The 57671-nt window shown below is 50.4% G+C and carries 51 protein-coding genes and 1 tRNA gene (1 of these 52 only partly in view); 23 read left to right on the top strand and 29 right to left on the bottom strand.

Translation table 11 applies throughout. The features are described 5' to 3' along the window. Positions 1–64 precede the first annotated feature (64 nt). Both J7619_RS26275 and J7619_RS26270 read right to left on the bottom strand, forming a co-directional pair. A tRNA-Leu gene (locus J7619_RS26275) sits at positions 65–148 on the bottom strand. 115 nt (positions 149–263) lie between these two features. After that, complete coding sequence (locus J7619_RS26270; protein ID WP_291206018.1) at positions 264–1508, bottom strand: ABC transporter permease; 1245 nt, start codon at positions 1506–1508, stop codon at positions 264–266. Positions 1509–1711: 203 nt separating this feature from the next. On the opposite strand from J7619_RS26270, the gene J7619_RS26265 reads away from it, so the two are divergent. From J7619_RS26265 to J7619_RS26230, 8 genes are all read left to right on the top strand, one after another. Then, on the top strand, positions 1712–2974 hold the full coding sequence (locus J7619_RS26265) for an asparagine synthetase B (RefSeq protein ID WP_409012769.1): 1263 nt from the start codon (positions 1712–1714) through the stop codon (positions 2972–2974). Positions 2975–3161: 187 nt separating this feature from the next. Continuing rightward, positions 3162–4406: an efflux RND transporter periplasmic adaptor subunit gene (locus J7619_RS26260; RefSeq protein ID WP_291206012.1), complete on the top strand. Its 1245-nt coding sequence runs from the start codon at positions 3162–3164 to the stop codon at positions 4404–4406. Continuing rightward, complete coding sequence (locus tag J7619_RS26255; protein ID WP_291206009.1) at positions 4403–5854, top strand: TolC family protein; 1452 nt, start codon at positions 4403–4405, stop codon at positions 5852–5854. Before J7619_RS26260 ends, J7619_RS26255 begins: the two co-directional genes overlap by 4 nt. A 304-nt stretch (positions 5855–6158) precedes the next feature. Beyond that, positions 6159–6821, top strand: coding sequence for an ABC transporter ATP-binding protein (locus J7619_RS26250; RefSeq protein WP_291206006.1), 663 nt, complete (start codon positions 6159–6161; stop codon positions 6819–6821). 35 nt (positions 6822–6856) lie between these two features. Continuing rightward, the gene (locus J7619_RS26245; RefSeq protein ID WP_291206003.1) at positions 6857–8101 is read left to right on the top strand and encodes an ABC transporter permease; all 1245 of its coding nucleotides are present in this window, start codon (positions 6857–6859) and stop codon (positions 8099–8101) included. A 32-nt stretch (positions 8102–8133) separates the two neighbouring features. Continuing rightward, on the top strand, positions 8134–9300 hold the full coding sequence (locus J7619_RS26240; protein WP_291206000.1) for an ABC transporter permease: 1167 nt from the start codon (positions 8134–8136) through the stop codon (positions 9298–9300). 245 nt (positions 9301–9545) lie between these two features. Beyond that, positions 9546–10919, top strand: coding sequence for a sigma-54 dependent transcriptional regulator (locus J7619_RS26235; RefSeq protein ID WP_291205997.1), 1374 nt, complete (start codon positions 9546–9548; stop codon positions 10917–10919). Continuing rightward, on the top strand, positions 10916–12202 hold the full coding sequence (locus J7619_RS26230) for a PAS domain-containing sensor histidine kinase (protein WP_291205994.1): 1287 nt from the start codon (positions 10916–10918) through the stop codon (positions 12200–12202). Before J7619_RS26235 ends, J7619_RS26230 begins: the two co-directional genes overlap by 4 nt. Positions 12203–12206: 4 nt before the next feature. Here J7619_RS26230 and J7619_RS26225 read toward each other — a convergent pair whose 3' ends face one another. From J7619_RS26225 to J7619_RS26205, 5 genes are read right to left on the bottom strand one after another with little or no spacing between them, the layout of a single operon-like run. Then, positions 12207–13220 (bottom strand): phosphotriesterase, encoded by a 1014-nt coding sequence (locus J7619_RS26225; protein ID WP_291205991.1) that lies wholly within the window; start codon positions 13218–13220, stop codon positions 12207–12209. Between the two features lie 48 nt (positions 13221–13268). Beyond that, positions 13269–14468: a site-2 protease family protein gene (locus J7619_RS26220; protein ID WP_291205988.1), complete on the bottom strand. Its 1200-nt coding sequence runs from the start codon at positions 14466–14468 to the stop codon at positions 13269–13271. Next, positions 14458–15093, bottom strand: coding sequence for an HAD family phosphatase (locus J7619_RS26215; protein WP_291205985.1), 636 nt, complete (start codon positions 15091–15093; stop codon positions 14458–14460). Before J7619_RS26215 ends, J7619_RS26220 begins: the two co-directional genes overlap by 11 nt. An 8-nt stretch (positions 15094–15101) precedes the next feature. Beyond that, positions 15102–16058, bottom strand: coding sequence for an acetyl-CoA carboxylase carboxyltransferase subunit alpha (locus J7619_RS26210; protein WP_291205982.1), 957 nt, complete (start codon positions 16056–16058; stop codon positions 15102–15104). A gap of 39 nt (positions 16059–16097) precedes the next feature. Further along, positions 16098–17519 (bottom strand): MBL fold metallo-hydrolase RNA specificity domain-containing protein, encoded by a 1422-nt coding sequence (locus J7619_RS26205; protein WP_291205979.1) that lies wholly within the window; start codon positions 17517–17519, stop codon positions 16098–16100. A 199-nt stretch (positions 17520–17718) separates the two neighbouring features. On the opposite strand from J7619_RS26205, the gene dacB reads away from it, so the two are divergent. Next, positions 17719–19197 (top strand): D-alanyl-D-alanine carboxypeptidase/D-alanyl-D-alanine-endopeptidase, encoded by a 1479-nt coding sequence (gene dacB, locus J7619_RS26200; protein ID WP_291205976.1) that lies wholly within the window; start codon positions 17719–17721, stop codon positions 19195–19197. Between the two features lie 135 nt (positions 19198–19332). On the opposite strand, the gene hslV is transcribed toward dacB, so the two are convergent. From hslV to J7619_RS26145, 11 genes are all read right to left on the bottom strand, one after another. Beyond that, a complete protein-coding gene (gene hslV, locus J7619_RS26195; RefSeq protein ID WP_291205973.1) occupies positions 19333–19875 on the bottom strand; it encodes an ATP-dependent protease subunit HslV in 543 nt (180 codons plus the stop codon). Positions 19876–19982: 107 nt separating this feature from the next. Then, positions 19983–21650 (bottom strand): pyruvate dehydrogenase complex dihydrolipoamide acetyltransferase, encoded by a 1668-nt coding sequence (locus J7619_RS26190; protein WP_291205969.1) that lies wholly within the window; start codon positions 21648–21650, stop codon positions 19983–19985. Positions 21651–21882: 232 nt separating this feature from the next. Continuing rightward, entirely contained in the window at positions 21883–22629 is a 747-nt protein-coding gene (locus J7619_RS26185) for a glycosyltransferase family 2 protein (RefSeq protein ID WP_291205966.1), read from the bottom strand. After that, positions 22629–23573 (bottom strand): D-2-hydroxyacid dehydrogenase, encoded by a 945-nt coding sequence (locus J7619_RS26180; protein WP_291205963.1) that lies wholly within the window; start codon positions 23571–23573, stop codon positions 22629–22631. The genes J7619_RS26185 and J7619_RS26180 overlap by 1 nt, the downstream gene beginning before the upstream one ends. Further along, positions 23570–24388 (bottom strand): aldolase/citrate lyase family protein, encoded by an 819-nt coding sequence (locus J7619_RS26175; RefSeq protein ID WP_291205961.1) that lies wholly within the window; start codon positions 24386–24388, stop codon positions 23570–23572. Before J7619_RS26175 ends, J7619_RS26180 begins: the two co-directional genes overlap by 4 nt. Continuing rightward, positions 24385–25179 carry a class I SAM-dependent methyltransferase gene (locus tag J7619_RS26170; protein WP_291205959.1) on the bottom strand — a complete coding sequence of 265 codons (795 nt, stop codon included), beginning with the start codon at positions 25177–25179 and terminating at the stop codon, positions 24385–24387. Before J7619_RS26170 ends, J7619_RS26175 begins: the two co-directional genes overlap by 4 nt. Next, positions 25176–25907 (bottom strand): class I SAM-dependent methyltransferase, encoded by a 732-nt coding sequence (locus J7619_RS26165; protein WP_291205956.1) that lies wholly within the window; start codon positions 25905–25907, stop codon positions 25176–25178. The genes J7619_RS26170 and J7619_RS26165 overlap by 4 nt, the downstream gene beginning before the upstream one ends. A gap of 112 nt (positions 25908–26019) precedes the next feature. After that, positions 26020–27717 (bottom strand): DUF6044 family protein, encoded by a 1698-nt coding sequence (locus J7619_RS26160; protein ID WP_291205954.1) that lies wholly within the window; start codon positions 27715–27717, stop codon positions 26020–26022. A 12-nt stretch (positions 27718–27729) separates the two neighbouring features. Next, positions 27730–29517, bottom strand: a complete 1788-nt coding sequence (gene lepA / locus J7619_RS26155; RefSeq protein ID WP_291205951.1) for a translation elongation factor 4 — start codon at positions 29515–29517, stop codon at positions 27730–27732. 126 nt (positions 29518–29643) lie between these two features. Beyond that, complete coding sequence (locus tag J7619_RS26150; RefSeq protein WP_291205948.1) at positions 29644–30696, bottom strand: HTTM domain-containing protein; 1053 nt, start codon at positions 30694–30696, stop codon at positions 29644–29646. Positions 30697–30701: 5 nt separating this feature from the next. Further along, positions 30702–31058, bottom strand: coding sequence for a hypothetical protein (locus tag J7619_RS26145; RefSeq protein ID WP_291205945.1), 357 nt, complete (start codon positions 31056–31058; stop codon positions 30702–30704). 230 nt (positions 31059–31288) lie between these two features. Between J7619_RS26145 and J7619_RS26140 the strand changes: the two genes are divergently transcribed. The 7 genes from J7619_RS26140 (at position 31289) to J7619_RS26110 (ending at position 38091) form a co-directional block, all read left to right on the top strand. Continuing rightward, positions 31289–31900 carry a TetR/AcrR family transcriptional regulator gene (locus J7619_RS26140; protein ID WP_291205943.1) on the top strand — a complete coding sequence of 204 codons (612 nt, stop codon included), beginning with the start codon at positions 31289–31291 and terminating at the stop codon, positions 31898–31900. A 70-nt stretch (positions 31901–31970) separates the two neighbouring features. Beyond that, positions 31971–33245: a TolC family protein gene (locus J7619_RS26135; protein WP_291205941.1), complete on the top strand. Its 1275-nt coding sequence runs from the start codon at positions 31971–31973 to the stop codon at positions 33243–33245. 21 nt (positions 33246–33266) lie between these two features. Beyond that, a complete protein-coding gene (locus J7619_RS26130) occupies positions 33267–34202 on the top strand; it encodes an HlyD family secretion protein (protein WP_291205938.1) in 936 nt (311 codons plus the stop codon). Continuing rightward, positions 34202–35113 (top strand): ABC transporter ATP-binding protein, encoded by a 912-nt coding sequence (locus tag J7619_RS26125; RefSeq protein ID WP_291205935.1) that lies wholly within the window; start codon positions 34202–34204, stop codon positions 35111–35113. Before J7619_RS26130 ends, J7619_RS26125 begins: the two co-directional genes overlap by 1 nt. Positions 35114–35120: 7 nt before the next feature. Next, positions 35121–35867 (top strand): ABC transporter ATP-binding protein, encoded by a 747-nt coding sequence (locus J7619_RS26120; RefSeq protein WP_291205932.1) that lies wholly within the window; start codon positions 35121–35123, stop codon positions 35865–35867. Positions 35868–35869: 2 nt separating this feature from the next. After that, a complete protein-coding gene (locus J7619_RS26115) occupies positions 35870–36976 on the top strand; it encodes an ABC transporter permease (protein ID WP_291205929.1) in 1107 nt (368 codons plus the stop codon). Further along, positions 36973–38091 (top strand): ABC transporter permease, encoded by a 1119-nt coding sequence (locus tag J7619_RS26110; RefSeq protein WP_291205927.1) that lies wholly within the window; start codon positions 36973–36975, stop codon positions 38089–38091. The genes J7619_RS26115 and J7619_RS26110 overlap by 4 nt, the downstream gene beginning before the upstream one ends. A gap of 68 nt (positions 38092–38159) precedes the next feature. On the opposite strand, the gene J7619_RS26105 is transcribed toward J7619_RS26110, so the two are convergent. The 6 genes from J7619_RS26105 to J7619_RS26080 form a co-directional block, all read right to left on the bottom strand. Next, positions 38160–39173, bottom strand: a complete 1014-nt coding sequence (locus J7619_RS26105) for a zinc-binding alcohol dehydrogenase family protein (protein WP_291205924.1) — start codon at positions 39171–39173, stop codon at positions 38160–38162. A 9-nt stretch (positions 39174–39182) separates the two neighbouring features. After that, positions 39183–39971, bottom strand: a complete 789-nt coding sequence (locus J7619_RS26100) for an SDR family oxidoreductase (protein WP_291205921.1) — start codon at positions 39969–39971, stop codon at positions 39183–39185. Between the two features lie 40 nt (positions 39972–40011). Then, positions 40012–41265, bottom strand: a complete 1254-nt coding sequence (fucP, locus tag J7619_RS26095; RefSeq protein WP_291205918.1) for an L-fucose:H+ symporter permease — start codon at positions 41263–41265, stop codon at positions 40012–40014. Positions 41266–41400: 135 nt separating this feature from the next. After that, positions 41401–42147, bottom strand: a complete 747-nt coding sequence (locus J7619_RS26090; protein ID WP_291205915.1) for a LytTR family DNA-binding domain-containing protein — start codon at positions 42145–42147, stop codon at positions 41401–41403. Positions 42148–42322: 175 nt separating this feature from the next. Beyond that, positions 42323–43348: a cytochrome d ubiquinol oxidase subunit II gene (locus tag J7619_RS26085; RefSeq protein ID WP_291205912.1), complete on the bottom strand. Its 1026-nt coding sequence runs from the start codon at positions 43346–43348 to the stop codon at positions 42323–42325. 179 nt (positions 43349–43527) lie between these two features. After that, entirely contained in the window at positions 43528–44835 is a 1308-nt protein-coding gene (locus J7619_RS26080) for a cytochrome ubiquinol oxidase subunit I (RefSeq protein ID WP_291205909.1), read from the bottom strand. 171 nt (positions 44836–45006) lie between these two features. On the opposite strand from J7619_RS26080, the gene J7619_RS26075 reads away from it, so the two are divergent. Then, positions 45007–46257 carry a S9 family peptidase gene (locus J7619_RS26075; RefSeq protein WP_291205906.1) on the top strand — a complete coding sequence of 417 codons (1251 nt, stop codon included), beginning with the start codon at positions 45007–45009 and terminating at the stop codon, positions 46255–46257. On the opposite strand, the gene J7619_RS26070 is transcribed toward J7619_RS26075, so the two are convergent. The 3 genes from J7619_RS26070 to J7619_RS26060 form a co-directional block, all read right to left on the bottom strand. Next, positions 46254–47255: a 3-hydroxyacyl-CoA dehydrogenase family protein gene (locus J7619_RS26070; protein ID WP_291205903.1), complete on the bottom strand. Its 1002-nt coding sequence runs from the start codon at positions 47253–47255 to the stop codon at positions 46254–46256. The genes J7619_RS26075 and J7619_RS26070 overlap by 4 nt on opposite strands. Before the next feature lie 125 nt (positions 47256–47380). Next, positions 47381–47578: a CsbD family protein gene (locus J7619_RS26065; RefSeq protein ID WP_106599251.1), complete on the bottom strand. Its 198-nt coding sequence runs from the start codon at positions 47576–47578 to the stop codon at positions 47381–47383. Positions 47579–47817: 239 nt separating this feature from the next. Then, positions 47818–49083, bottom strand: a complete 1266-nt coding sequence (locus J7619_RS26060; protein ID WP_291205896.1) for an AGE family epimerase/isomerase — start codon at positions 49081–49083, stop codon at positions 47818–47820. A 206-nt stretch (positions 49084–49289) separates the two neighbouring features. Between J7619_RS26060 and J7619_RS26055 the strand changes: the two genes are divergently transcribed. Together J7619_RS26055 and J7619_RS26050 are read left to right on the top strand one after the other, a co-directional pair. Continuing rightward, on the top strand, positions 49290–51008 hold the full coding sequence (locus tag J7619_RS26055) for a DNA polymerase/3'-5' exonuclease PolX (RefSeq protein ID WP_291205894.1): 1719 nt from the start codon (positions 49290–49292) through the stop codon (positions 51006–51008). A 101-nt stretch (positions 51009–51109) separates the two neighbouring features. After that, complete coding sequence (locus tag J7619_RS26050) at positions 51110–52291, top strand: ATP-binding protein (protein ID WP_291205891.1); 1182 nt, start codon at positions 51110–51112, stop codon at positions 52289–52291. Positions 52292–52306: 15 nt separating this feature from the next. On the opposite strand, the gene J7619_RS26045 is transcribed toward J7619_RS26050, so the two are convergent. Both J7619_RS26045 and J7619_RS26040 read right to left on the bottom strand, forming a co-directional pair. Beyond that, on the bottom strand, positions 52307–53239 hold the full coding sequence (locus tag J7619_RS26045; RefSeq protein WP_291205888.1) for a hydrogen peroxide-inducible genes activator: 933 nt from the start codon (positions 53237–53239) through the stop codon (positions 52307–52309). Between the two features lie 43 nt (positions 53240–53282). Further along, positions 53283–54122, bottom strand: coding sequence for a KilA-N domain-containing protein (locus J7619_RS26040; RefSeq protein WP_291205885.1), 840 nt, complete (start codon positions 54120–54122; stop codon positions 53283–53285). A gap of 183 nt (positions 54123–54305) precedes the next feature. On the opposite strand from J7619_RS26040, the gene J7619_RS26035 reads away from it, so the two are divergent. From J7619_RS26035 to J7619_RS26020, 4 genes are all read left to right on the top strand, one after another. After that, a complete protein-coding gene (locus J7619_RS26035; protein WP_291205882.1) occupies positions 54306–54530 on the top strand; it encodes a hypothetical protein in 225 nt (74 codons plus the stop codon). Positions 54531–54651: 121 nt separating this feature from the next. After that, positions 54652–55224, top strand: coding sequence for an RNA polymerase sigma-70 factor (locus tag J7619_RS26030; RefSeq protein WP_291205879.1), 573 nt, complete (start codon positions 54652–54654; stop codon positions 55222–55224). A gap of 6 nt (positions 55225–55230) precedes the next feature. Further along, positions 55231–56220, top strand: a complete 990-nt coding sequence (locus tag J7619_RS26025) for a FecR family protein (protein ID WP_291205876.1) — start codon at positions 55231–55233, stop codon at positions 56218–56220. Positions 56221–56234: 14 nt separating this feature from the next. Next, a protein-coding gene (locus J7619_RS26020; RefSeq protein WP_291205873.1) for an STN and carboxypeptidase regulatory-like domain-containing protein crosses the window boundary here: on the top strand, positions 56235–57671 show its 5' portion. Its footprint extends 384 nt past the window's final position; the window shows 1437 of its 1821 coding nt (coding positions 1–1437); it begins with the start codon at positions 56235–56237; its stop codon lies off the right edge, out of view.

Raw genomic sequence — 57671 nt, 5'->3', positions numbered from 1 at the left:
TGAATTGCAATTTTCAGTGACTGTAAATGCAAAAAGCCCCTCAGCTTGCGCCGAGGGGCTTGCGTACCCAGAGCCGGAGTCGAACCGGCACGAGTGTTACCTCATTGGTGTTTGAGACCAACGCGTCTACCAATTCCGCCATCTGGGCATTGATCTTCTGGGTTGGGAGTGCAAAAGTAGACAGAAAAAGAGATTAAACAAGCCTGGAATGCAAATTTTTGCAAGATTTTTAGGGAAAATTTCCTGATTTGACCCTAACCTGCTTATTCATAGCGCAGTGCCTCTATCGGGTCCAGGCGCGATGCTTTGATGGCGGGGTAGATGCCCGACAGTACGCCCACCATTACGCATATCGCAATGCCGACGGCCATCCAGAGCCACGGTACTACAAATGTGCTGTTTTCGCTAATCACGCCGGTGATGGAATTGCCGACGATGATCCCGAGGATCAAGCCACCGATACCACCCAGAATGCAAACGACGATGGCTTCGATGAGGAATTGCATGCGGATCACACGCGGAGTGGCGCCGAGGGATTTACGGATACCGATTTCGCGGGTCCGTTCGGTAACTGATACCAGCATAATGTTCATCAATGCGATGGCAGCTCCAAGCAGCGTGACGGTGCCGATTACGAAGCCGCCGACACGGAGGTAACCGGTAATGTTCGCGAAATCCTTCACCATGGCGTCGGCACGGTCAATGGTAAACGAGTCTTCTTTGCCCAGCTCGTCACCGCGGATGCGGCGCATCATGCCTCGCGCCTCCTCGACGATCATATCGCCGTCGGCCACGTTGGGCGCTGAGGCGGTGATATTGTAAGTTAATGCACGATTGGCGGCTAAGCCGCGTCCGTTTTCCAGCGGGATGAGGATGAGCCGGTCGGAGTTGTTATTGCCGCCGAGTGAGCCTTTTTTGTCCAAAACACCAATTACTTTATATCGGCTGCCCATGAAGGTGATCTCTTTATTGAGCGGATCGTTTCGTTCGAAAAGTTTGCGCGCAATTTCCTGACCCAATACTGCAACATTCAGGGATTTTTCGAGGTCATTCTTGTCCAGATTACGGCCGAGGCTGATCTTGTAGCCGTTAATGCCCAGGTAATGGTCGTCGGAGCCGACCACGTTGCTGTTCGGGTTGGTTTTGTTACTCCGGTAGTTGACCTGAACCGCTCCCGCAATGTCGGCCGAAAGGGAAGCTGTGGCCTGGTAGGTGGCTTTGAATTTGTCGGCGAAGGTTTTGGCCTGACGGTAGGTGACCGACGGATATTGTTTGCTGTGGCGCCCTCCGCTTCGGAAATCGTCATCCACACGATTGCGAACGGTAAAGGTGTTGGCGCCGAGGTCGGCGAAGCTGCTGTTCACGGAGCCCTGAATGCCGTCGATGGCCGTGAGTATCCCTACGAGGGAAGTAATGCCGATGGCGATGATCATGGCTGTCAGCACAGTCCGGAGGAGGTTACTTTGGATTGAACGCAGGCCTTCTTCGATGTTTTCGCGTATAATCATGGCATATAAAGGTGGTGCACCAGAAACAGGGTTTGGTCGTTAGTAATAGTGTCTGTACGGAATCCGCAAAGGGCTGAATTGCTGCCGGACGCCAGAAACCGGTACGAGTTTTGTGGCAGATTTCGGAACGTGCCGGATTCTTTATTATATTTAATCTTTACCTGAATGTAAAACTGCGCATGAAAGTCGAAAGAATCAAACCAGTGATACGCCTGTATATCCCGCTCGTCATTTTTTTGATCGGCTCGCTGAATGCTATGGCAAACCGCCTGCTGATCCCGATGGACGAGTCGCAAAAGAACCATTTGAAGGCTTACGGCATATCTTTCTGGATACTGAAAAACTATGAAATGGAAATGGACTGGCTCCTCAACTACCGGGGCGGCAGTTTTATGGTGGCTTACAATCAGCAGTTTGCGTCTGAAATGACCGTGCGCGGCGTGAGCTTCGAGGTGATTTCAGAAGGCCAGGCAGGACAGATATTAAACCAGATCAGTTCGCCGGACGTGAATATGGATGCCGTGAAACTGCAAAAAGCACCCCGCATTGCGGTGTATTCTCCCAAATCCAAGCTGCCATGGGACGATGCGGTGACGCTGGTGCTTACCTATGCCGAGATTCCGTACGATGTGGTGTACGACGACGAAGTTTTGAACAATAAATTACCCGAATACGACTGGCTGCATTTGCACCACGAAGACTTTACGGGGCAGTTTGGTAAATTCTTCCAATACAAGGATTACCCCTGGTACCGCGAGCAGAAGAAGGAAGCAGAAGAGACCGCCACCAAATTCCAGTTCAATAACGTGCCGCAAATGAAGCTGGCGGTCGCCAAAAAAATCGCCGAGTTTGTAACCGGGGGAGGGTATATGTTCGCGATGTGTAATGCGACGGATACCTTTGACATTGCGCTGGCGGCCGACGGCGTGGATATCGTGGACGCTATGTACGACGGCACGCCCGCCGACCCTGCTGCTAATACCAAGCTGAACTATGGCAATTCGTTTGCATTTCAGGATTTCAAAACAATTCCTTATCCGTATGAAATCGAGTTTTCGGACATCGACAACCAGCCCGACGAACGGGGTATGATCGAAGCGAACGACTTTTTCTCGCTCTTCCAGTTTTCGGCCAAATGGGACCCGGTGCCGAGCATGCTCACCCAAAATCACCAGACCATTATCAAAGGCTTCCTGGGGCAGACCACCGCATTCAAAAACCGGTTGATTAAACCGGAAGTGATCATCCTGGCGGAGAACAAGAATGCCAAGGAAGCACGCTACATTCACAGTACGCACGGCAAGGGCTTTTTCACCTTCTATGGCGGCCACGATCCGGAGGATTACCAGCACCGTGTAGGTGAAGAACCTACCGATTTGAACCTCCATCCGAACTCGGCGGGCTATCGTCTGATCCTGAATAACATTCTTTTTCCGGCGGCAAAAAAGAAAAAATTAAAGACCTGACCGGAAAGCTAACAGCGGAAGAAAAGCGTTTGAAACCACACAAACCGTGCGTTATCGCACGGTTTTTTGTTTTTGTTTTGTGAGTTAATTTATTGATGTTTAGCTGGTTGCGTATTGGCACGGATTTCGGATATGTAAAGGCATATTAGCCATGAATTTTTCCACCGAAACCTCCAATCAAATCCACATGGATCGGGAAATTGCACCGGAATATGTCAAGCAAACCAGGAACCGCCGATGGGTTGTCGTCGGTGCCGTCGTCATAGGGCTTGCAGTTCTGTTTTATTTTTTCAAAAAGTCGCTTTCCAGCACGCTCGAAAGCGCACGCGTCAGAACGGGGACAGTCGAAACCGGTGATGTCGAAAACACGCTTACTGCTTCGGGAGAAATTATCCCGGCCTACGAGCAAATCTTCGCAAGTCCCATTCGCGCGAGCATCAAGCGCATACTGCTTACCCCCGGAACGCGCGTAAAGCCGGGGCAACCAATCGTTGAACTCGATAAATCGTTGACGGAAATCGAGTTTGAACGCTACAAAGACCAGCTGGAACTGAAAAAGAATGGTATCGACCAGTTGCGGATGAAGCTGAACAAGAATTTGTACGATGCTGAGATTAATGACAAGATCAAGTCTTTGAATATCAATAAACTGAAAGCAGATTTTGAAGATGCCAAAAGGCTGCAAAAAGTGGGTGGAGGAACCGTCGAGGATGTTACCCGTGCCGAAAATGCATTGAAAATCGCTGAACTTGAAAAGCGACAGCTGGAAAACGACCTCAAATACAACCGCGAATCGATGGGTGCGAGCCTGCGCGAGACCGAGCTGGGGGCGCAGATCGAAAGCAAAAATTTGCAAGAGTTACAGCATAAGCTCAAAATGGCCGACATTATTGCCGATCGGCCGGGTGTGCTCACGTGGGTGAACGAGAATATCGGTTCATCGGTGAACGAAGGCGAAATGCTGGCCAAAGTGGCCGATCTGGGTAGTTTTCGTGTAGAAGGAAGCTGTTCGGACGTATATGCGGACCAGGTGAAAGCGGGGCTCGGGGCTGTTATCAAAATTAATGAGGTGCAGCTGCGCGGGGTGATTACGCAAGTGAAACCTGCCGTAAAGGATGGCGTGATTGGCTTCACGATCCAGCTCGACAATGCGCGCAACGAATCACTCAGGCCCAATATGAAGGTGGAAGTGTATGTGGTTACAAGCAAAAGTGCCCAAACACTGCGTGTCGCAAACGGCCCCGCGTTTACGGGTAAGCGGAAGCAATATGTTTACATTCTCGAAAATGGCAAGGCGCGTCGGCGGGAGATTGAAACAGGGCTCTCCAATTTTGATTATGTCGAAATCAAAAGCGGCTTGAAAGTAGGGGAGAAGGTGATCCTCACCAATATGAATGACTACGAACATCTGGAAGAGCTAACCATTCAATGACCATGCGACAGCTTTTCCTCTGGATTTTCGTCTTACTTTCCGGCGCCGTTTCTGCGCAAATACGCAAGTTAACGCTCGAAGAAGTCGTACAGCAATCCAAAGAGCAATCGATTGCTTCTAAACAGGCCGTAACGCAAAAAAAGACCAACTACTGGCAGTTTCGCTCGTTCCAGGCCGACTATAAACCGCAGCTGAGTCTGCTTGGAACAGTCCCGGGATTTACACGTTCCTTCATCCAGGTCGTGCAGCCCGATGGTACGGTTTCTTTCCAGCAAGTTTCGAACAACAATTCGACGCTCAACCTGTCGCTCAGCCAAAGTATAGCCATGACAGGCGGGACGATTTATATGCAGCAGCAAATGCAGCGTTTCGACGATTTTCAACGCGACGTTACCCGCTATAATGGTATCCCGTTTGAAATAGGCATCAAACAGCCGCTTTTCCAGTTCAACCCGTTGAAATGGGACCGTAGGATTTCACCGTTGAAATACCAGGAAGGCAGCCAGCAATACATTCAATCGCTGGAACAGGTGGCTTTGGATGCGACCGGCTACTACTTCGATTTGCTGGTGTCGCAGGTGAATTTGCAGATTGCCGAGAAAAACCGGAGTAATAATGACACGCTTTTTAAAATTGCGAAGCACAAGCTCGCATTGGGTAAGATTTCTCAAAATGACCTTTTGCAGTTGCAAATGGGCCTGCTTACTGCCCAAAAGGACCTCGCTTCGGCTCAGCAATCGGCGGCTGTGGCCTCGCTCAAACTGAAAATGTACATGGGTTCGCGTGACGAACGGGACCTGGAACTCGGTATTCCGGCTGAGGCAAGCGAATTCGCGATCGATCCCCAAGTGGCGCTCGACGAAGCATTTGCAAACCGCTCGGCCTCTGTGGCCTTTCGCCGCAGATTGCTCGAAGCGGAGCGCGATGTGCAGCAGGCCAGGAAAAACAACGGATTGAACGCAACGCTGAATGCCACTTTCGGATTGTCGAATCAGGGTAACCTTCCGCGCGATGTGTACGTGAGCCCGCAGGATCGGGAGTTTGTGGAGCTGCAACTCACGCTGCCCATCCTCACCTGGGGACGGAACAAGGCCAGGACGGAGGTAGCCCGTGCCGCTCAGGAATTTGCGCAGCAATCGGTGGAGCAGGATAAGCTTACCTTCGAACAGGAAATATTTACCCAGGTAACCCTTTTACAAATGCTTCAAAAGCAGGTAAAGCTCACGCAGGTGGCCGACGGCATTGCGGCCGATCGCTACCAGATCGCCAAGGAACGGTTCATTCTCAGCGATCTCAGCGTAACCGACCTCGGCATCGCCACGCAGGAAAAAGACATAGCCCGCCGCGACTACATTCTCGCATTGAGGGATTACTGGCAGGCCTATTATAGCCTCCGGCTGCTGACACTTTATGACTTCGAACGAGGTAGGAAGATAAGTTATCAATGAGTGAATGAGTGAATGAGTGAATTCTGAATGAGCGAATTTTGAATGATTGACCGGGTCGCCGGAGCGATGACCGAATGATTGAGTAAGTCGCCAAAAGGTCAGAAGTAGTCATGAAATTGTCAAGATTAGTTTAAACACAACACCTGACAACACTTGACCAGACCTGACTTCCCATTCACTCATCGCTCCGGCGACCCGGTCGCTCATTCACTCATTCACTCATTCACTCATTCAAAATTCATTCACTCATTCACTCATTCAATCATTCAAAATTCAAAAACATCCAACAAACCAGTACCGTGCCATGATCAAACTCCAAAACGTAGAAAAAGTGTACCGCACCAGTTCGATTGAAACCCTGGCTTTGAACAACATCAACGTCGATGTGAAGAAAGGGGAATTCGTGTCGATTATGGGGCCTTCGGGTTGCGGGAAGAGTACATTGCTGAACATTATCGGACTGCTCGATGCGCCTTCGAAAGGGCAAATCGAAATCGACGGTTCGCCGGTGGAGCGTTATACCGACAAGCACCTGGCCGAACTCCGCAACCGCAAGCTGGGTTTCATTTTTCAGAGCTTCCACCTGATCAATGATCTATCGGTGATAGATAACGTCGAAATTCCGCTGCTTTACCGGAATACGTCGGGCAAGGAGCGTCGCGAGCTTGCGCAGGCGGCCTTGGAAAAGGTGGGGTTGAGCAATCGCATGAAGCATTTTCCGAAGCAACTTTCGGGCGGGCAGAAGCAGCGTGTCGCTATTGCCCGTGCGATCGTCGGCAATCCCGAGATTATCCTCGCCGATGAGCCCACCGGTAACCTCGACAGCGCCATGGGAAACGAAATCCTCGGCATCCTGCAAAAGCTGAATAGTGACGGCGCCACGATCGTAATGGTCACCCACGACGAGGCAATGGCGAAAAAGACCGACAGGCTCATCAGGCTGTTTGACGGGACGCAGGTGGGTTAATGGGTTATTCAATCATTCAATCATCAAATAGCGCCATGCTCTCAAACTATATAAAAATCGCCTGGAAGGTATTGCTGCGGCATCCCTTTTATACTTTCATAACGCTTTTCGGCATTACGCTTACGCTGACGGTGCTGATGGTGGTTACTTCTTTTCTTGATCACCTTTTCGGGTCGCATTATCCGGAAAGCAAGCGCAACCGGTCGCTGTATATTGCGAACATTGTCCAAACCGATTCGGCGAATACGACGATGTCGTCGGGCCCGGCTTCTTTCGAGTTTCTGACGAAATATGCCAAGTCGATCAAATCGGCCGAACGCGTGGCCATTATGAGCAATTTCAGCTTTTCGAACGCTTACACGAATGGTAAGCGGATCAAGCTGAATACCAAATACACCGACGTAGATTTCTGGTCGGTGACCGATTTCGAATTCCTCGAGGGCAAACCTTACGATGAAACGAATATCCGGAATGCCGACCACGTGGTGGTGATTACGGATGCGCTACGCGAACAGTATTTTGGAAACGCTGGGGAAACGGTAGTAGGAAAAACCATTGATATAGAAAACATAAACTACCGCGTGATCGGGGTTGTGAAAGGCAGCCCACCAACAAGGGTCTACACCTATTCGGATGTTTATTTCCCCTATACCGCCCCGAAAAGTAACTATGAGAATAAGGGGATCCGCGGGCGGTTTGCAGCCATTGTCCTGTCTAAAAGTCCCGATGACCTTCCGGCCGTGCAGGCAGAGTTCGACAGCTACGTCGCACGCATCCCGCGTTCGGACTACTCGGATAACAATCATTTCAATGTACTGATCGTCAAGGCGGATACCTATTTCGATCATTTTCTCCACACTTTCGCGCGAAACGACAAGGACCGGATTACGCTTTACGTGATTGTGGGGCTGGTGCTGTTGATGATCATGGGCTTGCCGGCCGTAAATCTGGTGAATGTCAACGTCAGCCGCATTCTCGAACGCGCGTCGGAAATAGGCGTCAGGAAAGCCTTCGGAGCACCTTCGAAAGCCCTTCTATGGCAGTTTATCATCGAAAACGTATTCATTACTTTCATTGGTGGCGCGTTTGCGCTGTTACTGACGCTCGCGGTCATTCATTTTATCAATTCCAGCGGGTGGATCGCTTACGCCGACCTCACGATCAATCTGCCGGTGTTCCTGATCAGCGTATTGGTATGCCTCGTTTTCGGACTACTCTCAGGCGTTTTGCCGGCATTCAGAATGTCGAAACTGAAAATAGCGGAAGCGCTGAAAGTCTGACGTCGATTCACTCATTTTAATCCCGCATAGCCATGCTACGACATCTTTTCAAACTGATTTGGAATAAAAAAGGCACGCATTCCCTGCTCATTATCGAGGTATGGGCCGCTTTTATGGTGCTTTTCGGCGTACTCACGCTCATTGTTTTTAACCTGCGCAACTATTTGCAGCCTATTGGGTTCCAGTATGAGCAGGTATGGAACCTGGAATTATCGTCGAACCAGGATACTACCGATATCGCCGCGAAATTGCAGCGGACGATGCAGCGGGTAAGGTCGTATTCAGAGGTAACCGCTGCCAGCCGGATGAGCAGTAACACGCCTTTTTCGGCCAACCAGATCGGCAATTCGGTCAATTACAACAAGGTCGATGTAGGAGCTGATTTTTACTACACCGATAGCGAGTTCAATCGTGTGCTTGACGTCCCGGTCAAAAAAGGCCGCTGGTATGCCGACGCTGATCTGGTGGGCAAATTCATCCCGATCGTGATCAACCAGGTGATGGAAAACAAGCTGTTTCAGAACGAGTCGGGCCTGAACAAGGTCATTAAGCGCAGCGACAACGTCACGTACAAGGTGGTGGGCGTTGTTGACAAGTTCAAGGGAAAGGGGCTGTTTATGTCGGATAGTCCGGCGCTTTTTCAGCTTTTGGAAAAAAATGATCGTTGGAATTCGAATATTCTTATCAAGACCAAACCGGGCACCGACGCGAACTTTGAAGCAAGGCTGGTGAAAGATGTTGCCATGATGTTGCCAGGCTGGGGTGTGGAAGTAGGTTATCTCAAAGATTCGCGCAAAAACCGTGAAAATCTGACACTCGTTCCTGTACTGATATTTCTGATTGTGAGTGGCTTCTTGCTTACGAATGTAGCGTTGGGACTCTTTGGAGTTTTAAATCTCAATATTGCCAAACGTAAGGGCGAAATAGGCCTGCGCCGTGCTATGGGAGCCACCGAATCAAAAGTTACGGGCCAGTTCCTCGGCGAAATATGGGTACTGGCTACTTTCAGTCTCATTATCGGCCTTATTTTTGCCGTCCAGTTTCCGCTCATGAACGTTTTCGATCTCGATAAGGAAATTTACATCATCGCGATTTTGGCCGCCGTCGCCGTAATTTATATCATTGTAACACTATGCGCCTGGTTCCCCAGCAAGCAAGCCGCCATGATACATCCGGCGGTGGCGTTGCATGAGGAATGAGTGAATGAGTGAATGAGTGAATGTGTGAATGATTGAATGAGTGAATGAGTGAATGTGTGAATGATTGAATGTTTCCTTCGTCAATAAAACAAAGCATTTCAAATTAGGTATTCCAAAACTCAAGCTTGTCAAGCATCAAATTCACCACTAAAATATTCACTCATTCAAAATTCACTCATTCAAAATTCAATCATTCAATCATTCAATCATTCAATCATTCAATCATTAAAAATTAACGACCGCCCATGCTCCTAATCGTAGACGACGACCTGGCTATCCGTACCTCCCTCTTGCTTCTTTTGAAAAAGGAGGGTTTCGAGGTGCGTGGGGCCGGCTCGCCGGAGGAAACGTTTGAAATATTGAAAATGGTGACGCCGGAGCTGATATTGCTCGATCTCAATTTTTCGATCGAAACGTCGGGACGTGAGGGAATGCATTTGTTGCAACGTATCAAAAAACATAATGCGGCTATTCCGGTGGTGCTGATTACTGGTTGGGGGACGATAGACCTCGCGGTGCGGGGAATGAAGGAAGGCGCTGCTGATTTTGTGACCAAACCCTGGCAGAATGATTACCTCATCCAGTCTATCCGCACGATCCTGAACCTGGCTAAACCCGCACAGCAGGCCGGGAGCCGGCGCAAGCTGGACCAGCAATATCATTTCGAAAACATCGTCGGCGAGGACCCGAAGCTGCTTGATATCCTCGAAACCATCGGCCGGGTCGCCCCCACGGACGCGCCTGTGCTCATTACGGGCGAGAGTGGTACAGGGAAGGAACTCGTCGCCGAAGCCATCCACCTGAACAGCCGCCGTAAAATGCGGCCGTTCGTGAAGGTGAACCTGGGCGGCATTTCGTCCACATTGTTCGAAAGCGAGTTGTTCGGGCATGTGCGGGGCGCTTTTACGGATGCCAAAACTGACCGGATGGGCCGTTTCGAAATGGCGCACCGCGGGACAATCTTTCTGGATGAGATCGGAGAGCTGGACTTGTCGAGCCAGGTGAAGCTCCTGCGCGTGTTGCAGGAGCGTACGTTTGAGCCGCTGGGAAGCAGCAAAAGCCGCACAGTGGATGTGCGGGTGATTTGTGCTACCAACCGGAACCTGGAAGAAATGGTGGCGCAGGGCACATTCCGTGAGGACCTCTATTACCGCATTAACCTGATCACCGTTAAACTCCCCGCATTGCGCGAGCGGCCCGACGACATTCCGCTGCTCTCCGCGTTTTTCGCGGATAACCTGAAAACCATTTACAACCGGCCGGAGCTTAAAATAAGCAATGCGGCTTTGAAGTGGCTAAAAACTTTACCGCTGCAAGGCAATATCCGTCAGCTCAAAAACCTGGTAGAGCGGACGGTACTCCTGGCGGGTAATAATGTGCTCGATATCGAGGATTTTCAGCGTAACCTCCATGCCGGTAATGCGGTGTCCGCGCAGAAGCATGTGCCGGAGGTAGGCAGTATTACTTTGGAGGAAATGGAGTACCAGATGATCGTCAGAGCTATGCAGCATCATCAGAACAAGGTGAGCAAGGTGGCCCGATCGCTGGGGATTACCCGCTTTGCATTGTACCGGCGATTGGAGAAATTCGGCATATCGTTTGATTCGGAAGAAGTATGAGGTTATCCACGAAGGCAAAATACATTGCCTATATCGCCATTCTCCACCTGGTACTGATCCTGCTGGTTTATAAACTGCTATTCGAGAATAAGGCCTTCTTTATCGCTTCGGAAGTGTTTTTGCTGCTATCGGCGGGCATGTCTATCGTTCTCTACAACAACTTTATGCAACCTATCCAATTTGTGAAGTCAGGAATCGAAGCCATTAAGGACAAGGACTTTTCGATCAAATTTGTCCCGACGGGCAAAGGGGAGGTCGATGTGCTGATAGAGGTTTATAATATGATGATCGACCAGCTGCGTCAGGAGCGGATCAAGCTGAACGAACAGCATTTCTTTCTGGAAAAACTCATCGAAGCATCGCCTATTTCGATTATTATCCTCGACTATGACGACCGCATTGCATCGCTCAACAGCAAGGCGAAGAGCCAGTTTGAGCATGAAGTTGACGTATTGTTGGGGAAAAAGCCGGAGGAAACCGACCTGCCATTGCTTACCGAGCTCGCAGGTTTGCTCGATGGCGAATCCAGAATGATTAAAACCAATGGTATTGCCACTTTCAAGGCGCAGCGCTCACATTTTATGGACCGTGGCTTCCGGCGTTCGTTTCTGATGATTGAGGAGCTGACCAGTGAAATCCTCGAATCCGAGAAGAATGCCTATGGTAAGGTGATCAGGATGATGGCCCATGAAGTGAACAATACCCTGGGTGCCACTGATTCGATATTGCAGACGACAACGCATTTACTGCCCGACACCGATTACAGCGATATTAAGGACGCATTGTATGTCGCGTCGGAGCGCAATCAGCAACTCACGCGCTTCATGCGCAATTTCGCGGACGTCGTGCGCCTGCCTGCGGCCGTTCAGGAGCGTACGGATATGGGTATGCTCACACGCGATGTAGCCGTATTTATGCAGAATGCGGCATCGGTACGGAATGTGAAGGTATTGAGCGAATCGCCCGAAAACGTATTCTGGGAGGTCGATAAAGGGCAAATGGAGCAGGTACTGATTAATGTGATTAAAAATGCCATAGAAGCTTGTGAAAACGGGCAGGAAGTGCGCATCAGTGTCGCGAGCGATCGTCTGGTCGTGCGTAATAATGGAAAGCCGATCGACCCGGACGTGAGTACTCAGTTGTTCAACCCGTTTTTCAGTACCAAGCGGGACGGACAGGGCATCGGTCTCACATTAACCCGCGAAATACTAGGCAACCACGGATTCGATTTTGCATTGGAGACGGGGGCCGACGGCTGGACCGAATTCAGGATTGAGAACTAGGGCCTCAACCTTTCCGAATACTTATAGCAAAGGCTTTCGCCGGGTTGGTGACCATTAATGCGTGGACATCCGCGTCCGTGAATCCTTGCCCTTTTAATGCGGGAATGAGTTTGTCGGAAATGGTCGTGTATCCCCGAAATTCACCTCCGTCAGGTTCTCCCGGGCGGTACCATCCGGCATCGTGCGAAATGAGGATTTGCCGTAGCCGACCTTTGCTTTTCAGAAACGTCATCCATTCCACGTGTCTGGCGATATTGCCGGTATTCACACCGTCCAGACTGATCCAGCAGCCGCTTTTGCCGACATCATCCAGCTCTTCCGGGCTCCCGCCCGCATGTACCCATACAAACGCGGAGGCATGCACACCGGATTGTTTTAATATCTCTATCTCCTCCCGCGCAGGCAACGCGGGGCCTGTGTGGGAGCATATGGTAAGTCCGGTTTTCAAATGCGTGAGCGCAGCGGCTTTGATCAGCTTTTGATGAAGTTCCGATAAACTACCACTATTGACACCGGTTTTGATAAATCCGGGCCGAATCCCTGTATCATCGATCCCTTTTTCAAATTCGGCGATCCAGCGATGAGCGAGTTGTTCTGCGGTGTCGGTGAATGCCCATTTGGGCAGGTATTTGTTGTCGGAAGCGCCGTAATAGCCGGTATTGGTGAGGATGTTCAAGCCTGATTTTTCAGAAAGCTTTTTAAGCAGAATCACATCCCTGCCAATGAATGCCGGGGTACACTCCATTAATGTTCGAATACCCCGCTGTTTGATCTCGAGCAAATAAGGCAGGACTTTACGAATCACTTCGTCATGCTTCCAGCGGTCTGGCGAGATCTTCTCCGCGCCGATAAAATCGACCAGCACATGCTCGTGAATCAGCGATTTACCAAGCTCGGAGGTAGCAATTTTTCCCTTGACAGAATAGGTATAAGGGGAGGCTGCAGGTCTCATTCCCGCAACAAGGGGAGCTGCGCCGATGGTGGCGAGGAAGTGCCTGCGGGAAATGTGTGGTGCCATTATTCAGCCTTTTCATATAGTAAAAGGGATGAATAGGACTGATCTCCTTTACTCAATAATAATAAACGGCGTCGGACTAAACGAGATCACGAAAATCACAAACGCGACGATGCCGAGAATAAACCGCGGCGTGTCGAGCGGCGTGTTATCTTCCGTGTCGGGGTGACGGATACCCAGAAAGCGACCGAGAATGAATACAAACGGCAGCAAATTGACGGAGCCATCCCAATCCGGACGGACGTAGGTAACCGCGAACTGGCCGACAACGATCAGTAAACTGGTCATCAGGGCTGTCGACGGGTTATCAAATGCACGTTTGAAACAGATGTAAAGGAAATAGACGTAAATGGCGAGGTAGAAAAGTCGCTCGTAGAACACGGCATCGCTGCCTGTTGCGAAGGACTCCGTGCGGAACACGCCCAGGCCTGCATAAAACGCAAAAATACCGAACAGAACCGGTGCGACTACATTGAACCGCTTCTTGCCGATCATACCATAGAGAATATGGCCGCCATCGAGCTGGCCAATAGGTATGAGGTTCAGCGAAGTAAAGAACAGCGCCAGATATCCTGCAAAAAGGTAAGGGTAGTGGATGATCTCATACGCATGTGGCAGACGTGCGGGGTCAGCCACGTAATTCTTGAAAAACCAGAACAGGATATTGTCTCCAAGTATCAGATTACCAGCCGGATTTTCGTAGGCAAATTGCGGATAATTCAGCCCGAAACGCTCGTATTCGGGGTGAATCTTGAAAATGTAATCCGGCGGAGGCAAATGGGTGAAACCATACCAAAGCACTACCAATGCAGCCAGAAAACCTGCCAGCGGGCCCGCGATGCCTATGTCAAAGAATTTGACACGGGATTTAACCACTTCCTTGATCCGGATGAATGCGCCCAGTGTTCCAATGCTTTGCGAGATACCGAACCACAATGGAATGTAATAGGGCAGTGTGACTTTTACCTTATGCGCTTTCGCAACAAAGTAGTGCCCAAATTCATGGATCGTGAGGATCAGCAGGAACGGAATCGAAAAATGAAAACCTTGCATGAATTCCGTCCATCCCATAGGGCGGGTGGGGACAGGTACTTCCTTACCGTCCGGTTTGCCGATCAGGAAAAACAGCATGTCATAGACGAATCCGAATATATTCCCGAACATCCATTCGGCACCGGCCATCGTCGTAGTGATGATGGTGATGACAAAAAGTGCTGCCTGGATAATGTGAGTCCGTGTGTTAGACTGCATAGTCTTTAAGATATTCCAGAATAGTGACCGGCTTTTGGACGTGGATGGTTTCGATGCCAAGCTGCGCCGCGCTGCGGATATTGTCCGCATTGTCGTCGAGGAAAAGCGTTTCTTCCGCTTTCAGGCCGGCTTTGTCGAGCACTTCCTGGTAAATACGGGTATCGGGCTTCATCAAGCCCATTTCGTAGGAAAGAAAAACGATTTCGAACAAATCTTCCAGTTTTTCGACGCCAGTCGAGGCTTCCAGGATTTTGTTGACCTGCGTAATGTGGATCGAGCTGGTGTTGCTGAGCAGGAACAACCGGTATTTCGTCGCCAGCTTTTTCAGCAGCTCCACACGTTCGGGCGGGAGGTCGAGCAGCAGGCTATTCCAGGCGGTATCGATGGCTTCATCCGACAAGTCAGGAAAATTCAGGATTTCACGCACATAGTTGCGGAAGGTGGGTTCATCCATCAATCCGGTTTCAAACTGGCGGAAAACTTCGCTCTCTTTGAAGATCGTGAAGATCTCGTGCTGTTCCCGTCCGCTCAGCTCTGCAAACGATTTGGAAGCAATAGGGACGTCGATGTTGAGAATGACGTCGCCGAGGTCGAAAATGATATTCCTGATCTTGTCGTTTTTCATGGATATGCTTACGCTTCTACTACCACGCCCATGGAACAGAATTTATCGATACGCTGATCGATGCGGTCTTGTTCGCTGATGGCGCCGAGTTCGGCAATATTTTCGAGAATTGTTCTTTTCAGCTCATCGGCCATCCATTTGTGGTCGAGGTGTGCACCGCCCAGTGGCTCGGCGATAATGCCGTCTACCAGCTTGTAGTTGGTCATATCCTTGGCCGTGATTTTCATCGCTTCGGCTGCCTGTTCCTTGAAATCCCAGCTTCTCCAGAGAATGGCCGAGCAGTTTTCAGGGGAGATAACCGAGTACCAGGTGTTTTCAAGCATCAGCACGCGGTCGCCGATGGCAATACCCAATGCGCCGCCGGAAGCCCCTTCACCGATCACGATACAGATCACAGGCACTTTCAGCATAAACATTTCTTTCAGGTTGCGTGCGATCGCCTCGCCTTGTCCCCGCTCTTCTGCTTCCATACCAGGGAATGCACCCGGCGTATCGATGAGCGTCACAATAGGCTTGTTGAATTTTTCTGCCAGTTTCATCAGACGTAATGCCTTGCGGTAACCTTCCGGGTTCGGCATACCGAAGTTCCGGTGCTGGCGCTGCTTGGTATTGCGGCCTTTTTGTTGGCCGATCAGCATGAATGATTGCCCGCCGACGTTCGCCAGACCACCGATAATAGCCGGATCGTCGCGCACCTGGCGGTCTCCGTGCAATTCGATGAACTCATCGCAGATCAGTTCGATGTAGTCAAGCGTGTAAGGACGATCGGGGTGGCGGGAGAGTTGTACGCGCTGCCAGCGCGTGAGGTTTTCAAATATTTCTTTTCGAAGGTTGGTGATGTTGCCTTCCAGCAACGCAATGGCGTCCGAAAAATCCACATTGTTTTCATTCGCCAATGCTTTCATTTCTTCGAGCTTGCGTTCGAGCTCGGCCATAGGTTTTTCAAAATCGAGGTATGTTCTCATAATTCAGGTTCTGTGATTAGTGGGCGGGATCAGGTGCGGTCAGAGTTCGTAAGTATCGCCCCTTAACGGCGTTTCCACCGAATGATAGCCGATTTCCTGGATTTTACTCTGGAATTCTGCCATGCTTTGCTGCTCTCCGTGGACGAGGAAAACGCGTTTCAGTTTTTCCGGATCCTGCATTTTTACAAAATTAATTAAGTCGTTTTGGTCTCCGTGGCCGCTAAATACGTCAATTTTTTCAATATTAGCCAAGACCGGATGCTGCTTTCCGCGAATCGAGATCGTGTCCTGGCCATTGAGCAAGCGCCAGCCGAGGGTTCCTTCGGATGCGTAGCCGATCATCAGGATCGTCGCGTAAGGATTGCCTATATTAGCCTCCACGTGTGCCTCCACGCGCCCGCCCTGTACCATTCCCGACGACGAGATGATAATGCAAGGTTCGTTATAATTCGAGACGGCGCGGCTTGCATCGGCGCTTTCGAGGTAGATCAGGTTCTCGAAATCAAAGAGCATATCATTCTCCTCCTTAAAGTCGCGCGCCTCCTTGTTCAGCATCCGTGAATGCTTTTGATAAACCTTGGTGCTGCTATGCGCTAACGGGCTGTCGGAGAATACTTTGATGAAAGGGAACGAACGGTCGAGGTAGAGTTTGTTGAGCGTGTACAGCAATGCTTGCGTGCGCCCTACGCTGAACGACGGGATAATAAGCCTGCCGGGAATGTCGATGCATGTCCGTTTAATGACCTCGGCCAACGTCTCTACGGGCCCCCGCTGGTCTTCATGCAAGCGGTTTCCATAGGTCGATTCACAGATCAGGTAATCCACCTGGGGGATTTCCTGTGGATCGATCAGCAACGGATAGTTTTTGCGCCCAATGTCCCCGGAGAAGCAAAGCCGCTTTTTTTCGCCATTTTCATACACTTCCAGTACAATATGGGCAGCGCCCAGCAAATGACCGGCCGCGTAATAGGTAACCGTGACATTATCCGCAATGCGGTAGCGCTGGCCGAACGAAACGGGTACAAAGTTGTCCAGCGCCTCGATCACATGTTTTTCAACATAGTAATCCATAGGCACTTCCCGCTTTTTCTTCCCGCTTCTTTTTTTGGAGTTAACCCGTGAATTGAGCCGTTTCTGGTGCAGATTGGCTGCGTCTTTCAGCAAAAGCGACGTCAGCGCCATGGTAGGCTCTGTACAAACCACCCTGCCTTCGAAACCCTCCTTGTACAGGTTCGGAATATTACCTGAGTGGTCGATGTGCGCGTGTGTGAGCAGTACGGTGTTGATCAGGCTGGGTTCAAATGGGAAAACGCTCTTTTGCTGTTCGTATCTTGTCTTCTTCCCGATCTCATCCAGATCAAAATCGGAGCCGCAGTCGATCAGGATGCGGTAGTCGTCCGATTCGAGAAGGAACATACTACCTGTGACCTGCTGCGAAGCCCCCCAAAATGTCAATTTCATATAAATAGTATGGGGTGAAAGCTATATTGGTATTTTTCGCCTGGCGGAAAAATCAATATCACTATTGTATCTTTTCTTTGTAAACTACTAATCGTTTGTCTAATATCTTACAAAAGTACCAAAAAACAGCCTGAGATACGGACATTAGTTACTAGATTAGACAAAGCTGCATAAATTTTGTGTTCGGCGAATATTTAATATGATGAGAACCACCCTTCTTTTGCTTTGCATACTACTCACAGGCCGGACGGCATCGGCACAGGCCATCGATAGCATCGGGCTGGTTCGTTTCAGCGATGCCGTGCTCGAACTTCAGAATAGCGAATTCATGCGGAGCGGTTCTCTGGCCGTGAGCGTAAAAGCGGTAAAAGAGGGTAGCAACCTGTTTGCTTTGAATGCGGAGCGCTCGTTGCCTTCGGCTTCCACGCTGAAACTGGTCTCAACGGCTACGGTTCTCGCTTTATTCGGAGGCGATTTCAAATTCCAGACGTTCCTGGAACACGACGGCGTCCTTCGCGGCGATACGCTTGAAGGTAATCTTTACATTCACGGGACCGGAGACCCGTCACTCGGAAGCGACCGGTTCAAAGGTTATCCAACGGCGCCTGAAATGATCAGCCGGTGGGTCGAGGCGGTAAAAAGGTCGGGAATTAAATATATAAAAGGGAAAGTCCTGGCCGATGCATCGTTTTTCGACAAGGAAGCTGTTGCCAGTACGTGGATATGGGGCGATATGGGCAACTACTATGGCGCAGGTGTTCAAGGGCTCAACTTTAATGAAAACCTTTATCGTGTAAAATTCAAACCCGGCGTCGATCCGGGCGACCCTACAGTAGTGCTCGGTACCGAACCAGCGATTCCCTATTTGTCTTTCACAAACCAGGTTACCACCGGCGAACGAGGTTCCGGCGACCAGACGATCATTTACAGCAGCCCGTTGGGCAATAACGTGCTGCTCACCGGCACAGTACCAGCCGGCAATGCTTCTTTTACTGTAAAAGGCTCCATTCCCGATCCTGCGTGGTATGCGGCATACGCTTTGAAAAATGCATTATCGGGCAATGGGGTAGTAGTAGCGGAAGCCGATTCACTCCCCCGCAGCGCTGTTTTGCTCACTCCCAATCCAAAGAAAATCATCGATGAATACAAGTCCCCTCCTTTGCGCGAGCTTTGTCAGCAAGCCAATTTTTGGAGCATTAACCTTTTTGCGGACGTGTTTTTTAAGCAATCCGGCAAAAGGCTTTCGGGAAGTTCCGGGTTCGATGAGGCAGCTAAGGCCATTACCGGCTACTGGTCTGGCCGGGGAGCGGACTTGCGAGGGTTTTACATTAAAGACGGAAGCGGGTTATCGCCCTCGGGCTCTATCACAGCGGGTAGTCTTACTGATATTTTGAACCTGGCTAATAGGGATGCCAGCTTCAAAGACTTTTACCAAAGCATTGCCGTGATGGGACAGAATGGCACGGTTCGTAACCTTGGAGAAGGCTCACGCGCTGCGGGTAACATACACGCGAAGAGTGGATCGATAGAAGGTACCCGGGCGTTTGCAGGGTATGTGAATGCGAAATCGGGGGCCTTGCTAAGCTTTACGATCATCGCACATAAATACGTGCCTGGGAGCAACCGGGTGATTTCCGATTCGCTGGTGAAGCTGATGACCTTGATGGCGGAATTGTGAAGTGATAGCGCGAAGCTCCGGCTTCGCGCAGGCTATTATGCAGCCTCTGGCTGCCTTGCGGGATGTTAAGATCGGCCGGAGGCCTACGAATAGTCGGCACGAAGCAGGAGCTTCGCGCCATATCGTTAAATCAGATTACTGCACCACCTTCTCAATCACCAGATTATGATTGGTATAAATGCAAAGATCAGCCGCAATCGTCAACCCTTCCCGCACCATTTCTTCGGCTGAAAGATGGCCTGCGTGTTTTTTCAAAGCCTGCGCTGCGGATAATGCAAAGTTTCCGCCTGAGCCGATCGAGGCAATGCCATTCTCCGGTTCCAAAACATCACCGGTTCCTGAAATGACGAGTATTTCGTCTTTGTTAGCAGTAATCATCATGGCTTCCAATTTACGCAGGTAGCGATCAGTGCGCCAGTCTTTGGCTAGTTCAATGGCCGCGCGTTTCATATTGCCGCCATAGCCGTTCAGTTTTTCTTCGAAACGATCCAGCAAGGTGAATGCGTCGGCTGTTGAGCCCGCGAAACCAACAAGGATTTTGCCGCCTTGCAGCGTGCGGATCTTTTTTACATTACTCTTGGCAACGGTGTTGCCCATTGTAGCCTGACCGTCCGCGCCCAATGCGACAGTTCCATTGTGTAGCACCCCGAGGACGGTAGTAGCGTGTATTTTCTCCATATCGATATTTAATGACTCAATATTTTCCCGAAACAATTGAAAACCCTCTGAAAACAAAAGTGCCAGACCTTGCGGGCCTGACACTTTTTCATGCATTTGCATTGAGGTTAAACCAGCATGCTCATCGGCTCTTCCAACAGTTTCTTCACTGTCAGCAGGAATTGAGCTGCGGTTGCGCCGTCTACCACGCGGTGGTCTGCTGAAAGCGTTACTTTCATGATGTTGGTCGGGTAAACCGTTCCATCTTCCTTGAAAGCAGCTACTTTCTTGATCGCACCGATCGCCAGGATACAAGAATCCGGCGGGTTGATGATCGCGGTGAATTCGTCTACACCGAACATACCGAGGTTAGATACGGAGAATGTGTTGCCTTCCCAGTCTTTCGGTTGCAGTTTTTTATCTTTCGCTTTGCCGGCCAGGTCTTTTACTTCACCTGAAATGGCAGAAAGCGTTTTCTTGTCAGCCTCGCGGATCACCGGCACCAGCAGACCTTCGTCTACCGCTACGGCTACACCGATATTGACATAGTTGTATTTGCGGATCTTGTCACCCAGCCATGCGGAGTTGACGGCAGGATGTTGCTTCAACGCTACTGCGCAAGCTTTGATCACCATGTCGTTGAAAGAGATCTTCGCGGTAGCCACTTCGTTCAGCTGCGGGCGTAATGCCATAGCCTTGTCCATGTTGATTTCCATGGTCACATAGAAGTGAGGCGCGGTGAACAAGCTTTCGCTCAGGCGGCGTGCAATGGTCTTGCGCATTTGTGATACCGGGGTATCCACGAAATCTCCATTCGCGGGTGCTGCCTGTGCGGGAGCTGCCTCTGCTTTGGCGGCAGGTGCTGGCTGAGCAGCAGGTGCAGCGGCCGGAGCAGCTTGTGCTGCCGGTTTGAACTCGTCCACGTCGCGTTTTACGATGCGTCCGTTGTCGCCGCTTCCCGAAACTTCACTCAGGTTAATGCCTTTTTCGTCGGCCAGGCGTTTGGCCAATGGAGATGCTTTTACGCGCTCGTTCGAATCCGCCACCGAAACGGCTTTCTCAGAACCGTTTACAGCCGGCGTCGACGCAGCTTGGGCCGGTGCAGCAGCCGTTTCAGCAGGTGCTTCGCCATTTTCGCGTGCGAGCAATGCTTCCACATTCGATCCTTCTTCACCGATTACGGCGATGATCGCGTCCACAGGTACCGCGTCGCCTTCTTTAATGCCTACATAAAGCAGCGTACCGTCTTCGTATGCTTCCAGCTCCATCGTAGCCTTGTCGGTTTCAACTTCGGCCAGGATATCGCCTGATTTTACTTTATCGCCTACTTTTTTCTGCCATGAAACCAGCGTACCTTCTTCCATGGTATCGCTCATTTTTGGCATACGAACTACCGCAGCATTGATTTTCTCGGTAGAAACGGCAGCGGTTGCCGTAGCAGGTTTTGCAGCGGCCGGTGCGGCAGGAGCTTCTGCTTTCGGTGCTTCCGGGGCAGGTGCTGCGGCAGCCGCACCATTTGTGCTTGTACCACCGTTAAGCAGCGATTGATAATCCTCACCCTCAGCGCCTACGATCGCCATGATACCGTCGATAGGCACCGCGTCGCCTTTTTTTACGCCGATATATAGAAGGGTACCGTCCCAGTAAGATTCGAGATCCATGGTTGCCTTGTCGGTTTCAACCTCCGCAATCACTTCACCGGATTTAATTTTATCACCTACTTTTTTGTGCCATTCCGCGATAACACCTTCTTCCATGGTGTCGCTCATCTTGGGCATACGAATTACTTCTGCCATATCGCTTGTTAAGGTATTTTTGTTCTTGGTCGAAATTCAGACTTTGGTCAAAATTACAATAAAAGGTGAATAGGAGAGATGTTTGACATTATAAAATTGCCCCTATCGGTCGTTGAAGTCCTCTCCCGGGAAATTCATCTTTCTTGTAATGCTTGATAATCAGTGTGCTATGCTTGTTTGTGGTGGTTTTGGCATTTTGGCGTGTCCCAAAATGCACGTCGGTACAGCGCTTTCACGACTCCCGGGCAATATATAAATGATCGGCCAAAAGATGTAAATTAAGCCATTCAGTACCTTTCGGGCCGGGCTGGGGAGGCGGAAGCCGAAGCGTCCGGAAAAAGCTCTTCGCGACGCGCATGCGTTTCCGGAAAGTATAGGAAGTTTCGCCGAATGCATTTCCCCTGCGTTCCACGGTTATGGTGGCGCACCGCAGCCTTTCTTTGGCGATCAGCCCAATGAGGTAAGGGGAGTAGGGCAAATAAGAAGTGAAATTACCGACTGCAATCTTTCTTGCTATCATGAAAAGCCCCGCATTCATCGGTATTTTTTTGCCTGAAAACCAGTGCACCATTCCTTTAAAAAAATAGGAGGTAAGCAACCGGCCGGGAGACTCGTATTTGCCCTGGCGTTTAGCAAAAACAACATCTATACCCGGTTTTAATGCGTCGATCAATATCGGCAGGTTTTCTGGCTCGTCCTGTAAGTCTGCATCCATGGTGGCAATGAATTCTCCGCGCGCGAATGCCATTCCGGCAATCAATGCGCTGCTTTGGCCGGCATTCTTTTTCAGATTAATAATATGAAAGGAAACCGTGGGCGGCAATTGCCGCAGAATAGTCAGCGAATGGTCCGGAGAGGCGTCGTTCACATACACAATTTCGCAGGAAACCGCGAGCAATGCGGCTGCCTGGCTGATCCGTTCATGTAATGCCACAAGGGTGGAGGCGCTTTTGTAGACGGGAACAACAATGCTGATCATCAATAGCCCTTTTCGTAGTTGACGATATTCAGCAGCTTTTCCCCGCGCACGTAGCGCGCCAGATTTTCCTCAAAAAGCGGCTGCCATTTAAACTCCGGCCCTTCCAGGCTCCGGCCTACATGCGGGGTGATCAGTATCCGCGGCTCCGCCCACATCGGATGCGACGCAGATAATGGCTCCTCTTCAAATACATCCAGCGCAGCGCCGGCCAGTTGGCCAGCCTGCACCCTTTCGAGTAATGCCTGGTCGTCGAGCGTGCCGCCTCTGCCGATGTTGACCACGAACGCCCCGGAGGAGAGCTGGTCAAGAACGGAGCCATTCACGAAATGATGGGTTTCGGGCGTTTTTGGGAGGCAGATGATCAATGCGTCCGTTTCGGGCAGTAATATCTGCCAGTTCTTTTGACCGAGCAGTGGGATACCATGTTCTTCCGAGTTGTGTGGCTGGTTTCTTACGGCCGAAACATGCCCGCCCATTGCGGTGATCAGTCTTGCGATTTCCTGTGCGAGGCTGCCCCAGCCGAGGATCAGGCAGCGGCTGCCATGCACGGTTCGCAACCGGTGTCGCTGCCACGAATGCGCCCGTTGTTCGTCACGAAGCAGATGGACATTGCGGAAAAGGCCAAGGAGCAGCGTGAGGGTATGCTCTGCCAGTTCGGTGTCGTACACGCCGCGGGCGCAGGTCAGCGTGATCCCTTTGTTAAGAAGAAGTTGCTTTTCTGTCAATATAATATCTACCCCCACTGAATTGGATTGCATCCAGCGGAGCTTCCGCGCAAAGGGAAGGCTTTGGATAAAATAGCGGTTGCCCAGTACGACCTCAGCGTTTTCGATGAGCCTTTGCGCTTCTTCCAGCGAGTGTGCAATGGCTATTTCCTGATCCGGAGCAGCTTGTTGCAAGCGATGCAAATGTGTCTGTACCGGTTCATACATCAGAAGAATCATGCGTGATGCGGATTGGTGGTCCAGCTTTCGACCTGCTCGCGAAATGCCTGGAAATCTGCGGAAACCTGTTCGCCGGGCCGGCTGCGGGCCTCGTCGTACGCCTTCCTGATGTGATGGACCATGTGTTCCATACTGTGATGGGCATAGTCTTTGATGAACGTACGGCGCAGGAAGCTGAAATCGATCCCCAGACGGGCATATTCGTTGATCAGGTATTTGCTGGCGATCGGCAGGCCATTAGGCGGGTAGGTCACCCCTCCGGCTCCGAGCGGTATGTCGAACTGCCGGCGGATGTCAGTGACCGTGCCATTCATGAGCGGAACGAAAATATTCCTGCTGTTTTGCTGAATATGCAGGTCATTTAACCCAATGTAGGCCCTATGGAGAGGCAGCTTGCTGAGTTCGGTGATGCAGTCGAGTGCCGAGGTCGTTTCGATCAGGATATTGAAGCCTGCCCGGCCGCCGATCATTTGGAGGGTGTCACGGGCTTCGGCAACCGTCCTGACCATCGGCAGGAAAATCTCATCGGCTCCCGCGCGCAACGCGAGCTCGACCTCCTCGTAGGTATATTCGGGTGAGAAGCCATTGATCCGGCAGATTAATTTGCCTGCCGGCGTCACTTCCCGCACACGGCACAGATCTTCGTAGGTATCATAATTGATCTGTGTATCGAAATTCTCCTGCCGGAGCTTCTTTCCCTGGTTCTCCCAATCGACGATGATACCGTCTACGCCGGCCGCGACGGCCGTTCGGACGATCGCCGGTTCGGTCGAGAATAGAAAGAGCTGGAAATGGTTGGGTAAATTTTGGTTCACAAGGCTCTTGTTTTCTGTGCAACGATCAGGCAACTGGTACCAAATGGGATTTTTGTCTTATTTCGGATGGCATTGACCTCCCAACCCAGCAAACGTCTCAGTAAACGTGCAGTGGTAGGTCGGCCGGCCATGTGTTCGTTCCGTTTCTTTTCCGGTGTGTTATCCTTCTTAATCCCGAATTTTTCGGGCAATACCCGCGCAAGCCACATAGGCGCCCATACGAGCGAAAAGAAATAGCTGGCATAAGTGACCTTGAACCCGGCCCCGGCAAGTAGCGTAGTGAGCTGTCCAAGGGTGTACCGCCTGAAATGCCCTAACTGCACGTCGTTTTCGGACCACAGGCTTTGAAAAGCGGGTACTGTCAGCATGATCTGTCCGTCGGGCGTGAGTAGCCGGTTGATGTTTTCGAGGAAGGATTTATCGTCACGAATATGTTCCATCACATCGAAGAACCCCGCAGCGGGAGCTGTCCCGTTCGCCTGGGCCACATATTCCTCCAAAGTGTTCTGGATCGTCGACCGGATTCCTCTCTTCTTTGCATTCTCGATCCCCGTAGCATACGGCTCGACCAGCGTTACATGATAGCCCGCGTTTTGCATGGCCAACGCGGTAATGCCGTTGCCGCCCCCGATATCGAGGAAATCTTTAGGAAAACCGTTCGCCTTCATAGCCTCTACAAGGCACCCGTTCCGATGCTGATACCAGAACGACATGTCTTCCATTTCGAAACACACCGAGTTGCCGTCGTCCGGATAGGATACAAGCCACTTTTCTTTTTTTTCTTCAATCATCTTTTTTCTGCCGTGATGATCTGGAAAGGCAAAAACGTGTTCAATCCGGGAATTTTTTCCAGGACTGGTTCACTTTTTTGGCCCAATGTAGTATTGGAGAGGAAGGGTGGGTAAAAGCCAAATCTTTTAATATTCAAATTCTTCCAACCGGCATAATCCATGGCGCTGAACAGCTTGTTTTTAGTCATGTCCGCCACGCCCTTATCCCCTTCCCACGACATGCCCGGCGTCAGCGCTATTTGCAGGTAGTAAAGCGGGTTGTAGGCATTCGGTTCGAGAAATACCAGCTTTCCGCCCGGTTTGCATATTCGGTACATGGCCTGGAAACAAGCGTGCAGACTATGAAAATGGTGAAGCGCCATGAAACCCATTACCACATCAAACTGGTCGTTGAGTTCCTCGGGCGCATCCAGAATGTCGGCGGCGTGGAGCTTGACGGGAAATTTGTTGTCATTGTAGATCAGTAGTTGCTGCAAAAGAAATGGCGACAAATCGAGCCCCTCCACGCGGTAACCCTGGGCGAGGAAGTTCAGCGTGTATTTCCCCATTCCACAGGCCACGTCGATGATCCTGTCGGACTTTTTGATCCCGGCAAAGTCGATCACTTCTTTCACATGCCTGCGCACGTAAGGCGAAGAAACCGGGATCATCGTTTTTTTGATCTTGTGCCCGAAGTAGTCGAGCTGCTGGTTGTTGTGGAACTTGATGTTGGAAACTACGATGCTCATAAAGAATGGGGGATCGTTTGGTGTGGTGAATATACGCAAAAATGTCCCCAATGGGCAACCGGTTAGCTACGACTTTTCAAGCGGTAATAAATATATTTCGGTTACATATACGTCACTGAGTCTTAGTGACTTCATATAGACTTATATGCCAGATCGCCGAACGGAATATCGCCAGCTTACGTAAGCCCGATTTTTCCGGGTTCAGGATGTTTTCCGCGGATAGAATATAGTCGCACCCGAGCTTCCTTAGCGCGTCATACGAAAGTGAGATAGGGCGTTCGGAAGGGGCCATGCCGCGTGTCATATGGGTTTCAAAATAGGGTAGCCCCTGATCGTAAACCACAATGCTTTGACTTCCCCAGAAATCGAAGAAACCCCGGTTGTTACCATTCTTTTCCAGTTCGTCGGCGATGATCTTCCGGAATTGGTGTTTATAAGGAAGGGGATAATTACTGGAATACCCGTCGATCGTCCACATACCATTGTACTGGGCCACTGCCGGTGGAATGCCGATACTGGCTACGCGATAGGTGTGCACCGGTTTGCCGATCGCCGTTTTGATATTGTCAAACAATCTCTCGGCATAGTAATCCTCGTAGGTGAAGATATAATGGTAGGGAACAATGGAGACGAGTTTTTTGACAAAGCGTTCGTAGTAGGTCGGTTGATAGGCGAAACAAACAGCAAGCTGCATAGCCGCTACCACCATTAACACGCGGCTTTGGTAGCGGGGAGCAATCAGCAGTAATGCCTGCGCGGCCGCAATATGCCAGAGCAATTGCAAGAAAATATGAAACCTTTCGAGGCTGAACATGCGCAGCAGGTCGGAGTCGTTCCGAAGCGCTACCAGCGGCCCCCAGTTAAGTATCGCAATATAAAAGCAGATCAGAGCGATAGTGCCCAGTGTGATGGTAAGGCTCAGCGGCAGTTCCTTTTTTCGAATAACGTGCATGGCATACACCAGGCACACAAATGGCAGGAGCACGAACGTATGCAGCGATAACGCCACATCTACATTGCCGAGCAGGAAGTACCGGGCAAATATTTTAAAGCAAACGCCCAGCGGCACCGGAAACCGCCGCATTTCTATCCGGTGGGAAACAAACCCTTCTCCTCCAAGTAAATTCTGGATCAGGTCGATCTTCGTGACCAGGTAAACGCCCAGCAGGATCGCAAACGCGAGTAGCATCATTTTGACCGGGCGCTTCTGAATTATATCCACGGCAATCAGCACGCCGAACGCAAACAGGATGAATACCCCGGCAGACTGGAAATTGGAGGTAAACGGAAATGCAGCCAGGATCAGCCAGTTCCAGACAGCCGATTTTCCGCTGCGGATATTCAGGATGACAAATAAGAGCAAGGGCTGGCCTGCAATGCTCAGTCCCCAGGTTGGCAGAAAGGGCGTAAATGCAAATGATAAAGCCAGAAAGGCAGAGACAGGCTCGTTGGTGCCCAAATGCCGCCGGCACAGCAGCCACATGCCGATCATCGCGACACCGCTGATGAAGATGTTGTAGCACTGGAAAGCAGTGAAAGTAGGCAGGAAGAGATTCAGCCAGTAGTAGACATTATAGGTACTGACCAGCGTGAATTTCGGTACACCTCCCATAAAAGGCTCGATGATCGCGTACGGCGGCGCCCATGCGTAAGCCGCCTGCGTGGCGAGGCGGTACCAGACGACGAATGAATCGAGCGAATCGAAAGCATTGAAGAAGGCCCCCTGGCCCAGGAAAATAGTGGGGGCGTGATAAAGCAAAAATACCAGCAACAACCCTCTGAGGTAGTATTGCCGGTATTTTGCTTTCATACGGTGAAATTACTAGTTGATTTTCAAAACAGCCATAAATGCTTCCTGCGGAATTTCTACGCTACCCACCTGACGCATCCGTTTCTTACCTTTCTTCTGCTTTTCGAGGAGTTTGCGTTTACGGGAAATATCACCTCCGTAACATTTAGCCAAAACGTCCTTCCGCATGGCTTTCACGGTTTCGCGGGCGATGATTTTCTGCCCGATGGCTGCCTGGATCGCGATCTCGAACATTTGCCGCGGGATCAGCTCTCGCAGCTTTTCGCAAAGCTTTTTACCCCATTCATAGGATTTCGAACGGTGTACGATCGCCGACAATGCATCCACCGCCTCGCCATTCAGCATCACATCGAGCTTCACCATGTCCGACTCCTGGTAACCTGCCAGTTCATAGTCGAGTGAGGCGTATCCGCGGGAGATGGTTTTAAGTTTATCAAAAAAATCGAAAACCACTTCGGCCAGCGGGATCAGGAATTGAAGTTCCACGCGCTCTGCCGTCAGATATATCTGGTTTTTAAGAATACCGCGCTTGTCCATACACAGGTTCAGGATCGGGCCGATGTAGTCCGATTTGGTGATGATCTGTGCATTGATGTACGGCTCCTCGATGTATTTAATGTGGTTAGGCTCAGGCATTTCGGACGGAGCGCTGATGTTCAGAATTTTGTCTTTGGTAGTCAAAACCCGGAACTGCACCGATGGTACCGTCGTGATCACCGTCATGTCGAACTCGCGTTCCAGACGCTCCTGAACGATCTCCATGTGCAGCATTCCCAGGAAGCCGCAGCGGAAACCAAAACCGAGTGCTGCCGATGTTTCAGGTTCCCAAACCAGCGCAGCGTCGTTCAGCTGCAACTTTTCCATCGCCTCGCGAAGCTCTTCGAACTCACTCGTATCGACCGGGTAAATACCGGCGAAAACCATGGGCTTGACCTCCGAGAAACCTACGATGGCCTCGCTGGCAGGACGGTCGATGTGGGTGAATGTATCACCCACTTTCACTTCCTTGGCTACTTTGATACCCGAAATAAGGTAACCTACGTCGCCGCATTCCACCACTTGCTTCGGTATTTGCTGCAAGCCGAGCGTTCCGATTTCGTCGGCAATATATTCCTTGCCGGTCGCCATGAATTTCACTTTGTCGCCTTTCTTGATACTTCCGTTTTTCACACGGAAAATTACCTCGATACCGCGGTAGGAATTGAAAACCGAGTCGAAAATCAGTGCTTGCAGCGGGCCTTCCGGATCGCCGACCGGGGCAGGGATGCGCTCTACGATCGCATTCAGAATGTCTTCGATACCGATACCTTCTTTACCGCTGGCAGGGATAATGTCGGAACGTTCACAGCCCAGCAGGTCCACCATTTCGTCCTTGATTTCCTCGGGCATGGCGCCGGGAAGATCGATCTTGTTCAAAACGGGGATAATCACCAGGTCGTGGTTGATCGCCAGGTAGAGATTGGAGATCGTCTGGGCTTCGGTGCCCTGGGAAGCATCTACAAGCAACAATGCGCCTTCGCAGGCGGCGATCGAGCGGGAAACCTCGTAGGAAAAGTCCACGTGCCCGGGTGTGTCGATCAGGTTAAGTATATATTCCTCTCCTTTATAAACATAGTTCATCTGGATCGCGTGGCTCTTGATGGTAATGCCGCGTTCACGTTCCAGATCCATATTGTCGAGCAATTGCGCCTGCATTTCGCGCTGCGATACAGTTTTGGTAAATTCCAGCAGACGGTCCGCCAGGGTACTTTTCCCGTGGTCAATATGGGCAATAATGCAAAAATTACGGATTTTCTTCATGAAAGTTGTTCCTATTCCAATGCTTTGAATATATAGTTCAGGTCAAAGCAATCACAAAATTACGAGGGTAATTAATATTTCAAGATGTTTTCAAACAGAAGTTCAAACTAAAAATGACAAGCGCGCTCACAGGCCCGCGACCGAGGGGGCCCGGTCTGCGCGCTTCCGCTGCGGCCAGGCGTAGATCCGATATGCTGCAATGGCGAGCAACGTCAGCGGAATTAGTTTGCCATATCGGACCAGGATGGCGGTCAGGATAGTCATTGACAACAGGATAGCCGGATGTGCCAGATAATGCAGACAAGTTCTTAGCCAACGGACCGGCGACTCCTTCGCATTACCTCCGCAGGGACTTATCTGCTCATTGAAATCCAGCCGTGCCAGCAATTTGACAAGCAAGCTACTGTGCAAACGGCTGTCGCAAGCCAGGCGGGTAGGCCATGAGAGCAGGGAGCCGTACGCAGTAATAAGCGCGAAAAGAAAGGGCCCGAATGTCATCTGCATTAGCAATACCATGGGTAAATGCAAAACAAGGGCCAGCAGCATGGCGTAAATGACGGTACCGCGTCGAAGCAGAAGGATGGCAATGGTTATTTGCAATACTATGACCCCTATGCCCATCATCTGGGACAAAAGGCCGCGGGAGAACATGCTGGCGACCTTCATGTAGGAGGCTATCTGATGTTTGGTCACCAACAGCGTTTCCATGCTGGCACCGGTCCACCAATCGGGATCGAAAACCTTGTTCAGGTCGGCACCGAGGTAGAGTACCGCGAGCTGAAAACGGATTAAATCTGTGCCCGTAACATAATTGCTAAGCGCGGTGCACAGGAAGACACAACCCGTAAAAAGATGGGCAACCGAAATGCATATCTGGCAGGAAAGCAGCCCCGTGGCAAGAGCTAAACCGACGCACAGCGCGCCAAGACGGACAAAACGAGAGAAGAGGAGTACGCCGATGCCGCTCAGAAACAGCAATCTGACACCGGTATTGAACTGTTCGTCGGTACCTATCTGGCCGAGCAATTCAATGAGCGGATAAAACCTGCGGCCGCCCTGGTTACCATTGAAGGGGAGTTCTCCGGTCAGAAGCAGGTAAACGGCCAGCATTCTTACCGCCAGTACGAGCTCGGGGACGACGGCCTTTCCCTTGACATAGAAAGGATTGAAGTGACGCATAAGGCTCAGCGACTGGCTTTCCACAAATAAGTTTGTTCCGGGGCCCCATTGCGGCGATAGGAAATCTTTACGCTATCGGGGTGGGTGAGAGCCTGTGCTTCCACCGAATAGACGAGCCTTCGCAGGTTGCCAGGTGCGTGTGCTTCCCATTGGGTTTGTGCCAGGCCGTAACGGGCCTCGATAGCCTGTCGCTCCCAGGCAGCGCCATCCTGAAAAGCATCGATCCGATAGAAGACTTGTGTGGTATGTGGCGCCCAGGAGATCGTACGGGTGTCCCGTGTGAGCTCGTACAGTGTGTTGATGATTTGGGCTGACAGGAAAAGTATTCCGGGAAGCCATTTTTTTAGGGATAGTGAGGTCATGAGTGCGCGGTAGATTTACGGATCATAGAGGCGTCAGGAGTTTTAGATTTTTTTTGTAAAAGTTAGGAAAAAAACGACCTGGAAAAGAAGTTGGTAGGAGGAAAATAGCCTGAGGGAATGCATATACCTTTCAAAAGCAGGTTTAACCAAAATATTTAATCGTTTGATTAAATATTTTGGTTAATACAAAATTGGCTTTTACCTTTGAAGCATCAAACGGAAATGGACTGATGGCGAAAGCAAAAAAGGCAGAATTGGATCTGAGCACCGAGGAGAAGATTAAGGAAGCGGCGAGCATTGTATTCACTAAAAAAGGATACGGCAATGCCCGTACGAGGGATATTGCAGAGGAGGCGGGTATTAACCTGGCGCTGCTGAACTACTATTTCCGCAGTAAGGAGAAGCTTTTCCAGATTGTGATGGCCGAGCGGATTGACAAGTTGTTCGGGGTACTCGGGCCGGTCCTTAACGATGAGTCGACGACATTGGAACAGAAGCTGGAAAGAATTACCGAGAGCTACATTAATATGCTGCTCGAACATCCCGACCTGCCGATTTTCGTATTGAGTGAAATCCGTAACAATCCAGAGCAGCTTTCAAACCGCTTTCAGGCCCGCAAGAACCTCACGGAATCTGTTTTTATCAAACAGCTTATGGCGCGCAGAAGTGATGTTAATCCCTTTCATTTTTTAATGAACCTGTTGGGAATGAACTTGTTTCCGTTTGTTGCAAAGCCCGTCCTGCAACCGATCCTGGGTAATGAAGAGATGTACCGGCAGCTTATGGAGCAGCGGAAAAAGCTGGTTCCGGCGTGGATGAAGCTGATACTGGACAAGGGGTAGCAACCCTATTTTTTTACCCAGAAATTAATCAAATGATTAAATAAATCGAATAAATAAAATGATTAATGGATTGAAAACAATACTCATAATCGGTGGTTTGGCGCTGATAGCCATGCATTTGCAGGCTCAGAACAAACCGCTGACGATCCGGGAAGCTTACCAGCTTGCCCGGAAAAATTACCCGATGATCAGGCAACAGGTGCTGATCGAAAAGACGCGTGACTATTCGGTAAGCAATGCGGCGAAAGGTTATTTGCCGCAGCTTACGGTGCAGGGGCAGGCCACATATCAGTCGGCCGTGACGGAGTTTAAGCTGCCGGTTTCGATCCCGGCCGTCGAGTTTCCGAGTATTAGCAAGGATCAGTATAAGGTGTATGGCGAAGTAAACCAGACGATTTACGATGGCGGCAACGTCCGTACGCAGGTGCGATCGCACGAAGCGAATGCGCAGGTGGAATCGCAAAAGCTGGAAATCGAATTGTATAAGCTCAACGAACGGGTGAATCAGTTGTTTTTCGGGGTATTAATGTTCGACGAGCAGCTCAAACAGAACGATTTACTGAAAAAAGATATCAATCTGGGTATTCGCAAGGTACAGGCGCTCATCGACAATGGGACCGCATTTAAAAGCAATGCAAATACGCTTAAAGCAGAATTACTGAAAGCCGACCAGCGTACGATCGATCTGAATGCGAGCCGGAAAGCATACCTGGAAATGCTCGAAATGCTGACGGCGCAGCCGCTGGGAGATTCGGCGGTGCTGGAAAAACCTGCGAATCTGGCGGCGGGAAGTGGCATTAACCGCCCGGAACTCAGATTGTACGATGCCCAGAACCGCAGCCTGGACGTGCAGGCACAGCTGCTGGATGTCCGCAACCGCCCCAAACTGAACTTCTTTTTCCAGGGAGGTTATGGCAGGCCGGCATTGAACATCCTGAGCAATGGCTTCGATCCGTATTACATCACCGGGCTGCGGCTGAACTGGTCGCTCTCGGGGTTGTACACCATTAAGAAGGACCGCGAGCTGATCCGCAACAACCGGGATGCCATTCAGCTTCAAAAAGAGACATTTCTTTTCAATACGAATCTGGTGGCCAAACAGCAAAATGCGGAACTCGACCGTTTCAACCAGCTGCTGGCGACCGACGACGAGATTATTATCCTCCGCGAGAGCATCAAGACCACTGCCGCAGCCCAACTGGAAAACGGCGTGATCAATACCAATGACTTCCTGCGCGAGGTGAACGCCGAAGACCAGGCGCGGCTGAACAGGATCCTGCACGGCATTCAACTGCTGATGGCACAGTATAGCCTCGATAACACGCTGGGGACCAATTTTGAATAAGCATATAAAAACGAGCACAACATGAAAACATATTCTTGTCTGATCATATTGGCTGCGGCAATGGCGGCCTGCAATGGAAAAGAGAACCTTTACGACGCTTCCGGCACTTTTGAAGCGGTGGAAACGATCGTGTCCGCCGAGGCAACGGGCCGCATTATGGCGCTGGACCTGGAAGAAGGCCAGCAGCTGAAAGCCGGGCAGACGGTGGGCTACATCGATAGTTTGCAATTATCGCTGCGCAAAAAGCAGCTCGAAGCGCAGATCAGGGCCACCGGTAGCCGGGTGCCCGATATTGTAGCGCAGACCAACGTTTACAAACAGCAGATCGCCGTTTCGCAAGTGCGCCTCGATAATCTGTTTCATGAGCAGAAACGCATTCAAAACCTGCTGAAAGCCGACGCCGCTACGCCGAAGCAGCTCGACGACATCAGTGCGCAGGTAGAGGAATTGCAAAAGCAACTGGATGTGATCCGTAAGCAGGATGCCGCGCAAACCTCGGTTTTGAAAACCCAAACTTCCGGCTTACGGGCGGATGTACAGCCGTTGATTGTTCAGATCGAGCAGATTAATGACCAGATTTCGAAGTCAAAGATTGTTAACGAAGTGAACGGTACTGTGCTTACCAAATATGCCGAAGCCAACGAAGTAGCGGCAGCCGGCAAGCCACTGTACAAAATCGCAGATCTTTCGACGATCATCCTGCGCGCATATGTGACGGGCGATCAACTGACGGAAATCAAGCTGAATCAGCAGGTGAAAGTGCTTGTAGACAGCACCGGTGGTCAATACCGCTCGTTGCCCGGAACAATAGAATGGATCAGCAATAAGGCGGAATTTACCCCTAAAACCATTCAGACAAAGGATGAACGGGCCAATCTGGTTTACGCAGTGAAAATCCGCGTGAAGAATGACGGGTACCTGAAAATAGGGATGTACGGAGAAGTGGCATTGAAATAATGGAAGCGGTTGTTGTCAAGGACCTGATCAAAACTTACGGGAAGGAAAAGACCGTTGCGGTGGATACCGTGTCGTTTTCTGTGGACCAGGGTGAGCTTTTCGGGCTCATAGGACCCGATGGGGCGGGGAAGACGAGCATTTTCCGTATGCTGACCACGCTGCTGCTGCCGGATAGCGGCTCTGCGAGTGTCGACGGACATGATATTGTGAAGGATTTCAGGCAAATACGCAGTTCGGTAGGATACATGCCCGGTAAATTTTCGCTCTATCAGGACCTTACCATCGAAGAAAACCTGCATTTTTTCGCCACCGTTTTCGGTACGACGATCGAGGAGAACTACCATTTGATCAAAGACATTTACGTCCAGATAGAGCCATTCAAAAACCGGCGTGCGGGAAAGCTGTCCGGCGGAATGAAGCAGAAACTCGCATTGTGCTGCGCATTGATCCACAAACCGACCACCTTGTTTTTGGATGAGCCCACCACTGGCGTAGACCCGGTTTCGCGGAAAGAGTTCTGGGAAATGCTCAGAAGATTGAAAGAACAGAACATTACCATCCTCGTTTCGACACCTTATATGGACGAGGCCTCGCTTTGCGACCGTATTGCCTTGATCCAGGGCGGCAAAATATTGTCCATTGACACGCCGCAGAATATCGTGGGGGCTTATCCCGACCGGCTGCTGGCTATTAAAGCCAATGAAATGTACAAGCTCCTGAAAACCCTGGAAAATCATCCCGGCATTCTGAACAGCTACGCTTTCGGCGAGTACGCGCACGCGACGCTGCGTGAGGCTCATGCGGATACGCATGCGTTGCAGGCGTTCCTGCGCGGGCAGGGGCTCACGGGTGTGGAAGTGAGGGAAGCGAAGGTGACGATCGAGGATTCATTTATCAAATTATTACACTAAAACCGCCATGATGCAGAACGACAAAGTGATAGTCTGCGAGAAGCTTACCAAGCGGTTCGGCGACTTTGTGGCTACCAACGAAATTACATTCGACGTACATAAAGGAGAGATTTTCGGCTTCCTGGGTGCAAATGGCGCGGGTAAAACCACCGCTATGCGCATGTTGTGCGGTCTTTCCGCCCCCAGCTCGGGTAAGGCGACCATTGCGGGTTATGATGTATATACCCAAACGGAGCAAATCAAGAAGAATATCGGCTACATGAGCCAGAAGTTTTCGCTTTATGAAAACCTGACGGTGCTGGAAAACATCGAGTTCTTTGGCGGCATTTATGGCCTTTCCGACGAGCGCATTCAATCGAAAACAGATGAATTGCTCCACAGGCTAGGATTAAAATCCGAAGCTAACAAGCTGGTTGCTTCGCTGCCGCTGGGTTGGAAACAGAAGTTGTCGTTTTCGGTTGCAGTGCTGCACGAGCCTAAAATCGTGTTTCTCGACGAGCCCACGGGTGGTGTAGACCCGGTGACCCGCCGGCAGTTCTGGGACATGATCTACGAAGCGGCGGACAGTGGTATCACCGTTTTCGTGACCACACATTATATGGACGAGGCAGAGTATTGCAATCGTATATCCATTATGGTGGATGGCCGAATGGAAGTGCTCGACACGCCGACAAACCTGAAAAACGGCTTTCACGCACGGTCGATGGACGAGGTGTTTTACCAACTCGCGCGAGGCGCCAAAAGAGGGGATTAGCCATGAAACAATTTCTCGCATTTGTCAGAAAGGAATTTTACCACGTACTCCGCGACCGCCGCACGTTGCTGATCCTGTTTGGAATGCCCATCGCGCAGATATTAATCTTCGGTTTTGCATTGACCAACGAGGTGAAGGATTCTGAAATCCTGGTCGTGGACTATGCCAAGGATAATGCTTCGCAGGAGCTGCTTACGAAGATCGGATCGAGCAGGTATTTCAACATCCGGCAGGCTGCATTAAGCCATAAGGAAATACTGGGTACGTTTCAGAAAGGTAAAATCAAGGCTGTGGTAGTGTTCCCGGCCAATTTCAATGAAGATTTGCTGCATCATAACAAGGCCCAGATCCAGCTTATTACCGATGCCAGCGATGTGAACACGGCGAGTATGATCACGAACTACCTGTCGTCGATCATCATGGATTACCAGAATGAGGTCAACCAGAACCTGCAAATCCCTTACCGCATTACACCCGAGGTACGCATGCTCTATAATCCGCAGCTCAAAGGTGCTCACGGTTTTGTGCCGGGCGTGATGGCACTGGTGTTACTCTTGGTTTCGGTGATGATGACGGCTATCTCCATCGTTCGCGAAAAAGAAACCGGAACGATGGAAATTCTGCTCGTATCGCCATTCAAACCGGTGCTGGTGATATTTGCGAAAGCATTTCCATACCTCGCATTGTCGCTGATCAATGTGACGGCGATATTGTTGCTGAGCGTTTTTGTACTGGATTTGCCCGTAAAAGGAAGTGTGGTGCTGCTGTTCGCGGAAAGCACCTTGTTTATCATCACTTGTCTGGCGCTGGGTATTTTCATCTCCATTAAAACCTCCTCACAGCAGATTGCGATGCTCATTTCACTGATGGGCATGCTGTTGCCGACGATGATATTCAGCGGTTTTCTGTTTCCGATCGAGAACATGCCGCTGCCCTTGCAGGTGATTTCCAACATCGTGCCTTCCAAATGGTTTTACATTATCGTCAAATCGATCATGATTAAGGGGTTAGGATTGGCTTCGCTCTGGAAGGAAACCCTGATTTTGTTCGGGATGACTGTATTTCTGCTGCTGGTGAGTTTGAAAAGCTTTAAAATCCGTTTGCAATGAGGACACTACGATTTTTATTACGCAAAGAATTCCGGCAGATTTTCAGGGACAAATCTATCGTGGCGATGATCTTTTTCATGCCGATGGTGCAGCTGATATTAATGCCGCTTGCTGCCGACTATGAGGTCAGGAATATCAATTTGTCGGTGGTCGATCATGATAAATCTCCCTATTCTCAAAAACTGATTTCCAAAATCATTGCATCCGGCTACTTCCGGCTTGCCGGTTATAGCGCGTCATTCAATGAGGCATTTAAACTGATAGAGTCGGATAAGGCGGACCTGATACTGGAAATTCCCCACGATTTTGAAAGAAACCTGATCCGGGAGGATCACGAAAAGCTCTTTGTTGCCGTGAACGCGATCAATGGTACGAAGGCGAGCCTGGGTGGTTCCTATCTGGGAAGTATCATCGGCGATTTCAATGCGGATATCCGGATGCAGCTGGTCACACCACCGAGGTTCAGCCAGTTCCCGGTAATCGACGTGGTAACCTCCAACTGGTTTAACCCTGTGTTGAATTACAAGGTATTTATCGTCCCGGGGATACTTGCGATTTTGGTAACAATGGTTGGCGGATTTCTGTCGGCATTGAATATCGTACGGGAAAAGGAAATCGGGACGATCGAGCAGATCAACGTAACGCCGATCAAGAAGCACATTTTTATATTGGGAAAACTGATCCCTTTCTGGGTTTTGGCCAATATCGTCTTCACGATCGGCCTGCTGGTGGCGCGGTTTGTGTACGGGATCGTCCCGGTAGGCAGTTTGCTGACGCTCTACGCCTTTATTTCGGTGTACTTACTGGCTGTTCTGGGCTTTGGCCTGCTGGTATCGACGTTTTGTGACACCCAGCAGCAGGCCATGTTCATCATGTTCTTTTTCATGATGCTGTTCATATTGCTCGGTGGCCTGTTCACTTCGATCGACAGCATGCCCGAATGGGCAAAACTGATCACGCGCGTCAATCCGGTGCGTTACATGATCGAGGTAATGCGGATGGTTATTCTCAAAGGCAGCAACTTTGCCGACGTATTGCCGCATGTTGGAATAGTGTCATTAATGGCTCTGATTCTAAACAGCTGGGCCATTGTGAACTATAAAAAAACGAACTGACAAAACAGACCGCCGAATATACAGCTAACAACAAATGACCAATCCTGACAAGCCCTGACCGGCTCCGGCTAATCCATCTCAACCATCGCCTTGATCACCCCGTTTGCCGGGTCGAGCCAGCCTTCGAATTCATCCTTCACTTGCCTGAATACAACGCGGTGGGTGATGTATGTTTTCGGGTCGACCAAACCGTTTTTCATGCTATGGATCACATGCTCGAAATCGGCGCGGGTAGCGTTGCGGCTGCTCATTAATGTCGCTTCCCGCTTGTGAAATTCGGGGTGGCTGAATGCGATTTCGCCTTTTTGGAGGCCTACGAGCACATATCTGCCTCCATGAGCCAGGTAAGCGAACGCGGTGTTGATCGCCCGTAAGTTGCCGGTAGCGTCGATGACCACGGTGGGCATATCGCCGCTGGTGATTTCGGCCAGGCGTTCGGCCACATTTTCATGGAGGCCATTGATGGTATGCTGCACGTCAATGCGCTCCCGGCAGAATGCAAGACGCTGGTCGTTGATATCCAGGGCGATTACACTTCCGCCGGCAATGCGGGCAAATTCCATCGTCCCCAAACCAATAGGTCCCGCGCCGACCACAAGTACAAACTCGTCCTTACGCACATCTGCGCGGCGCACGCCATGCGCGCCTATGGCGAGCGGCTCCACGAGTGCAAGCTCATCGAAGCTCAGGCCGTCGCCATGCACCAGCGAATAGGAGGGCACGGAGAGGTATTCCACCATACCGCCGTCGATATGCACGCCCGACACTTTCAGGCTCGTGCAGCAGTTTGGCTTGCCATTCCGGCATGCAACGCATTTACCGCAGTTGAAGTAGGGGACAAATGTTACCGCTTCGCCTTTTGCAAAACCCGGCGCATCGGTTTCCACGATCTCTCCGGCCAGCTCGTGGCCGAGTATTCTGGGGTAGTTAAAGAATGGCTGAGTACCCTCATAGGCGTGCAAGTCGGTTCCGCAAATGCCTATTCTTTTGATTTTCAATAGGGTGTGCCCCGGCGTGGCCACCGGCGCCTCGGCTTGTTCGTAAGAGAACGAGCCGGGCGTGGTACAAACGAGTATTTCCATGGATCGTGATCAGGAATTGGCCAGCGCGCGATCGAGGTGGACGTAGCCGCCGTCGACGTAAATGAGCTGTCCCGTAGTATGGCTGGATCTTTCCGAAAGCAGGAAAACGGTCATGTTCGCGATTTCTTCCGCGGTTGTCATGCGGTTTCCCAAGGGGATATTCGCCGTAATCGACGCCAGTTTTTCCTTTGGATTAGGCAGTGTTTCGATCCATTTTTCGTAAAGCGGCGTCCAGCATTCTGCTACGATCACCGAGTTTACGCGGATGCCGTATTTGAGTAGTTCCACCGCCCATTCGCGCGTCAACGCATTACGCCCTCCGTTGGAAGCGGCATAGGCAGACGTTCCGCCCTGGCCCGTGTCCGCAGTTTTGGAACTGATATTTACGATGGAGCCTTTGGATGCTTTCAAAGCAGGCAATGCATAATGCGCCATCAGGTAGTAATGCACGACGTTTTTGTGCAAGGAAGCTATGAATCCGTCATAAGTGCCGTTTTCAAGGCCCACACCATCATTTACACCCGCATTATTGACCAGGCCGTCGATCCGTCCATATTTTTCCAGAACCGCATTAACCGCTTTTTCGGATGCCTCAGGCTGAGTGAGCTCTGCTGCAATCTGAAAAGACTCTTTACCTGCCGCCGCCAGTGCGTCGACGACCTTCTGGTTGTCTTCCGCGTTTCTGCCGACGATCACGGGAATCGCGCCTTCGGACGCCAGCACTTGTACAATGCCCTCGCCAATACCTTTGGCCCCGCCGGTCACGATGACCACCTTGTTTTGAAGTTTTAAATCCATTATGATTAATATAAAAACTTATAAATGAATTGCTTAGTTGTTAGTGCGAAGTGCTCAGCGTCACGCTCTTCACAGAGCTGTTACGGATCGCGAAGTATAGTACTACCAGAAAACACACCGCAGGGACTATGTAGGCTGTTTGAATGGACGAAATATCCGACACTTGTCCCATAATTACCGGGAAAAACGCGCCGCCCACGATCGACATGATCACCAGCGAAGACCCGATCTTGGTTTTTTCACCCAATCCGCGGATGCTCAATGCGAAGATGGTCGGGAACATGATCGACATGAAGAATTCGACACCCACCAGCGCGTAAACCGAGAACATGCCGTCGGTGAGTACTGCTATAATGAGTAAAACGATATTGGCAACACTGTAAATGGCCAGCAGGCGAGGCGGCGCTACAAAACGCATCAGGTAAGTACCGATAAACCGGCCTATCATGAATGCCAGCAGTGCGCCGGAGAGCAGGTACGCAGCCGTTTTTTCATCGATACCGGCTACATGATCAGCGAAACGGATAAAGAAGCTGCTGATACAAACCTGCGCACCTACATAAAAGAACTGCGCTGTGGTTCCAAGGATCAGGTTTTTTTCGCCCCAGATCGAGCCGCTCGGCTTTTGTTCTACTTCTTCCTCCTCCTTGATTTCAGGCAGCGAAGTCCGCCAGATCATTACCGCCACGAACAGTACGACCAGTCCTATTAGTATAAACGGAATTTGTACCGACGATGCTTCTTCGTTCAGATAGGCATTCAGTTGGTCGGGGGACATAGCCTGGTGTTCAGCCTCGCTGAGCGTTTTCCCGGAAAGGATGAATTTGCCGCCCATTAATGGCGCCAGAAATGCCGCCAGGCCGTTGAAGGACTGGGCGAAATTGAGCCGCTGTGTAGCGGAATCGGCGTCGCCCAATACGGTAATGTAAGGATTCGCCGCCGTTTCGAGCATGGTTAACCCGCTGGCGATCACAAACAATGCGAACAGGAAGAATCCGAAATGCCGCATTTCGGCAGCAGGATAAAAAAGAAATGAGCCGGTGGCAAAGAGCAGCAATCCAAAAGCGATACCTGCCTTATACCCATACTTTTTCATGAAAAGCCCGGCGGGTAATGCGATCAGAAAGTAGGCAATGTAGGAAGCGGAGTCGATCAGCGCCGATTGAAAGTCGCTGAGTTGACAGGCTTTTTTTAAATGCGGAATCAGGATCGGGTTGAGATTGAGGGCAAAACCCCAGAGGAAAAACAGTGACGTGATGAGGATGACAGCCAGCCGCGTCTTACGATCGGTCATAAAGGTTAAAAATTAATAGATGCAGGAACGGCTGTAAAGTAAAACAAAACAATGCAAAGGAATTATATTTTTTTAGGGGGAAATGCTTCTTTGCCCCATAAATATTCCGATACATTGTTTTGCAAAGACTGGATTTCAGATGTTAAGCTGCCGCTGAACTTCGTCCTTTTTCCTGCGTGAGACCTCGATGCGTGAGCCATCCGAGAGTATGATGAACTCGTTGTTATTGCTGATCCGGATAATATGGTCGAGGTTGACCAGGTGGGACTTATGGGTCCGGATGAAACGGAATTTGGCGAGCATATCCTCGAAATGTTTCAGCGTTTTGCTCGCAATGAATGGCCTTTTGTTGATCAGGTGGATGATCGTGTAGTTCCGGTCGGCTTCCAGACGGAGTATTTCATGGACCAAAAAAAAGAAAACGCCTTCGCTCGAAGGTACCGCCAGCCTGAAATCCTTGACATCCCGTTTGTCGATATTGGCGGCCAGGTTTTCGAACAGCATTTTGCGCTGCCGGGAGCTTTCGCTCTTGGTCTGGTGCCGCTTTACCGCTTCTTTCAGGTCTTCCGGACTAATGGGTTTCAGCAGATAGTCCAGCGCGCTGAAACGGATCGCCTGGATGGCGTACTGGTTGTGGGCTGTAATGAAGATGACGTCGAAATCGGGGTTGTTGGGGAGCTGCAAAAAGTCGAACCCGTTCTGGTGGGGCATCTCCACGTCGAGGAAAACCAGGTTGGGCTGATAGAATTCCAGCACGCCCTTGGCCTCTTCCACGGATGCGGCAGTCCGTACCTCCGTGATTTCGGGTACGAAACTGATGATAAGCTGGTGCAAAACATTGCGGGCTCTGGGCTCGTCGTCGATGATCAGCGCTTTTATCATAGTGGGTATAGTGTTAAAATACCTTGTGAATGCAGCTTACCCGGCTGCGATTTTTTCACAAAGTATGATAACGGGCACAACCCAGCTTATTCCAATGTCCGTATGGTACCAAACGGTTATTGAAAGGAACGGCAGCCCCAAACCAACCTGATTTTACAAGATTTTGAACAGGGTTCTAATGCAGCTGTCCCTCGTAACCGACCGGTTTTTTCTGAAAGCTGTAAATCAGGTAGAAAAGCGCTGGCAGGATCAGGAGGCTGCCCAGCAACAGTGCCCAGGCAAGTGCCTCTATCGTTTTCTCCTGTCCGGCATGCTCGGTAAGCGACAAATAGCCACCCCCTTTCAGAATGACGATATTGGGGAAATGCCTGAAAGTCGTCGTTAGCAGGATCATTGTTACCTGAAATCCAGCCAGCGGTCGCAACAGGCTGATTTTGCCCTGATATAACAGCGTCCACATCCAAACGAGCGAGAGCGTAGCAGAAAGGATGGCAATGCGTCCGATCCAGTTGCCGAACACCCAGTCGAACAGCGGGATATGTTCAAACCATGCGGCGATAAATACCAGTGCGCCGCAGATGACGGCGGCGATATTGAAAAACTGCGCTTTGTGCGCAAACCGCAGCCGCTCGTGCTCTATATTGGTTTCTCCGATCAGGTAAACGGATGCCAGAAATCCGCAAATCGATACTGTAAACAATCCGACCGTGACCGCAAACCAATGCAGCCAGCTGAAAATGTAGGCATCGACAAAAGAACCGGCTTGCGGATCGATATGTCCCGACACCGCGCTTCCTGCAATGATCCCCAAAAAAAGCGGCGTAGTGAAGCTGGAAATGGCAAAAATGGTATTGTAGAGATGCTGCATATCATCTACAACCGCATCGTAGTGCCTGAACGTGAACGCCGTCCCGCGGGCGATAATGCCTATCAGCATGATGGTGAGCGGAATATGCAGGTTCACCGACATGGTGGAATAGATTACCGGAAAGCCGACGAACAGGATCACAATCGCGATAATCAGCCACATATGGTTGGCTTCCCAGATAGGCCCGATGGCCGAGTACAACGTTTTGCGGGTAATCTGCTTGTTTTTCTGAGAGGTAAAAAGCTCAATGATCCCCGCGCCAAAATCCGCCCCGCCCAGCAGCAGGTACAACAGGATAGACGCCCAGAGGTATGTGATGACGATGTAGAGCATTTTTAGTTTTGAATGAGTGAATGATTGAATGATTGAATGAGCTGCCGTGGAACGGGGAATGAGTCAGTTAACGAGTGAAAGTGAATGAGGGTCGGGTATAGTCAATGTTTTTGTGACGAACTCTACAACTTCATGACTACTTCCGACTTAATTTATTCAGTCATTCACTCATTCACTGATTACAAATCGTACAACTTCCCAACCATCCGGATCTGCCGGTAGAGCATAAACACTACAAATGCTGCCAATGAGACGTAAATGGCTGTGAAAAGATAAAATGAATAGGCGATGCCGGGCATGGGGGTGACCGCGTCGGCGGTGCGCATGATGCCGTAGATGATCCACGGTTGGCGGCCGACCTCGGTAACGGTCCAACCGGCTTCAACGGCTATAAAACCAAGCGGTGTCGCTAGGGCGAACAGCTTCAAAAGCCACGGCTCCTGCAACCATTTTCGTTTTTTCCATAGTGCCGCAAAATAGAGCACCGACACCAGCATCATCGCCATACCCATCCCGATCATGATCTGGAAGGCGTAATGGGTTACTGCGACGGGCGGATGATTTTCTTCCGGAATGCGGTCGAGGCCTGTTACTTCGGCCTTGAAATCGCCGTGCGCCAAAAAGCTCAGGAAGCCTGGTAGCTTGATCGCAAAGTCGACCTTTTTTTCTGCTTCGTTGGGAATCCCTCCCACAATCAGTGATGCTGATTTTTCGGTATGAAAGTGGGCTTCCATAGCAGCCAGTTTTGCAGGTTGCCTGATCGCCACATCTTTGGCGGAAATATCGCCGCTCAATGGCTGCACGAGCGCCGCCGCGCAGCCGAACACGGCCGCGATCGTGAACGATTTGGTATGGAAAAGCACGTTGCTCCCGCGCAGGATCATGAGCGCGTGTACTCCCGCGACCGCGAAGCCTGTTGCGGCGAATGCGGCGATCGTCATGTGTAAGGCCTGCGAGAACCAGGCTTCGTTGAACATCGCGGCAATGGGGTCGATATTAAGGTATTGTCCATTGATATGTTCAAAACCCGCCGGGCTGTTCATCCACGCATTAGCCGCGACCACAAGTATGCCCGACGCGAGCCCGCTCACGCCCACGACCACGCCCGTGAACCAATGAAACCAGGGATTGAACCGGTCCCAACCATAAAGAAAGAAGCCCAGCGCGATCGCTTCAATAAAAAATGCCGTTCCTTCGAGGGAAAACGGCATTCCGAAAATCGGCCCGGCATGTTTCATAAACTCCGGCCACAAAAGCCCGAGCTCAAACGACAGTACCGTACCCGACACCGCGCCGGTTGCGAAGAAAATGGCCACTCCCTTGCTCCAAGCTTTCGTAACGTTTTTATAAACGGTCTGGCCGGTTTTGAGATAGTAATAATGGGCAACGGCCATAAAAAACGGCATGACCATTCCGATGCAGGAAAATATGATGTGAAAGCCCAGGGAAAGGGCCATTTGGGATCTGGCGGCTATGAAGTCGTTCATGGGAATAGATTTACTGAAAAAATACCTTTTTCCGGGTTAGGAACAGCTGCCAAAGGGTATTTCAAAACTAGTCAAGACTTTTTAGAAGAACCATCATTTGCGCTAAAATGATCGGGCTTCCGGCCTTTTTTTATCAAAATGTTCCAAGCGTTCAAAACAACCATGAACACGGTGAAAAAAATCATTGCCATACTGCTATTGCTGACCGGCGGGGCCGAAGCGCAATTCCAACAACCGTGGTTGATAGATGCCCGGCACATCCAAGTTGAAAACCTGTTGTGGGACCTCAACGAGCTCAGCAAGGCCCCGCAATCGCGGTGGCTTGACGACACCAGTACCGTGCGGTCGCTGCTATACAAGAGCGTCGACTTCGAAGGTAAACCGACGGAAGTATTTGCGTACTATTCCAATCCCGACATGATCGCCGGGCGACCTGCGACGAAACAGAAGTTTCCCGGCTTGGTATTAATCCACGGGGGCGGCGGGAAGGCATTCCGCGAATGGGTGGAAAAATGGGCGAATGAGGGCTATGCGGCTATTGCCATGGACTTGTCGGGCAACGGAGCGGACGGACAGAAAGTGGAACGACCGGGGCCGGAGCAATCCGCTGAAAATAAATTCCAGAAGATCGAAAAGGGCGATTTGAGAAATGTGTGGACTTACCACGCGGTGGCCAGCTCGATTTTAGCGCATTCTCTGCTACTGAGTTTTCCCGAAATCGATCCCCTTCGCACGGGCGTCACGGGCATTAGCTGGGGTGGTTACCTTACCTGCCTGGTGGCGAGTCTCGACAGTCGCTTTATCGCCGCGGCACCGGTTTATGGTTGCGGTTTCTATGATGAATCCGATGTTTTTAAACAAAACCTCAATGCATTGTCGCCCGCAGCGAAAGCGCGCTGGATGAAGTACTTCGATCCATCGGCATACCTGCCTTATTCCCGGCCGTCGATGTTTTTTATCAACGGAAATAAGGACAAGCATTATAATGTGGGGCCGTACATTAAAACGTATGAACTGAGCAAGAACAAGCAGGTGTGCATCATTCCTGATATGCCGCACAGCCACAAGGACGGTTGGGCGCCTGCCGAAATCCGTACTTTTTTCGATGGCGCATTGAACGGCAACCCGCATCCATTCGTGACTGTGAGTGCCGTTAGCCTGGATAAAAACCAGTTAACAGCCATTCTGAAACCGGTTGCGGGCAAGCAGCTATCCTCCGTCGAGTTTTATTACACCAATGACATCACCTCCGACAATGAGCACCGTGTCTGGCAGCATAGCCCGGCAACGATTCACGAGGATAGCCAAACGGTCATTCACCCGATTCCCAAAGAAGGGTATAAGTATGCCTTTTTTTATTTGAAGGACACGGATGGGATTTCCGGGACGACGGTGTTTTTGAAGGATGGGAGGGTAGACTAGCTGTTTTCTGCGGATTCCTGGTTCTGCTTCTCGGCCAGCCGCCGCTTCACAATATCTCCCGGATATTTCAGCGCCAGCTCGCGAATGTCGTAGGTGAATTCCTTGAAGGTCTCTTCCCACACCTCCGCTTCGCCGGGCTCGTATTCGTAGAAGCCGTGCGAATTGAGTATGCCTTTGCCTCCTTCACGAACGACTTTATCGATCAGCTCAGGCACTTCGGTGCTGTTATTGAGGGTAGGAAGCAGGTTTTTCATGACGGTATGATAGGCAGGAACGCCTGTCAGGTCCATCCAGCGGAACACCCCGACGAGCGTCATAAAGTAGCCCGCATTGTTGCGGCACGAGCGGTCGACGTCCTCGATGGTCGCGTAACCATTTTCAACGAGGCTGATGGCCTCGCGGTACATGGCGTACATGAGGCGGTTGGTGATGAAACCTGCAATGTCTTTCCGTACCAGAATAGGCTCTTTGCCCCACAAATGTGAAAGCTCGTACAGGTATTCACCATTTTGGATATCGGTTTCGTCGCCGCAGATGATTTCCAGGAAACGGGTCGTGTGCGCGGGTTCTGTCCAGTGCAGGCCCAGGAACCGCGACGGATGCTGCGTCAGTTTTTGAAGCTGACTGATCGGTATAGCCGAGGTGTTGCTGGTGAGCAGGGCGTCAGGCGCAATCTCTTTCTCGATCTTTTGGTACACCGCATGCTTAATATCGATGTTTTCGATCGTGCATTCGTTGACGAGTTTGCAGGGATAGAGTACTGAATAATCTTCTGTAATGATCAGTTTCCGTAAGTAGTACTCCGGTTCATTGTCGATGATCCCGTTCTGCCATGCCGTTTGCAAATGCTCGCGAATCCGGCGTTCGGCATGATCGAGGTCGGCGGGAACCGGGGCAACGGCGGCTACCGGGTGGCCGGCAATGAGCAGGCAGGTCACGATGCTGCAACCCATTAAACCAAGACCAACAATGCCGACAGGGATTTCATTTGGATTCATTTCAGAAAACGGATTTAGGATTTGATGCAGGTAATATAGTGCTAAAAGCGCATCCGCATGGCTGGCTACTACAAAAAAGCCCCGGAACCAATGATTCCGGGGCTTATATCGACCTGTTTTAAGATCTAGTTTGACCAGCTGTTCACTTCGCGTTCTACTTCTTCCCTGGTTTTACCGATCTTTTTCTGAATTTTTCCAAGAAGTTCGTCTTCTTTTCCTTCTTCATAAAGCAGGTCGTCGTCGGTCAAGTCAGCGTATTGTTGCTTGAACTTTCCTTTGAGTTCGTTCCAGTTACCTTTAACTTGTTGGGTGAATGAGCTCATGATTATGTGGTTTTTGGTTTGATAATGGCACTCTTTCAAGCGCTTTGTACAGCATTATTTCAAAGAACCATTCCACTGCTAAATCCGGCCTTTGTAGCGTATTCGGCATTCATCACTGAGCAAAAAATTACACGGAACGCCCCAAAAGGTGCGACTTGTCACCCTGAGCGTAGTCGAAGGGTAATGCATGACGTCCATCGTGATTTACGGATTGTCTTCGACTCCGCTCCTGACTGACATTACCCAATCAGCTTATTCAAACGGACTATACCCTGTACCATCGAGCGTACCGAGTGGTAGTTGACTTTCCACGAATGGCTCATGTGTTTCCAGATGGGTTCGCCCTGGCGCGTAAGCAGCGGTAACCATTCGCCAACCGAATGGTGGATCATTTTATCAAATACAAACCGGTGGGTGGCATCGTATGCTTTCAGGTACTTTTCATCGCCGTAAACCCGGTAGGCATCGAGCATTCCGATAATGACCTCGGCCTGCTGCCAGAATTCCTTCTCGCGGTCGTACACCTCGCCTGCGTGCGAGCCTTCCACGTATACGCCCCCGAACTCCCAGTCGATGCCATATTCGACGGCGTGGTCATAGGATGCTTTCAATTGGTCATGGTATTCATCATAAGGAATGCCGGCGATGTCGAGCGCATGCATGAGCAGCCAGGCGAATTCCACATTGTGGCCGTAACTGGTGTTGTCTTCGGCTGCGCTCTTCACACCGTCTTCGGTGAAACGGTCCCAACCCCAGATAATGTCGAACTTGATCTGCGGAGCCACGGTCCAGTCCTCCCAGAACTGCGGGATGCCTGTTTTGTATTGGGGGTGCATGATCTTATTGATCAGCAAACGGATAATTTCAATGAGCTTGCGGCGGTGAACCTGCTTGCCCGATGCTTCATATAATGTAGTAAAAGCCTCCATAAGGTGCATATGGGCGTCGAGCGTTTTGCGGTCGCCGCCCGCAGCGCCGGGGCCTTTCAGGTCCCAGTTGCGATGGAACATTTCGAAGTAGCCGCCGTAGTAGGTGTCCGCTCCGTGTTTTTGTAATAAATCAAAAACCTTTTCGGCATATTCCAAACCACGCGGATCGCCCGTGGCCAGGGTGTATTCTGCCAAACTGTAAATCGCGAAGCTGTGGCCGTAGACGATCTTTTCATCGATTTTGACGTTGCCTTTGCGGTCCATCAGCCAGTAAAACCCGCCATACTCATTGTCCCACATTTTGTTGATCAGAAAATCCACCCCGTATCGGGCAATTTCGGCATACCGGCCCTCGCCATAACCCGCGCGATGCGCCGAGGAAAAAGTGTAAACTGTACGCGTCTGGGCAATCAGCGACTTTTCATCCTCGCCCGAGTCGTTGCCTGCGTTGTCGAAATGGGTGATGAAACCACCGTTTTCCTTATCGACTGCGCGATTTTCCCAGAAGGGGAGCAACTCCTTCGTCAAGTGCTGGCGGATTTCCTCGCGATAGCTTTTTAATTGATCTACATTCATTGGTCTAAAATATGGTCAGAGTTTTGAAATGGTTGTTGGATATACTTTCATGAAGCGGGCGTCGGCTATTCGGTTCGTGTTAATTATCACTATAAATATTTTTTTATGGAATATTTACTCTGCAAAGGCTTCCACTACGGGTTGTGCGCTTGCAAATGCTGATCCATACTTCGTAATTCGCGGAGAATTCATCAATCCCGATCCCCATGAGTAATTCTGAAATCGTAGAAGTCCTCGAACTAACGGCCAAGTTGCTGGAACTGCATAATGCCGATCCTTTCAAGATCAAAGGGTATTCCGTAGCGGCTTTTTACCTGGATAAATACAAGGAGAGCGAACTGAAATTTATGACCGAGCAGGAGCTCACCAAATTGCAGGGGGTAGGGAAAAGTACAGCCACGAAAATCGCGCAGATAGCGCAAACCGGAACCTTTCCGGAGCTGGAAGAACTGATTGCCAACACGCCATTGGGTGTGATGGAAATGTTCAATATCAAAGGTATCGGTCCCAAAAAGATTGCCGTTTTATGGCAGGAACTGGGCATCGATAACCTCCATGAGCTGGAACTGGCGTGTTTGAACGGTACGGTTGCCAAAGTGAAAGGTTTCGGGGCGAATACGCAGCAGAAGATCCTTGATTCACTGGCATTCCTGAAAGATCAGGCGGGGAAATTGCGCATGGATAAGGCCGAGGCTGTGGCAAACCTGATTGTAAATGAGCTGAAGAAGACATTCGATCAGGTGGAAGCGGCGGGCGAGATAAGAAGGAAATCAGAAGTCGTCGAAACGATTCGGATCCTGGTGGGGACCGATTCACCGGCACTCTTGCAAAATACAATCGGTGCAATCGAACAGTTGGTGCAGGACGAGCTGAAATCGTCACCATTTGTGTGGCGTGGTAATATCCAGGATGTTGCGGTGTCGGTCGAAATCGTCGCGGTGAAACCGGAGCGGCTGGTGAATGAGCTTTTCCTCGAAACCGCGGGTGAGGATCACCTTGGATTGGCAGGGACTTCCGGCAACACGATCTGGCGGCATGCCTATTATGAAACCGTAGATACGGAACACGCCATTTATGAAAAGGCCGGGCTGCCTTACATCGTGCCCGAAATGCGCGAAGGGGCAGGGGAGCTTGCCTGGGCCGAAACCCGCACGCCCGACCAGTTGGTGACCTGGGATGATCTGAAAGGTATTTTGCATAACCACAGCACCTATTCCGACGGTCAGCATACCCTCGAACAAATGGCGCTTTATTGCCGTGAACTCGGTTTCGAATACCTCGGCATTGCCGACCATTCCCAGACTGCGACTTACGCGCAGGGACTGAAAGTGGAAGAGGTGATCCGTCAACACGAAGAAATAGCAAGGCTTAATGCGCGCTTTGCCTCCGAGAACCCCGCAAAACCATTCAAAATCCTGAAAGGTATCGAATCCGACATCCTGGGCGACGGTTCGCTCGATTACCCGGCAGATGTGCTTGCTTCATTCGATTATATTGTGGCTTCCGTGCATAGCAATCTTTCTATGACACTCGAAAAGGCGACCGCCCGGCTGCTGAAAGCCATCGAAAACCCCTATACTACTATTTTGGGCCACCCGACCGGCCGTCTGCTTCTCTCCCGTGAAGGTTACCCGATCGACCATCAGGTGATTATCGACGCCTGTGCGGCGAACGGCGTTGTCGTTGAAATCAACGCTTCGCCCTGGCGGCTTGACCTGGACTGGCGCTGGATTGCCTATTGCATGGAAAAAGGGGTAATGCTCAGTATCAACCCGGATGCGCACGCCATGGAAGGCTACCTGGATATGCATTACGGCGTAGCCAACGCAAGAAAGGGCGGGTTGACGAAGGATATGACCTTTAACGCGCTGAGCTTGGTGCAGATGGAGGAGTATTTGAAAAAGAGGGCCGGTAGGGTATTTTAACTATTCTTAAAGTGTGATTGTAAAATAGTTATACTATTTTTAAGGTGTACTTATAAAATAGTATAACTATATTTGTGATACACTTTGAAAATAGTATAAACATGTTTGTCACGCGCTACATTTATCCGACACTTCTCGCGCATTCCACTAAAAGGCAAATCACGGTTCTGACCGGAATGCGGCGGACGGGGAAGACAACGCTCTTAAAACAGTTGATGGCGCAATGCGATATTCCGCAGAAGCACTATTTCGATCTCGAGCGGATAGATGTGCGCACCCTCTTTTCCGAACAGAACTACGAAACCATTGTGCAGGCCCTGACACTGCAAGGGACTGATTTTTCTAAGAAAGTCCTGATATGCATTGATGAGATTCAGCTGGTACCCAACTTGCCGAGCGTGCTCAAATACCTGTACGATAGCTACGACGTCAAGTTTATCGTCACCGGTTCGAGTGCCTATTATATGAAAAACCAGTTCTCCGAATCTCTCGCAGGCAGGAAAAAGATCTTTGAAATTTACCCTCTGACTTTTGGAGAGTTACTCGCATTCAAGGGAGTACAAGCCGGCAGGCCGGAAATTTATAAAGCATCAAAATTCATTTCATCCGAATACGAGCGTTTAAAGGGGTATTACGATGAATATATAGATTTTGGAGGATTTCCGGAAGTAGTGCTGGCAAATTCCGCAGAGGATAAGCGCGACTTGATCAGCGATATTCTGAGCTCGTACATCAACTTTGATTTGACAATGCTGTCAGACATTCGTAATCCTACGAATTTGTTCAAATTAATCAAGCTGCTCTCGGTGAGGATTGGTACAAAGCTGGATATTTCAAAACTAACTAGCCTGACGGGAATGGCCAGGCAAACAGTTGAGAACTACCTGGATTTGCTGGAAAAGAGCTATTTGATTAAGACTATCCCGGTGCTTGCGAATAGCCCTGACCGTGAAATAGTGAAAGCAAAGAAAGTTTATTTCCTCGATAATGGCATCGCATCGCTGGCGGGGGAAATCAGCAGCGGGTCTAAATTTGAAAACACTGTTTTTAATCAGCTAATGCATAGGGGCGAAGTAGCTTACTATCAGCTCAAAACCGGCCGCGAAATTGATTTTATCCTCGATCAGAAGCAATGCTTCGAAGTGAAGGAGACCGCGGCCGAGGCTGACTTGAAGAATACCACGTCCTTGGCCAGGAACCTCGCTATAGATGAGTCGTATGTAATCGGGAGACACCCCGTTAGAGTGTTCGAAGGGTTTATTTGGGGAGGCTTTTTGCAATAAGACCTCCCATTTATCTTATAAAACTTTTACCTCTAAATCCTTATTCAGTATTTCCTCCGGCAAATGTGCCGTGATGCCCTGCCGCAACGCGTCGATTAGTCGGGCCTTCATTTGTTCGCGGTTGACAACCAGGCAAACCTCCCGTGCGGGCTCGGGGAAGCGGAAGTGGCGGATATGTTTCTGGCGCTCTTCGGAGAGTTCCATAACGGCCATTTCCGGCAGGATTGTGATGCCGCCGTTTCGTTCCACCATCCGGATGAGCGTTTCGATACTGCCCGAGCGGTAGCTGAAACTGCTGCCGAATTGGCTGCTGCGGCTCAACTCGCACAGCCGCTGTATCTGCGTACGGAAGCAGTGGCCTTCTTCCAGTAACCAGAGCTCATTCGGTTCAATGTCGGTGGGGAGGATGTATTGTTTGGAATATAAATCTGTTTTCTCTGAAACATAGGCATAAAACCGTTCCTTGTAGAGCGGGATTTCCTGCAAACTGTTCTCTTCCGAGACGGACGCGATGATGCCGACGTCGAGATTGCCCATTTTCAGTTCGGTAATGATCCGATCGGTAATCATTTCGGAAACATGGAGTTTGATATCCGGGAAATTGGAAATAAACGGATTCACGAAATGTGGAAGCAGGTATGGTGCGATGGTCGGAATGACGCCCACGCGCAACTCCCCGGAGAGGTCGCCATTGAAATGCTTGGCGATTTCATTGATCCGGGATGTTTCCCGCAAAATCACCCGCGCCTGATCGATAAGCTCACGCCCGACGCTGGTTGGGACAATGGGCTGTTTTGTCCTATCGAAAATCTTTACGGAAAGTTCCTCCTCCAATTTCCGGATCATCATGGAAAGCGTAGGTTGCGTTACATTACAATGCTCCGCAGCCTGGATGAAGTGACGATGGTTGTCGACGGCGACGATATATTCCAGTTGCTGGATGTTCATTTTAAGTAGTTTATAAATATTATTTATGCAAAAATAATATTTATCACTTTGGTTGATCTATTGTGAGAGCAGCTTTTTGCAGTGATTGGTTAGCGACGAGTGATTTCATCTGAATAATGGCAATCCTGTTCAGTTCAATGGCCCGTTCCACTGCGGACCGTCCTTGGCCAATGAGCATCGCATTGATACTTTCCAGGTTAGAAAGTACCACCAGTTGTTCCAGCGTCGCGGAATCGCGCAGATTTCCGCGGTTTGGATTCATTTTCGTCCACTCACGGGCGGTCATACCGAAGAGCGCCAGGTTCAGGATGTCGGCTTCTTCCGCGTAAATTTTACTCATTGCAATGGGATCCAGTTCTTTAGGGATCAGGTTCTCTTTAACGGCATCAGTGTGAATTGTATAATTAATCTTTGCCAGACTGCGCCGCAAATCCCAGTCGAGTTGCAGGCGATTGTTTTCTTCGTCTTTTAATCGCTGGAATTCTTTAATCAGGTAGAGTTTAAATGAAGGTGAAATCCAGGAAGCAAATTCGAAGGCGATGTCCCGGTGCGCAAATGTGCCGCCGCCATACCGTCCCGATTTTGATATAATACCGATCGCATTCGTTTTTTCCACCCATTGTTTGGAAGTGAGCACATAGCTGTTGCTTCCGGCTTCATTTTTAATGTTATCGAATTCGAGTATGTTAAAACCAGGATTGTGCATCTGCTCCCAAAGGCCGTTGAACTCAATGGTGAACCTGTTACGCATCCAGTTTGAAATTACCAGGCCCGGGGCTCTGTCCTTTTGCCGTGCAATGTCAGTCAGAGAAATGAATTCTCCGGTTTCTTGTTTCAGTACGGCAATCTCCTGATCATTTACAATAAGTCTTTGATTTTTCATTTTGAAGAATGTTTAGTCGATACATTCTTCTTTTACGATAGCTTCCTTAAAAGGTAACAGCTTGTAGTAGCATTAAATCCTCATTAAACTTACTTCTTCCAAGGCCTGCTTTGCTTGCATTTCTCTCAGGAATTGTAATTTAGCCCCACTTTACAATATCGTTCACGTAAAATTTTGTCAACTATGAAAAACCTGAAAGCATGGATGCTGCTCGCTTTGATGGCGGTTGCAACACCGATTTTTGCACAGACTGCGACAGAAAAGCAAAAAACCGAAGCGAAACTGAAAAAGGACGGTACACCTGATAAACGTTACAAGGAAAATAAACACCTCAAAAAGGACGGTACGCCCGACAAACGTTATAAAGGCAGCAAAGCCGATACGACCAAGGCAGCGAAGAAAAAGTAAAAGTCGAAGACATTAGCCAGAATATTTTTCTGGGAAATTTAGGGTAAGCGCCCGACCGGTTGTCAATATATCGTACAACCCGAGTCGGGCGCTTATTTTTTTACATAAATCAGTCGGTGCAATGAATGCAGCCTTAGCGGATGACCACGTAACGGTTTTGAGCAGGGACAGGGAATCAGAGTTTGAGAAAGTTTTCAAGAAACATTTCAAAGGACTGCATGCCTATGCCTGCACTATTTTGAAGGACGATATCATGGCCGAAGAGATGGTCCAGAATGTATTTTGCAGGTTATGGGAGAAGACGGATCACATCGATATCCGCGAGTCGGTCAGCGGATACCTGTACCGGTCGGTGTACCACGAAAGCCTCAACTACCTCAAACACCTGAAAGTGCGGGAGGCGCATCGCGATTACACTTTGCAGCAGGAGCAACAGAGTGCCAGCGCTTCGCAAGGCCTTGAATTGTCGGAGCTCGAAACCCGCCTGGACATTGCATTGCGCGAACTGCCCGAAAAATGCCGGACGATCTTCCAAATGAGCCGGTTTGAAGAATTGAAATACCAGGAAATTGCGGATCGCCTGCAACTGCCCGTCAAAACAGTCGAAAATCAAATGGGCAAGGCATTGCGGCTTTTGCGGGTCAAACTGGCCGATTTTCTTCCGGCTTCCCTTTTACTTTTTTTCCTCAGCTGATCAGTCATGAAAACAGAACACAACCCGAACATAGATGAATTGCTGGTGAAGTCGATGCTCGACGAAGCCAGCGTTGCAGAGCAGATCGAGATCAAGCAATGGCTGCTCGATGATGATGATAACCAGCGGTATTTCGAGCATTTCGAACTGATCTGGAACGAAAGCAAACGCATCGCCCGCATGAGCACTGTGGATGAAAATGCCGCCTGGGAGCGCTTCAAAGCACGAACGAGGGCACAAGAGCGGGAGACCGAAGTAATCCCCATGTATCCCAAACCGGTATTCAGGATACTGCGGATGGTAGCAATGGTGCTCATGACAGCCGGCGTGGGCTGGCTGGGCTACCTGTTTTCTACACGCAGTACCCCTCGCGAAATGCTGACGGTCAGGTCCGGTATGGAGACACTCACCGACACGCTGCCGGATGGTTCGGTAGTGACCCTGAACAGAAAATCGAGCATCAGCTATCCGAAGGATTTTGACGGTAAAACGCGGGATGTCCGGCTTACCGGAGAAGCGTTTTTTGATGTAAAACCAGACAAATCGAAACCGTTCCTTATCTCGGTGAATGACGTGACGGTGAAAGTGGTGGGGACTTCGTTTAATATAAAAGATAACGCAGAGAAAACGGAGGTGATCGTGGAAACCGGCATTGTCGAGGTATCCAGGGACACTCAGCGGGTGCGCATTACCCCGCGGGAAGAAGCAATTATAGTAAAGGCGAGTGCTCAAATGCGCAAGGGCGTTGCCGCAGACGAATTTCACAATTACTACCGCACACGCAGGTTGTTTTGTGACGGAACCCCGCTCTGGCGACTGGTTGAAATTCTGAACGAGGCTTATGAAGCTGATATCGTGATCGGTAACGAGCGATTGAGGAACTTGCCCATCAATACAACTTTTGACCAGAATTCACTTGAAAGTATCCTGGGTGTCGTCGGCGAAACCCTTTCACTTAAAGTTGAACACCATGGCGACCAGATCATTTTGAAATAGCCTTATCTTTCGGGATGAATCAGAATTCTATATTCCGTACTGTATTAAGGCTGGCTGTGATTTTGGTAATGATCCCGTGCGGGAGTTTTGCACAGCAGATTCTGAATAAACCGGTTGATATCTCTGTAAAGGGGCAGCCGGTTTCTGCTGTTTTGAAATCCATGAGCGAGCAGGGTAAGTTCTATTTTTCCTACAACAGCAACCTGATCGCGGGCGACAGCCTGGTTACACTAAATATGAGCCGGCAGCCGGTGCGGCAGGTGCTCGACCAGCTTTTTTACAATAAATTTCAATACAAGGAAAAGGGCGACTACCTGATCATCCTTCCGGCGGTTAGGGAAAAGTCGTTTCATATCACCGGCCTTATCCTGGACGACGAAACAGGGAAGCCGGTCGATTATGCAAGTGTTTATTCGCGACAGTTGCTGGTGTCGACGCTATCGGAAGACGACGGCGGTTTCCGGCTGCGCATCAAAGAGCGGGCCTTTCCCATTTATCTGACAGTCAGCAAGGTAGGGTATGGGGATACGACGATGGTCATCCAGAGCACCGAGGAATCAGCGCGAACCATGCGCATACAGCCCAAAGCCGTGGATCTCGACCCGCTGATCGTCCGCTACTCCGAAGGGGAGTCGACCTGGTTGGGGCGGTTGTTCCTGTCCCAGCGCCTGCGCGCGCAGAGCCGGAACATCGGGCAGTTCTTTGTGGCGTTGCCCTATCAGGCATCGCTTACGCCCGGACTGGGTACGCACGGACGCATGAGCGGGCAAGTAGTCAACAAGTTTTCGCTTAATATAGCGGGCGGGTATACGGCCGGTGTGAACGGGGTAGAAATAGCAGGCGGTTTTAATATTTCCAAAGAGAATGTCCGCTACGTGCAGCTTGCGGGCGCATTCAATGTGGTGTCGGGGCATGTGAATGGCGTGCAAATCGCCGGTTTCAGTAATAATGTACTTGATTCATTGCATGGCGTACAAATTTCCGGATTTAGCGGAATGGTACGGAAACACGTCGATGGGGCGCAGGTAAGCGGTTTTCTGAGCAGGGCCGGAGGAGGCATCGCGGGCGCACAGGTTACGGGGGCCATCGGACTGATCCGCAACGGAGGGCATGGCGCACAGATTTCCGGTGGCTACAACCAGGTTCGGGGTGTTTTTAAGGGCGTGCAAATTGCCGGTGCAGCCAATAACGCCCGCGATTCGATCCGCGCAACACAAATTTCCGGTGGGATCAACATGGCCAGGAACATTAAGGGGGCGCAGTTGGCACCCTTCAATTATGCTAAAGTGATGCGAGGCGTACAGATAGGCATCGTCAATATCGCCGACAGTTCTTCCGGCGCGAGCATCGGATTTATCAATATTGTCAGGAAAAGTACTTCCAATATTTCGGTGTACGCGACCGACCTGGCGCCGGTTAATGTGGCATGGAAAATGGGTACACACCGGTTT

It is taken from the genome of Dyadobacter sp. (assembly GCF_017744695.1).
Taxonomy (GTDB): domain Bacteria; phylum Bacteroidota; class Bacteroidia; order Cytophagales; family Spirosomataceae; genus Dyadobacter.
This window is presented reverse-complemented; position numbering and strand designations above follow the sequence as displayed.

Coding starts and splice junctions, on each gene's coding strand:
- J7619_RS26270 (WP_291206018.1), bottom strand. CDS start 1,508: ATGATTATACGCGAAAACATCGAAGAAGGCCTGCGTTCAATCCAAAGT.
- J7619_RS26260 (WP_291206012.1), top strand. CDS start 3,162: ATGGATCGGGAAATTGCACCGGAATATGTCAAGCAAACCAGGAACCGC.
- J7619_RS26255 (WP_291206009.1), top strand. CDS start 4,403: ATGACCATGCGACAGCTTTTCCTCTGGATTTTCGTCTTACTTTCCGGC.
- J7619_RS26250 (WP_291206006.1), top strand. CDS start 6,159: ATGATCAAACTCCAAAACGTAGAAAAAGTGTACCGCACCAGTTCGATT.
- J7619_RS26245 (WP_291206003.1), top strand. CDS start 6,857: ATGCTCTCAAACTATATAAAAATCGCCTGGAAGGTATTGCTGCGGCAT.
- J7619_RS26240 (WP_291206000.1), top strand. CDS start 8,134: ATGCTACGACATCTTTTCAAACTGATTTGGAATAAAAAAGGCACGCAT.
- J7619_RS26235 (WP_291205997.1), top strand. CDS start 9,546: ATGCTCCTAATCGTAGACGACGACCTGGCTATCCGTACCTCCCTCTTG.
- J7619_RS26230 (WP_291205994.1), top strand. CDS start 10,916: ATGAGGTTATCCACGAAGGCAAAATACATTGCCTATATCGCCATTCTC.
- J7619_RS26225 (WP_291205991.1), bottom strand. CDS start 13,220: ATGGCACCACACATTTCCCGCAGGCACTTCCTCGCCACCATCGGCGCA.
- J7619_RS26220 (WP_291205988.1), bottom strand. CDS start 14,468: ATGCAGTCTAACACACGGACTCACATTATCCAGGCAGCACTTTTTGTC.
- J7619_RS26215 (WP_291205985.1), bottom strand. CDS start 15,093: ATGAAAAACGACAAGATCAGGAATATCATTTTCGACCTCGGCGACGTC.
- J7619_RS26210 (WP_291205982.1), bottom strand. CDS start 16,058: ATGAGAACATACCTCGATTTTGAAAAACCTATGGCCGAGCTCGAACGC.
- J7619_RS26205 (WP_291205979.1), bottom strand. CDS start 17,519: ATGAAATTGACATTTTGGGGGGCTTCGCAGCAGGTCACAGGTAGTATG.
- dacB (WP_291205976.1), top strand. CDS start 17,719: ATGATGAGAACCACCCTTCTTTTGCTTTGCATACTACTCACAGGCCGG.
- hslV (WP_291205973.1), bottom strand. CDS start 19,875: ATGGAGAAAATACACGCTACTACCGTCCTCGGGGTGCTACACAATGGA.
- J7619_RS26190 (WP_291205969.1), bottom strand. CDS start 21,650: ATGGCAGAAGTAATTCGTATGCCCAAGATGAGCGACACCATGGAAGAA.
- J7619_RS26185 (WP_291205966.1), bottom strand. CDS start 22,629: ATGATCAGCATTGTTGTTCCCGTCTACAAAAGCGCCTCCACCCTTGTG.
- J7619_RS26180 (WP_291205963.1), bottom strand. CDS start 23,573: ATGATTCTTCTGATGTATGAACCGGTACAGACACATTTGCATCGCTTG.
- J7619_RS26170 (WP_291205959.1), bottom strand. CDS start 25,179: ATGATTGAAGAAAAAAAAGAAAAGTGGCTTGTATCCTATCCGGACGAC.
- J7619_RS26165 (WP_291205956.1), bottom strand. CDS start 25,907: ATGAGCATCGTAGTTTCCAACATCAAGTTCCACAACAACCAGCAGCTC.
- J7619_RS26160 (WP_291205954.1), bottom strand. CDS start 27,717: ATGAAAGCAAAATACCGGCAATACTACCTCAGAGGGTTGTTGCTGGTA.
- lepA (WP_291205951.1), bottom strand. CDS start 29,517: ATGAAGAAAATCCGTAATTTTTGCATTATTGCCCATATTGACCACGGG.
- J7619_RS26150 (WP_291205948.1), bottom strand. CDS start 30,696: ATGCGTCACTTCAATCCTTTCTATGTCAAGGGAAAGGCCGTCGTCCCC.
- J7619_RS26145 (WP_291205945.1), bottom strand. CDS start 31,058: ATGACCTCACTATCCCTAAAAAAATGGCTTCCCGGAATACTTTTCCTG.
- J7619_RS26140 (WP_291205943.1), top strand. CDS start 31,289: ATGGCGAAAGCAAAAAAGGCAGAATTGGATCTGAGCACCGAGGAGAAG.
- J7619_RS26130 (WP_291205938.1), top strand. CDS start 33,267: ATGAAAACATATTCTTGTCTGATCATATTGGCTGCGGCAATGGCGGCC.
- J7619_RS26125 (WP_291205935.1), top strand. CDS start 34,202: ATGGAAGCGGTTGTTGTCAAGGACCTGATCAAAACTTACGGGAAGGAA.
- J7619_RS26120 (WP_291205932.1), top strand. CDS start 35,121: ATGATGCAGAACGACAAAGTGATAGTCTGCGAGAAGCTTACCAAGCGG.
- J7619_RS26115 (WP_291205929.1), top strand. CDS start 35,870: ATGAAACAATTTCTCGCATTTGTCAGAAAGGAATTTTACCACGTACTC.
- J7619_RS26110 (WP_291205927.1), top strand. CDS start 36,973: ATGAGGACACTACGATTTTTATTACGCAAAGAATTCCGGCAGATTTTC.
- J7619_RS26105 (WP_291205924.1), bottom strand. CDS start 39,173: ATGGAAATACTCGTTTGTACCACGCCCGGCTCGTTCTCTTACGAACAA.
- J7619_RS26100 (WP_291205921.1), bottom strand. CDS start 39,971: ATGGATTTAAAACTTCAAAACAAGGTGGTCATCGTGACCGGCGGGGCC.
- fucP (WP_291205918.1), bottom strand. CDS start 41,265: ATGACCGATCGTAAGACGCGGCTGGCTGTCATCCTCATCACGTCACTG.
- J7619_RS26090 (WP_291205915.1), bottom strand. CDS start 42,147: ATGATAAAAGCGCTGATCATCGACGACGAGCCCAGAGCCCGCAATGTT.
- J7619_RS26085 (WP_291205912.1), bottom strand. CDS start 43,348: ATGCTCTACATCGTCATCACATACCTCTGGGCGTCTATCCTGTTGTAC.
- J7619_RS26080 (WP_291205909.1), bottom strand. CDS start 44,835: ATGAACGACTTCATAGCCGCCAGATCCCAAATGGCCCTTTCCCTGGGC.
- J7619_RS26070 (WP_291205903.1), bottom strand. CDS start 47,255: ATGAATCCAAATGAAATCCCTGTCGGCATTGTTGGTCTTGGTTTAATG.
- J7619_RS26065 (WP_106599251.1), bottom strand. CDS start 47,578: ATGAGCTCATTCACCCAACAAGTTAAAGGTAACTGGAACGAACTCAAA.
- J7619_RS26060 (WP_291205896.1), bottom strand. CDS start 49,083: ATGAATGTAGATCAATTAAAAAGCTATCGCGAGGAAATCCGCCAGCAC.
- J7619_RS26055 (WP_291205894.1), top strand. CDS start 49,290: ATGAGTAATTCTGAAATCGTAGAAGTCCTCGAACTAACGGCCAAGTTG.
- J7619_RS26050 (WP_291205891.1), top strand. CDS start 51,110: ATGTTTGTCACGCGCTACATTTATCCGACACTTCTCGCGCATTCCACT.
- J7619_RS26045 (WP_291205888.1), bottom strand. CDS start 53,239: ATGAACATCCAGCAACTGGAATATATCGTCGCCGTCGACAACCATCGT.
- J7619_RS26040 (WP_291205885.1), bottom strand. CDS start 54,122: ATGAAAAATCAAAGACTTATTGTAAATGATCAGGAGATTGCCGTACTG.
- J7619_RS26035 (WP_291205882.1), top strand. CDS start 54,306: ATGAAAAACCTGAAAGCATGGATGCTGCTCGCTTTGATGGCGGTTGCA.
- J7619_RS26030 (WP_291205879.1), top strand. CDS start 54,652: ATGAATGCAGCCTTAGCGGATGACCACGTAACGGTTTTGAGCAGGGAC.
- J7619_RS26025 (WP_291205876.1), top strand. CDS start 55,231: ATGAAAACAGAACACAACCCGAACATAGATGAATTGCTGGTGAAGTCG.